Annotated in this window: 42 protein-coding genes and 9 tRNA genes (2 of these 51 running past the window's edge); 24 read left to right on the top strand and 27 right to left on the bottom strand. The window is 33.8% G+C overall.

The features are described 5' to 3' along the window. The 4 genes from MP477_RS12775 to MP477_RS12760 form a co-directional block, all read left to right on the top strand. Positions 1-5,367: the 3' portion of a hypothetical protein gene (locus MP477_RS12775; protein ID WP_257190735.1), read on the top strand. 882 nt of this gene lie to the left of the window's left edge; 5,367 of the gene's 6,249 nt are visible here — the last part of the coding sequence; the start codon falls outside the window, past its left edge; its stop codon occupies positions 5,365-5,367. An 81-nt stretch (positions 5,368-5,448) separates the two neighbouring features. Then, positions 5,449-7,119: a hypothetical protein gene (locus tag MP477_RS12770; RefSeq protein WP_257190734.1), complete on the top strand. Its 1,671-nt coding sequence runs from the start codon at positions 5,449-5,451 to the stop codon at positions 7,117-7,119. A 64-nt stretch (positions 7,120-7,183) separates the two neighbouring features. Continuing rightward, on the top strand, positions 7,184-8,638 hold the full coding sequence (locus MP477_RS12765) for a hypothetical protein (RefSeq protein ID WP_257190733.1): 1,455 nt from the start codon (positions 7,184-7,186) through the stop codon (positions 8,636-8,638). Positions 8,639-8,640: 2 nt separating this feature from the next. Next, positions 8,641-10,206, top strand: a complete 1,566-nt coding sequence (locus MP477_RS12760; protein WP_257190732.1) for a hypothetical protein — start codon at positions 8,641-8,643, stop codon at positions 10,204-10,206. Between the two features lie 109 nt (positions 10,207-10,315). Here MP477_RS12760 and MP477_RS12755 read toward each other — a convergent pair. From MP477_RS12755 to MP477_RS12740, 4 genes are all read right to left on the bottom strand, one after another. Then, positions 10,316-10,388, bottom strand: a tRNA-Phe gene (locus tag MP477_RS12755). A gap of 243 nt (positions 10,389-10,631) precedes the next feature. Beyond that, on the bottom strand, positions 10,632-11,366 hold the full coding sequence (locus MP477_RS12750; RefSeq protein WP_230037005.1) for a hypothetical protein: 735 nt from the start codon (positions 11,364-11,366) through the stop codon (positions 10,632-10,634). Positions 11,367-11,416: 50 nt separating this feature from the next. Next, positions 11,417-12,433, bottom strand: a complete 1,017-nt coding sequence (locus tag MP477_RS12745; protein ID WP_257190731.1) for a bestrophin family protein — start codon at positions 12,431-12,433, stop codon at positions 11,417-11,419. 6 nt (positions 12,434-12,439) lie between these two features. Beyond that, positions 12,440-13,141, bottom strand: coding sequence for a potassium channel family protein (locus MP477_RS12740; protein WP_257190730.1), 702 nt, complete (start codon positions 13,139-13,141; stop codon positions 12,440-12,442). Between the two features lie 485 nt (positions 13,142-13,626). Between MP477_RS12740 and MP477_RS12735 the strand changes: the two genes are divergently transcribed. The 7 genes from MP477_RS12735 (at position 13,627) to MP477_RS12705 (ending at position 24,973) form a co-directional block, all read left to right on the top strand. Next, on the top strand, positions 13,627-14,679 hold the full coding sequence (locus MP477_RS12735) for a hypothetical protein (protein ID WP_257190729.1): 1,053 nt from the start codon (positions 13,627-13,629) through the stop codon (positions 14,677-14,679). A 97-nt stretch (positions 14,680-14,776) separates the two neighbouring features. Further along, positions 14,777-15,091: an AlpA family transcriptional regulator gene (locus tag MP477_RS12730; protein ID WP_257190728.1), complete on the top strand. Its 315-nt coding sequence runs from the start codon at positions 14,777-14,779 to the stop codon at positions 15,089-15,091. 157 nt (positions 15,092-15,248) lie between these two features. After that, a complete protein-coding gene (locus tag MP477_RS12725; RefSeq protein ID WP_257190727.1) occupies positions 15,249-15,629 on the top strand; it encodes a hypothetical protein in 381 nt (126 codons plus the stop codon). A 65-nt stretch (positions 15,630-15,694) separates the two neighbouring features. Then, positions 15,695-16,435, top strand: a complete 741-nt coding sequence (locus MP477_RS12720; RefSeq protein ID WP_257190726.1) for a hypothetical protein — start codon at positions 15,695-15,697, stop codon at positions 16,433-16,435. Between the two features lie 354 nt (positions 16,436-16,789). Further along, entirely contained in the window at positions 16,790-22,381 is a 5,592-nt protein-coding gene (locus MP477_RS12715) for a reverse transcriptase domain-containing protein (RefSeq protein ID WP_257190725.1), read from the top strand. Between the two features lie 564 nt (positions 22,382-22,945). Further along, entirely contained in the window at positions 22,946-23,362 is a 417-nt protein-coding gene (locus tag MP477_RS12710; protein ID WP_257190724.1) for a hypothetical protein, read from the top strand. Positions 23,363-23,443: 81 nt separating this feature from the next. After that, entirely contained in the window at positions 23,444-24,973 is a 1,530-nt protein-coding gene (locus tag MP477_RS12705; RefSeq protein WP_257190723.1) for a hypothetical protein, read from the top strand. A gap of 194 nt (positions 24,974-25,167) precedes the next feature. Here MP477_RS12705 and MP477_RS12700 read toward each other — a convergent pair whose 3' ends face one another. The 5 genes from MP477_RS12700 to MP477_RS12680 all read right to left on the bottom strand — a co-directional run bounded on the left by MP477_RS12700 (position 25,168) and on the right by MP477_RS12680 (position 30,089). Continuing rightward, the gene (locus tag MP477_RS12700) at positions 25,168-25,497 is read right to left on the bottom strand and encodes a DUF4280 domain-containing protein (protein ID WP_257190722.1); all 330 of its coding nucleotides are present in this window, start codon (positions 25,495-25,497) and stop codon (positions 25,168-25,170) included. After that, a complete protein-coding gene (locus MP477_RS12695; protein ID WP_257190721.1) occupies positions 25,497-25,928 on the bottom strand; it encodes a hypothetical protein in 432 nt (143 codons plus the stop codon). The genes MP477_RS12700 and MP477_RS12695 overlap by 1 nt, the downstream gene beginning before the upstream one ends. A gap of 11 nt (positions 25,929-25,939) precedes the next feature. Next, entirely contained in the window at positions 25,940-27,013 is a 1,074-nt protein-coding gene (locus tag MP477_RS12690; RefSeq protein WP_257190720.1) for a hypothetical protein, read from the bottom strand. Positions 27,014-27,018: 5 nt separating this feature from the next. Further along, positions 27,019-29,241, bottom strand: a complete 2,223-nt coding sequence (locus MP477_RS12685; RefSeq protein WP_257190719.1) for a type VI secretion system Vgr family protein — start codon at positions 29,239-29,241, stop codon at positions 27,019-27,021. Positions 29,242-29,567: 326 nt separating this feature from the next. After that, complete coding sequence (locus MP477_RS12680; RefSeq protein ID WP_257190718.1) at positions 29,568-30,089, bottom strand: hypothetical protein; 522 nt, start codon at positions 30,087-30,089, stop codon at positions 29,568-29,570. A 701-nt stretch (positions 30,090-30,790) separates the two neighbouring features. Here MP477_RS12680 and MP477_RS12675 point away from each other — a divergent pair. Together MP477_RS12675 and MP477_RS12670 are read left to right on the top strand one after the other, a co-directional pair. After that, positions 30,791-31,333: an antirestriction protein ArdA gene (locus MP477_RS12675; RefSeq protein WP_257190717.1), complete on the top strand. Its 543-nt coding sequence runs from the start codon at positions 30,791-30,793 to the stop codon at positions 31,331-31,333. A gap of 61 nt (positions 31,334-31,394) precedes the next feature. Next, positions 31,395-31,985, top strand: a complete 591-nt coding sequence (locus MP477_RS12670; protein WP_257190716.1) for a recombinase family protein — start codon at positions 31,395-31,397, stop codon at positions 31,983-31,985. Position 31,986: 1 nt separating this feature from the next. On the opposite strand, the gene MP477_RS12665 is transcribed toward MP477_RS12670, so the two are convergent. From MP477_RS12665 to MP477_RS12640, 6 genes are all read right to left on the bottom strand, one after another. Beyond that, on the bottom strand, positions 31,987-32,739 hold the full coding sequence (locus tag MP477_RS12665) for a DUF4263 domain-containing protein (protein WP_257190715.1): 753 nt from the start codon (positions 32,737-32,739) through the stop codon (positions 31,987-31,989). Between the two features lie 6 nt (positions 32,740-32,745). After that, entirely contained in the window at positions 32,746-33,033 is a 288-nt protein-coding gene (locus MP477_RS12660; RefSeq protein WP_257190714.1) for a hypothetical protein, read from the bottom strand. A gap of 383 nt (positions 33,034-33,416) precedes the next feature. Then, positions 33,417-34,625 (bottom strand): site-specific integrase, encoded by a 1,209-nt coding sequence (locus MP477_RS12655; RefSeq protein ID WP_257190713.1) that lies wholly within the window; start codon positions 34,623-34,625, stop codon positions 33,417-33,419. Positions 34,626-34,822: 197 nt separating this feature from the next. After that, positions 34,823-34,895: transfer RNA gene (locus tag MP477_RS12650), tRNA-Phe, on the bottom strand. Between the two features lie 109 nt (positions 34,896-35,004). Next, complete coding sequence (locus MP477_RS12645) at positions 35,005-36,846, bottom strand: lysophospholipid acyltransferase family protein (protein WP_257190712.1); 1,842 nt, start codon at positions 36,844-36,846, stop codon at positions 35,005-35,007. A gap of 22 nt (positions 36,847-36,868) precedes the next feature. Continuing rightward, positions 36,869-38,107 carry an aspartate kinase gene (locus tag MP477_RS12640; RefSeq protein ID WP_230036997.1) on the bottom strand — a complete coding sequence of 413 codons (1,239 nt, stop codon included), beginning with the start codon at positions 38,105-38,107 and terminating at the stop codon, positions 36,869-36,871. Between the two features lie 324 nt (positions 38,108-38,431). Here MP477_RS12640 and fbp point away from each other — a divergent pair, with 324 nt between their 5' ends. Both fbp and MP477_RS12630 read left to right on the top strand, forming a co-directional pair. Continuing rightward, positions 38,432-39,448, top strand: a complete 1,017-nt coding sequence (gene fbp / locus MP477_RS12635) for a class 1 fructose-bisphosphatase (RefSeq protein ID WP_047493402.1) — start codon at positions 38,432-38,434, stop codon at positions 39,446-39,448. A gap of 9 nt (positions 39,449-39,457) precedes the next feature. Continuing rightward, positions 39,458-40,477, top strand: a complete 1,020-nt coding sequence (locus MP477_RS12630) for an o-succinylbenzoate synthase (protein ID WP_257190711.1) — start codon at positions 39,458-39,460, stop codon at positions 40,475-40,477. Here MP477_RS12630 and MP477_RS12625 read toward each other — a convergent pair. Next, the gene (locus tag MP477_RS12625) at positions 40,470-40,640 is read right to left on the bottom strand and encodes a hypothetical protein (RefSeq protein ID WP_257190710.1); all 171 of its coding nucleotides are present in this window, start codon (positions 40,638-40,640) and stop codon (positions 40,470-40,472) included. The two genes, MP477_RS12630 and MP477_RS12625, sit on opposite strands and share 8 nt — an antisense overlap. Positions 40,641-41,170: 530 nt before the next feature. Continuing rightward, on the bottom strand, positions 41,171-42,358 hold the full coding sequence (locus tag MP477_RS12620) for an alpha/beta hydrolase (protein WP_257190709.1): 1,188 nt from the start codon (positions 42,356-42,358) through the stop codon (positions 41,171-41,173). Positions 42,359-42,443: 85 nt separating this feature from the next. Here MP477_RS12620 and MP477_RS12615 point away from each other — a divergent pair, with 85 nt between their 5' ends. Continuing rightward, positions 42,444-44,117 carry a glutamine--tRNA ligase/YqeY domain fusion protein gene (locus MP477_RS12615; RefSeq protein WP_257190708.1) on the top strand — a complete coding sequence of 558 codons (1,674 nt, stop codon included), beginning with the start codon at positions 42,444-42,446 and terminating at the stop codon, positions 44,115-44,117. 81 nt (positions 44,118-44,198) lie between these two features. Here the strand turns inward: MP477_RS12615 and MP477_RS12610 are convergent, their stop codons facing one another. Together MP477_RS12610 and MP477_RS12605 are read right to left on the bottom strand one after the other, a co-directional pair. After that, complete coding sequence (locus tag MP477_RS12610; protein WP_257190707.1) at positions 44,199-46,139, bottom strand: oleate hydratase; 1,941 nt, start codon at positions 46,137-46,139, stop codon at positions 44,199-44,201. Positions 46,140-46,229: 90 nt separating this feature from the next. Next, positions 46,230-47,108: an AraC family transcriptional regulator gene (locus MP477_RS12605; RefSeq protein WP_257190706.1), complete on the bottom strand. Its 879-nt coding sequence runs from the start codon at positions 47,106-47,108 to the stop codon at positions 46,230-46,232. 263 nt (positions 47,109-47,371) lie between these two features. On the opposite strand from MP477_RS12605, the gene prmA reads away from it, so the two are divergent. Together prmA and MP477_RS12595 are read left to right on the top strand one after the other, a co-directional pair. Further along, entirely contained in the window at positions 47,372-48,199 is an 828-nt protein-coding gene (gene prmA, locus MP477_RS12600) for a 50S ribosomal protein L11 methyltransferase (RefSeq protein WP_257190705.1), read from the top strand. Positions 48,200-48,215: 16 nt separating this feature from the next. Continuing rightward, the gene (locus MP477_RS12595) at positions 48,216-49,055 is read left to right on the top strand and encodes an SH3 domain-containing protein (RefSeq protein WP_257190704.1); all 840 of its coding nucleotides are present in this window, start codon (positions 48,216-48,218) and stop codon (positions 49,053-49,055) included. A gap of 1,001 nt (positions 49,056-50,056) precedes the next feature. Here the strand turns inward: MP477_RS12595 and MP477_RS12590 are convergent. From MP477_RS12590 to MP477_RS12575, 4 genes are all read right to left on the bottom strand, one after another. Then, positions 50,057-50,130 (bottom strand) — tRNA-Arg (locus MP477_RS12590). Positions 50,131-50,144: 14 nt separating this feature from the next. Continuing rightward, a tRNA-Pro gene (locus MP477_RS12585) sits at positions 50,145-50,219 on the bottom strand. Between the two features lie 97 nt (positions 50,220-50,316). Further along, positions 50,317-50,390 (bottom strand) — tRNA-Arg (locus MP477_RS12580). Between the two features lie 14 nt (positions 50,391-50,404). Continuing rightward, positions 50,405-50,479: transfer RNA gene (locus MP477_RS12575), tRNA-Pro, on the bottom strand. 491 nt (positions 50,480-50,970) lie between these two features. On the opposite strand from MP477_RS12575, the gene MP477_RS12570 reads away from it, so the two are divergent. Then, positions 50,971-51,495: a thermonuclease family protein gene (locus tag MP477_RS12570; RefSeq protein ID WP_230036979.1), complete on the top strand. Its 525-nt coding sequence runs from the start codon at positions 50,971-50,973 to the stop codon at positions 51,493-51,495. Positions 51,496-51,808: 313 nt separating this feature from the next. On the opposite strand, the gene MP477_RS12565 is transcribed toward MP477_RS12570, so the two are convergent. Then, on the bottom strand, positions 51,809-52,489 hold the full coding sequence (locus tag MP477_RS12565; RefSeq protein ID WP_257190703.1) for a hypothetical protein: 681 nt from the start codon (positions 52,487-52,489) through the stop codon (positions 51,809-51,811). A 447-nt stretch (positions 52,490-52,936) separates the two neighbouring features. Here MP477_RS12565 and MP477_RS12560 point away from each other — a divergent pair, with 447 nt between their 5' ends. The 3 genes from MP477_RS12560 to MP477_RS12550 all read left to right on the top strand — a co-directional run bounded on the left by MP477_RS12560 (position 52,937) and on the right by MP477_RS12550 (position 55,477). Then, positions 52,937-53,815 carry a C1 family peptidase gene (locus MP477_RS12560; protein ID WP_257190702.1) on the top strand — a complete coding sequence of 293 codons (879 nt, stop codon included), beginning with the start codon at positions 52,937-52,939 and terminating at the stop codon, positions 53,813-53,815. Between the two features lie 337 nt (positions 53,816-54,152). Next, a complete protein-coding gene (locus tag MP477_RS12555) occupies positions 54,153-54,740 on the top strand; it encodes a Crp/Fnr family transcriptional regulator (RefSeq protein WP_257190701.1) in 588 nt (195 codons plus the stop codon). Positions 54,741-54,793: 53 nt separating this feature from the next. Further along, entirely contained in the window at positions 54,794-55,477 is a 684-nt protein-coding gene (locus tag MP477_RS12550; protein ID WP_257190700.1) for an MBL fold metallo-hydrolase, read from the top strand. Between the two features lie 405 nt (positions 55,478-55,882). Here the strand turns inward: MP477_RS12550 and MP477_RS12545 are convergent. The 3 genes from MP477_RS12545 to MP477_RS12535 form a co-directional block, all read right to left on the bottom strand. Continuing rightward, positions 55,883-55,956, bottom strand: a tRNA-Arg gene (locus MP477_RS12545). Between the two features lie 42 nt (positions 55,957-55,998). Further along, a tRNA-Pro gene (locus MP477_RS12540) sits at positions 55,999-56,073 on the bottom strand. A gap of 14 nt (positions 56,074-56,087) precedes the next feature. After that, a tRNA-Ser gene (locus MP477_RS12535) sits at positions 56,088-56,172 on the bottom strand. Positions 56,173-56,307: 135 nt separating this feature from the next. Between MP477_RS12535 and MP477_RS12530 the strand changes: the two genes are divergently transcribed. Both MP477_RS12530 and aspA read left to right on the top strand, forming a co-directional pair. After that, a complete protein-coding gene (locus MP477_RS12530; protein WP_257190699.1) occupies positions 56,308-57,333 on the top strand; it encodes an N-acetylmuramoyl-L-alanine amidase in 1,026 nt (341 codons plus the stop codon). Positions 57,334-57,406: 73 nt separating this feature from the next. Beyond that, positions 57,407-57,671, top strand: the start of a protein-coding gene (aspA, locus tag MP477_RS12525) for an aspartate ammonia-lyase (protein WP_257190698.1). Its footprint extends 1,136 nt past the window's final position; only the first 265 of its 1,401 coding nucleotides appear in the window; its start codon is at positions 57,407-57,409; its stop codon lies off the right edge, out of view.

The raw sequence follows: 57,671 nt of genomic DNA, 5'->3' as shown, positions 1-57,671 counted from the left end.
GGCAAAGAGTTTGTTATTGATCAGATTGTTGGGAGCGAAGTAACGGTTAGAGGCCTGAATGATGCCTATTTTACCGGACTTGTAGGACCTTCAATTAATACCTGTAACAATATTCCGGTTAATAATGTCCAAGTATCAGAGACGTATTTTGAGATGGACCAAGCTCCTTACAATTATTCCAGAGTAAATGTTACGGAAGCGGATCTCAATTTTAATATTACAGATAAACCTTATACAAACACAAATGCGTGTGGTACAGATGGTGGCGATGGAACAACGATACCTTTTAATGAATTTTCAGGATTGCAAACCCCCAATTTATATCTTCAGGCTGCCGGATCCAAAGGAGACGACAGTACAAAAGGTATTCACCTGCGATGGGGATTCGGAGGTAAATTAGGAGAAAATCACCTTCCTAAAGGGAAACTGTCATCTACTAAAAATAATTTCAACAAACCTGATGATTTTGTAAAAGTATACAGAACCCTTTATACAAAAGAAATTTTCACCTTAGACTTTAAACAGGCTCCTCAGCTTATTGATGAAAGTAAGAAGATGTGGATGTATAAGTTTAATAATGACAATAGAATTTTTTATGTCTATTTCAAAAATAAAACAAAATACACACAGGTAAGACAGTCTGTCAATCCGATGGTTGATCCGCTTAAATTCATGCAGCTATATGGTAATGAGATTGTGGAAATTCTTTGTAAGACAGATATCTTCTTTGCAGCAGAACTGGATGTGATTGATCAGCAGTCAGATTCACTTGTGGAATTTGAAGCCCTTTCCCTTGCAGAATCCAATAACTTATCCCAACAGCAACTTGCTTACAGAACATACTGCTACGGTAATGAAGTTTCAGAAACATATTTTAATGCTGAGAACGGAAAAACATTACGTTTTAGAGCAGATAAATGTATTGTCGCCAGAGTTAGATTTGAATTCTACTCAGACTTTATTATCAGCAGAAACCAGGCAAATGCATGGAAACTGATGGGAGAGTTTGCTCTTACCGATGAGAGAGATTTGGCTTTGGAGAGATTAGATCCTTTACCTAAGGATAATCCTGTTCATGGAGCTTGGTTAAGATACAATGATGAAGCCTATGTCAATGTTGAAAACTATCATAAAAAATGGGAACATCCATCTATTGGACCTTTAGACAGAGATATTCAGACGGTAGTCAAGAGATATGTAGAGCTGAGTAATGATCAGCTGAATCCAAAAGGGAACGAAACAATTTCAATTAATCTTTCGCCTACCGGTTCACAACAGGTGGTTGATATTAGCACGAACCTTCCTCAGGAAGGGGATATGCAGGTTTCCAATCTGGATATTTTAAATATTGCAGCGCTGGATTATCACGTGGCAAGAATGCTGGGATTAGGGTATCTTGATATCAAAGATGAGGTTTTCGGAAACGAATATATTTATATCACAGAATATTATACCAATAACAATCTGGATATCAATTCGGATGATAAGACGTACCAGTTACTTTCAATGTCTCTTCCTGTTTCTACTGAAATTGAAAGACTTTCATTACCGGTAAAGCTGATGAAGCTGAATAAAGGAATGGACTCCAACAATCCGCAGTCAGCTGGTCTATACGATGCAGAGGGATATTCTCATAATGGAAAATACCGCTATATCAATGTTTATAATCTGCAGATTCCTGAGCTTGAAATCAATCCTTCATTTTTTGGATCATCTCAGAAATTCGATGCGTCCTCATTTACATTTCCTGTGTATGCAGGTCTGGAGTACCGTGTTGTAGAACCTGGAGAAGCAGATGATTATACCTGGATCAAACCGGAATTGTGCCACGATACCAAATACCTGAATGTAGATGGTTCTGCAAATGCTGCTGATTCTTGGGAAACATTACCTCTTCAGATTCCGGATACTTATGCACCGTTGTATATGCATAAGCAGGATAAGAGCGGAACGTATTTTTATAAAGGATATGGGATCAACTGGTTCTCAAGAGCTCAGACCGGAGGGGATGAACTCTCAATTGATACAAAGATTAAACCTAACAACAGATTATTACCTCCTACAGCAACAAATGCTTTTCTTATCCAGAAAGAATATCCTGTAACACTTACTTCTCAGGAAGAACAGGATCGTAGAAAAGCAATCACAGATCCGGATAAAACATTGGTAAGATTAGGCTTTGATCATCATATTTATCAGGACGAAATTATATATCCTATTTCATTTGACTCTACGTTGCCAGATGATTACTATCTGGGTCCCGATACTATTTTTCCGGATGATAAAGAAGTAATGGCAGATGAAGTGGAAATCTTCTACAGAAATTATACCATGAAGGAGATTTCAGCAAAGGTTGTAAACATAGACCATCATCCTGTTAATCAGCTTTTAGCTGTTATTAAGACAGCGGATTATATTCTCCCAAGCTCAGGAGGAACTATTCTTCCGGGATCTGGAACCCCTGCTCAGCCTTCAATTCCACCCCATATTCTAAAATCGGAAATTCCGTCAGGAACTACCATTAATGATTTTATCGGAGGAATTTTCTTATTGGATTCCGAAAGTTATATCATTAACGGAATCGAAGTGGAGCCTTCAGGATTGAAATTTACAGTGTTCAAAAAAACACCAAGTGCAGCTATTATTTCAGGTGCCACACCGGTAATTGACCAAAGCAGTCTGGTACTTCCAACATTCAGTCCCGGGACTGAAGGATTATTCAGTGCTACGGAGAATATGCAGAATACACCAACATGGGGACCAAAAAATCCTAATTCGCTGAAAGTGAAAATTGGCACCAATGATTGGGGAATTCATAGAGAGATTATTCATACACAGCAATCGGATGGATCTGTTCAGAGATTTCTTGAAAAAAGCAGGGGATTCTGGAAAAATGCTAAAGTGGAACTGCATTTCGAATTACTTGACAAATATCAGAATAAAAAAAATGAGGTTATTGACAATCCTGCTAATGGTCGTAAGATTCACAGAGGAGTGTATATGATTACATTCCCGGGATTCCAGCTTGCACAACATTCCCAGTTTTTATCTAATACAAATTCTGTAGAATGGTTAAATGGTATTGTGAGATTATTTACCGTGGAAGACTATAATAATGGAGTTCCTAAAGAATCCAGATCTATTTTTAAAGTGGTAAGAACGGAAAATATTGGCAAGAATCAAGATCTTGTACTTTATATCTATGATGAAAATTTCAGAATTCTGGAAGATGACATTACAAATTTACCGATTTTCAACTTCGAACCTAGTTTAACGGAACCTGTAATTCCTCCGGCACCGCTTCCTACTGATCCTACTATTGGGAAAAATATCCTTGTAAATTACTATCCTTCTTATAGAGTATACTTATATAAAAATGCAGCCAATAACCTAATTGAAGATGCTGTTTTACCACCTGAGAATGAAGATGTAAAATATTCAATCTTTGGATTTAAGAGTGTGGATAATGACAATGTGGATATGCAGGGTGCGAAGTACAAATCTAAGTTCAGTGTTCCTGCTGTGATGTTTGCCAACAGAATTGTTGAACCTAAACCGCCAAAACAGCCAAAAGGTTCTAAATATGCAACAAGACCGGATAAATTTGGAAAGGCTACCTATAGTTTTATTACCGAATATGACCATAAACCATATTCTGTACAGTTTTTCAGAGCTAATAATGCAGTATTACTTGCCTCATTATATGAGTCCGGAACGATTATATCCATCAAAAAAATGCTGGATAGTCTGGGAGGAAATGACGAAGTCTTTTTCAATAACAGATGGATGAATTTTGTGGATTTTGAAATGCTTACCGGTGGAGTAAAGGATGGATATGAAAACTTCTCAGATAGTATGGATGATGCATTACCGATGCCTGATAATATACTTTTCTTTGCTGCTATCAATGCGTTTATTAAAGAACATAATAAGCATTATAGTTTAAATCCTAGTAACCCACTGTATTCCCACCCGATTGATGATACGGCAATAGGAACCATATCAATTAATGAGCCTATTATTAAAGAGCTTCCAGGTGTTTCTTCAGTATTGTATTTAGGACATTTTATTAAAGAAGCGATCATCAACTGCTTTCTGCCACTTACGGAGGTGCCGATTATCTATCAGCAGATTCAGAATTTTGATTTCAATAGTCTCACAGGTCACAGGCCTAAAAATAAAAAACAGAATATCAGGGATGCTTCAGGCTATTTATTGCCTACTACACATCAGGATTTTGATATGGCTCCAATGGCTGCTGTATACAGCCAAGGCCAGGGAGGCACTCCTCATTCGACATTGTTTACCGATTTTACGCTTGATGGGGCTTCGGATAACTTCTACTTCTATGGAGTAAGAGAGTTAGGAAATCAAATGCAGATGAGCGAATTCAGTAAATTCCAGGGGCCAATTAAATTGGTGAATACCAATCCTGCGGAACCACCAAAAATCTTGAGTTTGCTCCCGGTGGTAGACAATGCAACATTAGGAATCTCTGCCAAAATAAGAATTGAGGTCAATTCTTATACCGATGTACATAAGATCAATGAGATTTCGGTGTACAGAGCAACCAATAAACTGGATGCAGACTCCATATTGAGCATGAAGCACATTAAAACAGTGAATATTGCTGATGTAGAAGTGAATCCTGTAAACGGATCATGGACGGTGTATGATGAATTCGAAGATCTGGATGAAAAACCTTATGGTGATCCTCTTTTCTATCGTATCGTTGCTTCAAGAAAAGTAGAATACACAACCACAGATTATACTGTTTCACCTCCCGTTACAAAAAATGTACAGGAGCAGGCTCCGTCGTTACCTTCAAAAACTACGGTAACGATGCTGGTAGAAAATTATAATCCACCGGCACCCGTGTTGAGATATCATTCCGAGCCGGTAGACTCTGATGTGATCAATTGGGTGATTCTATCCTGGGATCAGATTTGTTATAAAGGGAAATATCACCTTTATAAAATGAGCCCTCAGGGGAACTGGAAAGAGCTGGCCAGAATAGATACAGATGAAAAAGATACTTCAAAAGCAAAATTGTATCTGTATGGTAATAATCCGGCAACTAATAAAGATGAATGGTTCTTTAAGGAAGCATTTGATATGACAGGAAATGAATTTTTCCTTCCGGTTGAAAAATTAGGTCTGGATCCTATGAAGATTAAAGATGCAGAAGGAAGAGTACTTTATCATCACTTCAAAATGGTATCTCAGAATACTTCCAATATGTTCAGTACCGAAGAAAAAATCCTGACCATCTACAAAGAAGAAACCTGGACGGATATCGGTGGAATCTCTCATGACGGAACAGACGGAATGATCTTACAGGGAACTTTCATTGTAAGACCTACCTAAATCCTAATTATTAATAAAGATGAAAAAGTTCCTCCTTTCCCGCTCGGTGAGGAGGAGCTGATCATCAAAAAACAACAAATTATGGCAAAAAAAACAATAGCTGCCTTAAAGGAATATTTTAAAGCAGGAAAAAGACCTACCGAAAGTCAGTTTGGAGATTTTATAGACAGTTATGTACATATGGATGCTTTTAATCCTAATGCTTATCTGCCGCTCTCGGGAGGGAAAATGTCAGGCATTTTAAGTTTAGGTAATACCAGTACAACGTGGATTTCCAGGGATTTTTCAGATGTATCAGTTAATAGTAACTTTTCCAGATATTTTACAAAGCTCACGGGGTCCAATGGAGATATTGATAGTTTTGGATACTATGGGGCAGTCACAAATACTGGTTCGGTAACTATGAATTGGGGATTTATTGGAGGAACTACCTATAATGGGAAAAATGCAATCAGATGGACCTCTGATCAGAGAGTTGCCATAGGTGGTAGTGCTGCAGTAGTCCCAACTACAGGATATGCATTAGATGTAATAGGAAACGCATATGTAAGAGGAGATGTAACCTTTGCCGGCAATCTGAATACCTATCAGGGTTCATTACAGGTTCAGCATCTAAATGTTAATAAGCTAAGGGCAGACAGCGTAAATACCATATTATCAGCAGCATCCAGTAGTGGTACAAGTGGGATATTTTTAAGACCTGCAGGAGATACAGTTACCACAAACCAAATTATCATTAATGCGAACGGAACTCAGTATGTAGATAATTATAACTTACTTTTTGGATCTCAAATAACTACAGGATCATCTGTTTTCCATACCAATATTCCAGGAGTTAATACACCAGGTTATGGTATATGGATGGCACACAATCTCCAGTTTAACGGAACAGATTTTATTCAGCCAAGAGGAACCTTGAATTCCTGGGCTTTTACAGTCAATAACCACAAAGGTTTTTCATTTAACAGGGCGAATAGCAGTACAACAAATGGCTCAGCAGTATCACTTATTGAATTGGTAAAGATATCAGGCACCGGTGTGATCAGTACATTAAACAATGGAAGCTCGGACCAATGGAATACAGCTTACGGTTGGGGAAGCCATGCAGGAAAATATTTACCCATAAATTATTCTGCTCCGGTCAGTGCATTACCTTATCAAAATGATATGCTGGCGGTACCGGTAGGAACTTATGTATCAGCAGTGAGCTCAGGAGCTGTTAATTTACCTTTCACACAGGCAGGAGGATTGATCTCTTTTGGTAGCACAGCTGTTTCAACAAGATTACTGGGAGCCAGGGATAACTCAGATAATCTGTGGTTTCAATCTGGTGATGGTAAAGGAGCCTGGAGACAGCTTGCAACAAGAGATTGGGTTACTGCTCAGCTGGCTTCGGCGTCCAGAGCTACAATGTCAACAGCTGAAGTTTCTTATGCTCAGATCAGAGAAAGTATACAACCCGTTAAAAAAGAATATGAAATTGATTCAGCTTTTTATTTAGAAGTAAACGATACAACAGACTTCATTACCGTTACAGGTAATCAGCCGTCAGATATGATTTGTAATATAACGGGATTGTATTCTCAACAGGAAATTAAAATCATCAACCTGTCAACATCTTCTTTTATTGAGCTTCAGATAAAAGGGCGTTCAGCTGTTGTGGTAGAGCCAATGAAATATATGAAAATCTATATCACAAAAGATTTAAAGGTAATAAATATGGGCCAGTTTGCTTTAGAAGTTTTGGCTTAAAAAATTAAAATCTTTCCTGTTAAGTAAATAAAAGGAAAGAATAATCATCAAAAAACAACAAATCATGGCAAAAAAAACAATAGCTGCTTTAAAAGAATATTTTAAAGCAGGAAAAAGACCAACTGAAGGTCAGTTTGGAGATTTTATAGACAGCTATGTACATTTAGATGGATCTTCAGAATATTCCTCTTTTGTAGAATTTCCTGCAGATTATAAAGTAGGAGACTACATGGAATTTTTAAATTTTGCACCTTCCAGTGCTAATGCAGGTGGATTCTATGAAATATCTCTGGCATATACCAGAGGAAATATTGCTTGTGGCGCAACTCATATTGCTGCAGTTTCACACTCTAATCCAGATATATGGAGAGAGTGTGGAACCATCAATAAAAATAATTATATAGACAGTGAGCCAAATTATAATTTTACGATTGATGTAAATGGTGGAAGATGTAAGTTCCGTATCAGAGCGATTCATACATATGGATCTCCAGATCACGTGCTAAAAGTTTTTATTAAAATAAGATCTGTTAATAAGAATGATGGATGGACGGCAATAGATAACAAAGGTAACAGCCTAGCCTCCGTTCCTCTTCAGCCAATGTCTAATGAATGGAACCTATGGGTAGGAAACCTTCTATCAACTGAAAGTGCTAAAATAGGATTGAAAGTCAATGCTAAAGGAAATGTTGGAATTGGAACTGCTACACCTGAAACAAAGCTGAATGTAGTACAGGAAAACTCGTTAAATCAAAATTCCACGACCGCGAAATTTACAACGAACGGCGCGACAGGAGGAAGTAATATAGTAAGTCTTTCTTATCATAATAAAGCCAATCTGGAATTAAACTCTGGGTTTTCAGGCTTAGGAAGAAGATATGGAGATTACTATGACTTTAATATAGAAAATGATAATTCTTATGATCCACGCTTTGGATCTATCAATTTCGTGACAAGCCAAAATATTCAGATGACCGTAAGACCCGGTGGAAATGTAGGAATTGGTACAGCCAACCCACAGCAGAAACTTGATGTACAGGGAGTAATCATGTCACAAATCAGTACTAATGAAGGAGGAGCTATCTATTTAGATAATCAATCTAAAACAACACCCGGTACAGCAAACAGATGGGCAATCTATAATATGACAGGGCAATACACGAATAGTTTACAATTCTGGAATTATCTTAACGATGGTGGAGGCGGTGCAAAACTCATATTATCTGATGCCGGCAATATGGCATTACACGGTAAACTTGAAGCAAAAGATGTAGTGATCACTACAACACCTACTGCCGATCATGTTTTCGCGGTAGATTATAACTTAAGAGAGATCGGTGAACTTGAAAAATTTATTTCAGAAAAAAGTCACCTTCCGGAAATTCCTTCTGCAAAAGAAATGACAGATAGTGGCTTGTCGGTAGGAGACTTTCAAATCAAATTACTTCAGAAAATTGAAGAATTAACATTATACATGATCTCGATGAAAAAAGAGATTGATGTTTTAAAATCAAACTAATTATGGCAAAAATAACAATCACACAATTAAAAAATTATTTTAAAGCAGGGAAAAGACCAACGGAAAGTCAGTTTGGGGATCTTTTAGATAGTTATGTACATCTGGATGATCCTACCGTATTTCCTAATAGTTTTAAGCATAAAGACTTATCCGTTAAGTTTCCCAATCTGGAAAGCAACTTGGCAGTAGACATATTGTTGGGAACGATCATTAATGGGAATATAGAAATACATGTTGTAGGTGCGTGGAATAGCGAAAATACCGTAGGGATCATTAAGAAGCAAATTATCGTTGGCGCAAATCCTAACGGAGGTATCTGGTCCGCACCTGTATCAAGAATTATAGAGGCTTCGGGACCTATCACAGATCATATTTATCTCAGTGATATCATATGGGATAGTACTATAGCACAATATAAACTCACGCTGTATCATACACGTCAGTCTGGAAATGTGTATGCAATCAGGCTGATACAGCATTGTAATTCAACCGCTGTCATTGATAAGGCAGTATTGTCTGACATTTATACCAATGTCCTTACCGGTCAGAATAAACATTATGTCAATTATAATGATAATGTGGGAATAGGTACCAAAAAGCCGCTTGCGCCATTAGATGTTCAGGGACGGATTTTATTGAATGCCGGTTCTAGTGTGGTAAGCGGCGTGGGAATTGTTGGGTATACTACCCAGTGGTCCAGAGGATATAATTTTGTATCACCTGATAATACGCAGCATTTGGGCGGTTTCGGAGCCTTGGGTACCAATAACCAGATTGATCATTATTTTGTAGGAAAATATGGCGGAAGTATCGCTAAATTTTTTGCGGGTGATGATCGTGTTTTCCTTAAGGGGAATGTAGGAATCGGAACCGAAGCTCCGGCAGCAAAACTAGATGTTGTAGGAGAGATATTGTCCGGAAGTAAATCGGCAACAGAAGGAGTTAATGCTTTTGCAGTACGATATGAAAATGGATCTTTTAATAACTGGGGGGCTTTAAGAAGCGGTGCAGAGACCTATATGAGTTATGGGGTAAAGGCTTCACCCACCACAGCTTATGGATGGGTATCAAGCAACGGAAGCTTTTCCAATTATAAAAACGCGGTTACCCTGGGAAATGAAGGAATAAAGTTCCTGGGAAGTGCCAGTGCACAAAGCGCTATCAATTCACCCATTGTTATGAACGAATTGATGAGGATCGCTCCTAATGGAAATGTAGGAATAGGAACTAAAAACCCGGATCAGAAACTTACTGTAAAAGGAAAAATTCATGCTGAAGATGTTATGGTGGATATGAATGTTCCTGCAGATTATGTGTTTCAAAAATATTTTGACGGTGAATCTTCTATCAGACCGGATTATCAAATGCCAACCATCAGTGAACTGGAATCTTTTGTAAGAGAGAATAAGCATCTTCCGGAAATTCCTTCCGGAGAGTCTATCATGAAAGATGGCGTCAATTTAGGAGACTTCCAGATGAAATTACTTCAGAAGATTGAAGAACTGACACTCTACGTCATTTCTCAGAATAAAGAAATAGAAAATCTGAAAGCTGTTATTAAAAAATAGTACGATTCGAAGCCTATTTAATAAAAAAGGCCGTTTTCACGAGTTGTGAGACGGCCTCTTTATATGATATGAAACAAAAAAACCTCTAAGTGAATTAGAGGTTTTAAAGTGGTTTCTCCAGGAATCGAACCAGGGACACATGGATTTTCAATCCATTGCTCTACCAACTGAGCTAAGAAACCATTATATTTTTGTTTGATTTACTTCGTTGTTTTAAAGTGATGCAAAAGTATAATATTTTGTAATACCACACAAGTTTTTTCTGATTATTTTTTTTAAAAAAAAGGTTTATTATGAGATCTATTTTTTAATCAGTTGAAGCCCAGAGGATTTGTGTTTTTACGAAGCCATAATACTTAATCTGTTTAAAGTTATTCAATTTGATAACAACCGTCAGATTAAGTATTAACTCATTCAAATAAGGATTATTCATAATACTCTTTCATAAGGCTTTTCCGTTCCTTGGTTTCCAGATTGATATATTCAAACTTTTTATATTGGCAGAATGATCCCATATCTTTATCACCATTAATAAAAATGCCTCCTACCAAAATGACATACTTGCAAGGGTAGTTGGTTTCTTTTACCAGTACTTCTATACGTTCGTCTATAGCTTCATACATGACTTCGGTAGCTTCAAAAATCTGATTCTCTGCATTCAGGATCCTGTCTTTGCTGTGAAGAAATATTTGCTCAATGGTATTCATCTGAAAATCCAGTGAAGTGATATTCCCTTCTATAATTTGTCCTGCTGCCAGTTTTCCTAATGCTCCTTTTGCCGCACCACAGCAGGCAGAACTGTTACTTTGTCCTATTCTGCTTATTTCTCCAATTTGTCCACTTTTAGTAATCCCGATATGAGGCGCGTAAAAAATGACTACAGCCCCATCCTCAGGAACGTGATGAGCAAAAGCTCCCATTCCTGTGAGGCCCGCAAAAGGAAAGCCATCAAGTCCTCCCAGATGAAACGGACCAAGCATTTCATATGCCCTTGGTGGATACTGTATTGCGTTGACATCATCACAACACATACTGTCGGCATGCATCAGCTGATTAGGTTTTAATTCTAAATGTTTTTCAATGGTATCTAATAGCCGGTTGACCGTATCAATAGATGTTAAAGCTTTGGGGTACCATTTTCTTACAGATTCTATACTCATATTTTTTGTTTTTTTTGCACTAAATTTTACCAGCAATATAGTTGTAATTTTTACATTAAAATATTATTAACAGGCTGTATAGCGGCAGGTAATTCTTTTTCTCCAAACATTTCACGCAAATCAATTTCTATATTCCTGCTGATTTGTGTAATTGAAATATCATTTGCATTTCCTTCGAATGGGTTTTCCGTACTTTCGCCAATCTGTTCCAGAACCAAAAATACCCAGCCCAGCAATACACTAAAAGGAACAGTAAGCCAGATGATGTCTTCGCCAAATTTTTCCACCATTTTTGAGAATTCTCCTATAAATCCTAATGGTAATAAAAAGCACAGAGCATTTGTAAAATACAGATTAATGCTGGAGAATTGCCGTGGATAAGGAAAATTTTTAATCCTTTCACATTTTCCCTGCTGATCATATAATTCTTTAAACTGATTTTCCAGAGCGGTATAATTATAATCTGAAATTTTACCCTCTTCATTCAATGTTCTCAAGTGAGTGGATTGCAAAGAAATGATTTGGGTAGCCCTGTTTTTTGTAGTAAGGATATGTTCCAGCTCATCTTTATTTAAAAAAGGTTTCAGCTCATCTTCAATAGCATTCTCCCATTCCGGAACTTTATAATATTTTAAATATTCCCTGTTGTAGCTTTTTGTTTTTACATGCTCCCAGCTCTTGGTTTCTCTGAGCTGAAATCTTAATGCAGTAAGCCAGGCAAAATGACGGTAGATGATCTGCTGATGTATGGCAGCTTCCAGGGTTTTATCATCAGCTCTTATAAAGTCCTTTACCAGTATGCCAAAACTGCGGCTGTTATTGATGATTGCTCCATAAATCTGCCGTGCTTCCCAGCTTCGGTTATAGGTTTGGGTATTTTTAAACCCAGAAATGAATGCTGTGGCTGTTCCCAGTAATGCTACAGGAACCCATGGAATGGCCAGCCATTTCCATCCGAGAAAATAAAATAAAGCGGTAGGAATAATACTTAAAATAAGCATCTTATAGATTTTCTTCCTTGTCCACGGAATAAACTGATAAAGCTTGTAATGTGAGCCTGTATTCATAACAAATTAATTTTTTGAAGAAAATTTACTGATCAGAATACCCACAAGCACTACAGTATAGAACTGTCCGGCTATACCCACAAAAGCGGTTATCAGCTTTGTAACATGTGTATTGGGAGTGATATCCCCAAATCCGATACTTGTAAATGTTATAGAGCAAAAATAAACCAGATCAATAAAAGTAAGAGCAGGAGAAGATATATCAACCCCCTTAAAAGACGCGTGGTTGCGATATTGGAAAAACTGCAGTGAAAAAACTGCAATTTCAATCAGCAGCATATATCCACAGATTGAAGCAGAAATAATATCTGTATTGATATACCCCGGTTTTATAAGAAACCGCAGAACTTCCATAAAAAGAAAACAGAAAAAAACTACATAATTGATGTTCAAAAAAGTAAAATACCAGGAAATATCTTTAAAAAATGGAATACCAATGGGTAATAATAAAATAACAATGAAATGCAGATTTCTGAACCAGTGCTTCCAGCTATGCTTTCCTGTAAATAAGAAAACAGATCCCAATCCTAGAATTACCATATTTATAGGCCATATTACGCGGGTATAGAAGTCCATATCTGTAAGAAATACTCCCACAAATAAATGCTGTAGCAAGGCGAATAATAGAATCTCATATTTTCTTTCCTGTAACTTCCGGTTGGTTTTTCTTACAAAACCCAGGCTCTGCTTTGGATCTTCACCATGCATGGTAGTAATTGTATTTTTTTAACATCATTGAAATACAAAAATGAACTATTAAAATTAAAATAACATGGTGAATTTTTCTGAAATTTCAATTCCGAATTTTTTATTCCCTGTTTACGGATCCGATATGAAGAATGACAGATTGATTTAAAAGCGGCAAAAATTATTGCTCTATAAAAATGATAAAAACGGAAAAGGAATAGGGTTTGGCTTTTCAGGTGGTCAATAGCTGAAGATAAAAAAACAAAAAAACCTCTAAGTAAATTAGAGGTTTTAAAGTGGTTTCTCCAGGAATATCCCTTTATTCTGATTTTCAATAATTTAAAACTTTGTTTACTTGTAGGAGGGACAAAGTAGAGACAGAAATTAATAAATAAAATCTTTTTTGCCGATATTTGTTTAACTCTGTTTAGTAAACTATGAAAGCAAAGATAAACAATTTTTACAATTTTCTTAATGAACTTCGATATAGGTTTCAAAACATTTTAATGTCAAATCCTGAAAGCCTCAATGAAGATGTTTCTGTTCTGGAATCCATATATTCATTCAATAAAGAGCAATTTCCATTTGATATTAAAACCGTCTTTGAGGGATTATACACAGAAAATCCCGATAAAATGGAATTGATTTTTTGGGACAAACTCAAAGAATCTTACTACAATTACGAGCAGTTTATAGAATTAGATTATCAATATTTTAAAAATCTAGATTTACCTGAAAAATTTCAAAACCTATTCTATCACAGTAAACTTCTATCATATAACTATTTTGCCTATGTTTCCCGTATCTACTATTGGTATTATGGTAGGAAAAATGAAAAAAGGGGTGAAAAAGAAAAGATTACAGTAAGATTTTTAGATGATTATAGTAAGAGAATCCCCGACTTATCTGAAGATGGTGCTATGCAAAAAATTCAAAATTACTTTTCTCTTAATTTTGAAATGTTAGAAAATTACATAAAATACATTTACGCAAAAAATGATTTTCAACTTGAAGTTGTTGAACTCCAAATATCTGATAATAGCATTGTAAATAAAGAATTGGAAAAGTTAGCTGGTGAATATTATTCAAAATTAGAAGAACTTGCAAACTACAAAGACAATATCACAAAATTGGTGATGAATCTGAGATTTGAATATCCTGATTTTTTAAGTAGTGAAGGTATATTTGCGAAAAAAATTGTTAGAGGTCAAGAGCCTATAAAATTTCTCCATCCAGAAAATGTCTTTAATTCCCTTTTACCACATATTCAAGATGAGTTTAATGAGCCTTTAAGAAAGTTGATATTTGGTGAGCATACTAATGTAGACAAAGAAATTAATTTTAGAGGGAGTTCTAACAAGTTTGTATATTTTTTCAAACAACTGTATGAAGATAGTCATCTGATTGCTGATAGCAAAGAACAGATCTCGGAGTGGATAGTTAAAAACTTCCTATTCTACGATGAAGAAAATTTTAAAAATTTTAAAAAAGATACTATTCAAAAGACCCTAATGCGTGATTCAAAACCCCCACGAACAAAAATCAAGTATCTGATTTAACTATTTAATGTCCCTTTTTTGTCCCTATTTAAGTACAGGCATTGATTGAGGATAATCGGTTAGAGTATTTTTGTAACATAATTAAAATAACAATATTATGCAACAACAAAAATTCTTAGAGGTTATCACTCAATTAGCGAGCGCCTTTTCGTTAGAAAATAAAACAGACGAGAAATTAGATTTATTACTTTCAAAATTAGAAAGTAAAAACAAAGATTCTGCGGAATCACAAAAAGATGAACATCTTTTAATTTCTGAGGTTTGTGAACTTACTAAAAAGAAGAGAACAACTATTTGGCTCTGGAACAAAAAAGGTTTGTTAAAACCTATTGGTAAATCTGGCAAAAGTCCTATTTACAGGAAAAGTGATGTTTTGAATTATATTTATAATTCTGAAAAACATACGGAGTAACTTTTTAAAGTAAAATTACTTTCTAAACAGCGCTGTTTATCTCTTATCAAAGTCTTATTTCCTAAAGACTTTTTAAAAACAAATTTTATCAAACAAATATTAATCCGCAGTGGAATTCCTTTGCATGGTTTTTCTATTGCCTAAAATTAGAAATAATATGTTTTCACTTATACAAAATGTAAAAAACAGAAATGTCATCGGGCAAATAAACTCCGTAGCCGAGTTTGTTGCGCATCTTAAAAATGAAAAAAGGAAAGAAGTACCCGAAATCTTGAAATTGCGAGAGATCAAAGATAAAAACAAAGAATACCAAGCTATAAAAGTTGAATTGCCATCAATTTGTTTTAACTATACTTTCAAGAATAACTATGTCAACACTGAAAATGCAAATGAATCAACAGGATATTTATATTTTGACATTGATGGAGAAGAGAGTTTTGATTATGATATTACCTATGTAACAGCATTATGGAAAAGTGTTGGAGGAGAGGGTTTTGGATTACTAGTAAAAATAAGAAATCTTGTAAAGAGAATTTAAGCTATGAGCATATAGTAAATATACTGGGTATTCCTTATGATAGATCATGTAATGATTGTAGCCGAGTGAATATCATCAGTTTTGATACACAAGCATACTATAATGAATATGCGGATGAAATTGATTTATTAGAATTTAATAAGACTATTGTGCATCCAGTAAAAAAACTCCCCCATTATAGTAGTAATAAAATTAATTTTTTAGGTTACGACCATAATGGGGGTAAAATTAGATTCAATAACTTGTCTGACATACTAGCAAAGAAAGATTTTGAATTTAATAAAGATGGGTATTATGATTTCGGGAAAGAAAAAGTAGAGTATTGTAAATGTTATACACCTCATACAATTGTTCCACAAGGATTAAGGAATAACAGGATAAGCGCATATGCTTACTGTATTATTTCAATAAACCCTAATGCTAGTTTTACGTCTTTTAAGCATTATATTCAAGTGTTTAATAACAAATACTGTAATCCCCCTCTTGAGATGGAAGAGGTAGATGAAATGGTTTCTAAAATCTATAATTTAAGGGGTAAGATTGAGCCCATGAATAATGCAAAAAGAAGAATTATTTATGGTGAGGAGATAAAAACTTTATCTCAAAAATTAAAAATTAATGGTAAGGTCTTGGGAGAAGACAGGTCTATAAAAGTATTCAATGAGTTAGTAGATTTTGTTTTTAATTGGAACTACGAAAAGTATCCAAAAATAACTCAAAAATCACTCATCGGGGTATCGGGTAAAAATAAAAAAACAGTTGAAAAATACTACCGTAGTGTTCTTAATAAAATAAAGAACTCATAGTAAAGTAGGAGAATAGCTGTTCTCCTACTTTATTATGTTTAAATTTTATAAATGAATTAGATTAAAATGAGCTATTTATAGGTGTTTTTTACTGAGAAATTTTAAAATATTAAGTGCATTGAAAATATTGAATGAATATTCATGTTTTTTATTTATTATTACAGAAAATATGAAGAACCAAATTTATTTTAAGTAGATATTCTAAATATCATTCAGATAAAATTTTTAAAACTAACAAATGAAAAATGTAACCGCTACTCAAAATATTTCTATTGGAATAAATATCAAATTTATTTACAAATAATTATTAAAAATTAGGAACTTTATATCTTTGGAAAAAGAAATAAGTAGCGTATGAATATTGATGATCTTTATAAAAAAATCTCGGATAAATTATTCAATATTTTTTATGTTGATTCCCATAAGTATGGAATACAACAAGACAATGGTAGTTATAAGTTAATTAAGCAAAAAATTTCACCAGTAACGGTTGAAGATATGCTGAAATATCAGAAGAGCTTACTAACATATCAAGAATTACATATTGTTGATAATGCCTTTGTAAAATGGATATGTATTGACCTCGACATTATTAAATCGGAAATTGATACAAATGAAGTTAATAGAGAAAATTTAACAGCTGTAAAAAAAACTACGGATCTATTATCAAATTATCTTGATAGTATAAATATTCCACATTTGGTTGAATTTTCTGGAAGAAGAGGATTTCATATCTGGATTGTATTTGAACGAAATATTACTAAAGAAGAAGGCTATAATCTTATTAACTATATTTATAAAAATACAAGAGACAAATTTGAGAAAAATATCACAGCAGATCTATTTCCTAAAACTCCATATGTAAACAAAAGATCTAAAGGTATTGGCTACGGTGTTAAACTTCCATTATCTCAGAATAAAGTCAGTAATAAATTATCTTTTTTTCTTGAGAAAAATGAGTCTTTTGAATTTGAGCAAGATAAATGGCTGAAAAATCCTAATATAGCCTTTCTTAAAAAACAGCTGGAAATATTATCTAATTTTAAACCAATCTCTTATAAGTTAGTTTCACAATATATTAATGAATATGCCGATACTTATAGGAATTCAATTTCATATATTAAAAATAGGAGAATAACTTCTCATTTAACAAATCAAATAGATTTAGATTCTTTAATAAATTCTCTAAAAAAATGTGATAACTTAAATGAAATTCTTAATAATTACGAACAAGGATTAAGTACTAAAGAAAGAAGTATTCTCGTTGGACTTTTAGGGCAGCTTAAAACTAAGGATAATGATAATTTTGGAAGAGATCTATTGATTGAAATATTTTCTAAAATTAAAGATTTTAACGAAGAGATTACATTAAAGAAAATAAATACATTAAAGTATTTTAAGCCAATTAGTTGTAAAAGTTTAGGAAAATGTACAGCTTGTAAAGAATGTTCTATTGTTTCACCTATCGAATTAATCGAAGGAATTGAGTTTGAAAAACTACCTGATTACCATATTGAAAATATTGATAAATTTGTTTTTGAGAAAATAAAAAAATCATTATATCAGTATTCTTTAAAAAATGATGAAGTTCCCTTATTTAGTCAATTAAAAACTATACAAAATATAAACTTCGAAAATATTAATGAATTTATCTCATGCATATATAATGGGAATTTTAATTTTGAAAATAGAGAAAGTTTTAGTTTTGATAGAAACGAGATAACAAAAATAAGAAGACTGTATAATATTGATCCTCTTGATAATCTTGTATCTATTTACTTCACATTTATTTTAAATTCAATTTTTTTCAATGAGATTTCAGGTAATTCATATGGGTATGAATTTTCAAGTAGTTTCTACAAGAATAACATTTTTAATAATTGGTTTATAAACTGGGCTAAATATACACAGAAAATTGAAACTATTCTTTTTAACTCTGAATATGAAGATTATTTTCTAATAAAGCTTGATATAAAAAATTTTTATGATAAAATTAATCTTAATAGATTAAAGATTAGACTTTTCGAAGAAGCTCCTACATCAATTAAAGAAAAATTATCAGAATTATCAGAACAAGATATAATTAAGTATAAAAATATTTTAGATTATTTAATTGAGTTGTCAAGGACTACAACAGGAGATAATTTAAAAGGATTACCTCAAGGACCAGCTTATGCAAGATACTTAGCTGAACTTTATTTAATCGGTTTAGATGGATTAATTGAAAATAGATTTATTCAGGATCAAAAACGAGAATATTATAACCGATTTGTAGATGATATATTCATATTTGTAGAATCGGAGGAAAGAGCAAATAATCTTTTTTCAAAAATTAAGGACTGGTTAGTAATTAATGATTTAGAGTTTAATACTCAAAAGACAAAAATTACTAATGTTAAAAAATATGCTGAATCGGGTGAGTACAATAAATTCAAAGACAATATTAAATACGATATAAACTTTGCTAACAAAAATAAATCTGTTTTACCAGAAAGTGATGTTCAAGAAGCGTTATTTAAATTGGAAAACCTAACGGAAGATTTTAAGTTTGGACTAAAAGATAATCTTCGATTTTTCTATAGTAATTTTAAAGATGATAAAAGATTAGATTTTCTAAAAAAAAGTTTAGCAAAAAAATTACCATTTACAAATGATGGTAGAGGTACTTTGTATTTTATTTTTTATAATAATCTTATTTCAAATTTTCGTGACGAATTTTGGAATTTAAAACAAGACGTAGCCAAAATACAGGGACTTTCATTGACTCACTTTCTTAATACAATTTTATTAAACGAAGATATCATAAAATATAATAAAGAAAATATTAATGATATTATTGAGAAGGTGCATTTAAGAAGTGATCTTTCAGATGCAGATCAATTATTGGTCACTTCATTAGCATTAAAAACAAATAACCAAGTCAAACTAAACTTTTCAGAGAAAATTATGTATTCAGCACTTAAAGTTCCAGATTTTGAATTGTCAATTGAAAATTGGGACTTACAAAACCGAGCATTACAAGATAAAACAGAATCAATTTCTTTTTTAAATGAACTTAATAGAATCATAAATGAAAATACTTATACGAAGGAATTCTTAAATGAACTTGCAACATATTCATTTAGTCGTTTCTCTTTATGGGAAGAAAAACAAGAAACATCATTTTTGAAAGATGAAAGCGCTTTAAAGCTATATTATCAAGCATTGTGCTTTTTAACTCTTTTTGAAATATCACCTAAAAATGCAGTCATCATAGAGTCTTGGAGATTATTACTGAATAAATCTCAAGAGTTTGGAGATATATCAAATAAACATCATCAATTTTTATGGATTAGTAAATTAGAAAATTTTAAATACGAGGATTTTTCTAACAATTTGTATACTTTAATTCTATCTGATAAATCAGGGACTGATCTTAGTGAAATTAGTTGTAAAAATGAATTTTTGAAGCAATATAGAAATTTAGTTATCATGTTATTATTTTCAAAAGATGAAATAAACCATTATTCTAGATTTAATGATGATATATTAGTAAATATTAAAGAGGAATCTCTTTTCATAAAATGGATAAAAAAACCAGGAGCAAGTTTATATCCAGAGTTTGACGGTATTGGACTTAAAAATATAGGTCTTAATGGAATTATTGTTCTTAAAGACGCTGAAAAAGTATTCATTAAAGACATTAACTCTAGCATTAACTTTAAAAAGTATGGTTATCTTAATATAGAAATAGAATTAGAGAATGGAAATGCAGAAGAATTAGAATATTCTATACCCAATGAAAGGCTATCTTCAATATTGGAAGTTAAAGATTTGAAAGATTTTATAATTAAAATAAGTGATTTAATAGAAATCCACAAGTCTTTTTCCAAAGATCACTCTACAAAATATCCTGTTTTTTACAAACCTTTTAACAGTTATAATTCATTACCTATTATTCCTTATTATTCTGATCAGGATGAAATTATAGATTATAATGGTAATGTCATTAAAATTGAAAAGTCAGGTTATTGGGAGACAATAAAAGAGTTGATTAAAAATATTGACAATAATGAAAATATTAAATTGTCATCAGAAGAATCAATATTTAACTTTAATATAATCGAACTTGATAAGAGATTTTTTCCCAAGTCAGGTTCTTTAATAATTTCAAGAGAAGAAGATAAATTAAATTTTATCGAAGAGTTTAGAGGAAATATTAATATAGAAAATTTTTCAATTTTTGAATATCAATATTCTTGGTCAAAAACTGTTTTTAAGCAATGTGAAAAATTAGGCACAGACGTTAATACTTTAATTAGTTACTTAGATATCCATTTTAAACATTTTGAAGAAGATGATAGAATGGACTTATTTTTCTCAATTGATGATAGCTTTAAAATTAATGACTCTAATCTGCAAGATTTTTATTTAACAATTATTACCTCAGTAAATATCTTTCAGAATCAAGTGCAAATTAAAGATATTAATTTTGAAGACATTTTTGCTAATGATTACTTAAATGAGATAGAAATTGATGGTACTAATAAGAAGATAAATTTAATAGATTTAAAAAAAATAGATATTACAATAGATAACCCTCGTGATGTTTTAACGAATGAATCTATTTATAAATTAAATATAGAAGGTGGAATTAAAGAATTTGATGATATTTATTTTTTTAATCATATGTCAAAAAAATTTCATTTAAGGGATATAAATGATTTAAGGGGTTTGATAAGAAGCAATGGAGGAAATTTTGTCTTTATTGATAATGGAGATATTTTTATTTATACTTTAGAAAATGAGCTCTTAAAATGCTTTAATAGAATACAAAAGAGAAAAGATTTATACGATAAAATTTTCAATACAGTTGAAGTTTCTAATCAAACAATCAATGTTGAGATTTTGAAACCCCTTTATCCTAATAATAGAAATTATAATTCTGTAAAACACACATATGATAATTTTACTGAAAGGATAAGTTTATTGCAAAAACTCAGGTCACATTATAAAATTACAACTGATATAGAAAGTAGAATTATAAACTGGTTATCAAATCTGAATGAACAAACTATAGGAGGGAGTGATTTACAAGTATTTATGATGGAAAAAGGTTTTGGGATCTCTGACCTCCATACAAGTATACTTAAGGTTCTAGATAAGCATCTATTTATTTCTAATGATAGAATTAATTTTATCAAAGAAACAGTTGAACAAATACTTTCTGAGAATAATAATTCTATTGTATTATCAATTAAAAACCCAATAAATGATGAAAATGGACTAAAAAGGTTGTTGGAGAAATGTGATTTTATAAATAGAAAAATAGACTGGGAAAAGAACTTTGATATTTTATGCTCAGAGAAAAAATCATATAATAAAATTATATTTTTAACAGATATTGCTCTTTCAGGTAAACAAACAATTAAAGCTTTTAATTATTATAGAAAATTTCATGATAGCAATGAGCTTTTAAAAGAATATAATAATCATAAAATACATTCAAAAACGCCAAAAGAAGAAAGATATTTTTTATTTGACGATATTGAAAAGATATCAATATTCAATGATAATTTGGTAAAATGTGAACATATAATTTTTGTTTCCTCAATCATGACTGAACTATATCAAGAAAAAGTTAAAGAAAATTTAAGTGATGTACACGAAAAATGTGAATTCTTAACATATTCTGAAGTTTTTAAAAAAGAATTTATTTATGAAGGAATAAATTATAGTAATAATCACAGAGAATTATTTGAAGCATTAGTGAAAGATTTGGTTTTAATTAATAAATTGTTTGTTTTAAACGAACAAGATAAGGTTTATTATGAAAAAAGTATTGGAGATTTGAATGATAATAATGTTGTTTTAAGAATCAACTCTTTGCCTGCAAAACATATAAAATTATTTTCATTGCAACCAACAAAAGGTAAACCATTATTAGATTTTATACGTAATTGGTAACTTAAAGTTCAGAATATCAAGTTATATGTGGAAATCTTGTTTCATTAAAGAATTAAAAATTAAGTACATAGTTTGATTTTGATACTGAAAAAGAAATTTATGAAGTCTTCACCTGTTTTTAGATTTCACGACTGCATTGCTACTACAGAAGGCAGTAATTTTAGTAATGTACCGAGAATTTCAAGTGATTAAAAGTATAGCTCTGCTAGAGTATATTATAAAGTGGTTTAAGGTGGTTTTTAGCATACTTTATCATGTTGAGTTATTGTTTTTGCGTTTTGAGAATTTGGCATGATTTTTGATTTGTGTAAATCAAGTATAATAAACACTATCTCAGTTAGACGAGGTAGTGTTTTTGCTTTAATAAGAAAAATTAAAATTTTAGAAACCAAATTTAAAAATATTATAAAATGAAAAATATAATCTTACCTACTATTTCAATTAATTCAGGATAGCTGTATTGAAATAATCTCTTAAATCATTTTGAGTAGCCCAAAATACGTCCTAAGTAAAAACTTAGGGTGGTATTGTCGTGTCCAAACTTTAACAAATAAATATTTTATCATGAAAGATTTTAAAAAAAACAACAAAATTAAAAACAACAACAAAAACATGAAAACATTTGATAACAAAAAACTTAAACAAGAGTTAATACTGGCTGAAATCACATATCAGCGTGAATTAGAAGAAAGACTAAGAAAAGAAGCCGTAGGCTTATATTTTGAAATTGACAGCGAAGAGCAGATATGGGTTTATAAAGATTCTAAAGTAGTAGCTGATATTTATATTGAAGAAGAGTGGGAGAATAACATTAATGCCACAATAGATATTAACCCTTACTCTAAAGTCACATTTAAGAAAGTTGAAAAGAAACTCCGAGATTTTTTATTCAATGAATGGAGTAGAGAACAATATGAGAAACTTGAAATTAGCGAGTCTTGCCTAAGTAAAGACCCTGAAAACTGGAAAGATTCTCAATAAAAAATAGAAAATATTAATCTGCAATGGAAATTCCTTCTTTTTTTAATATGCTGGGATTTCCATTGTTTAAAAATTAGCATTATGTCAAAAAAACTATTATCTAAAAATAAAACAGCAAGAAAGCTAACTAGAAACGAAAAACAAAGGATTACAATTGCTAATGTAGCATTAATTCCTTCTGTAATTAAAAATTATATAGATACACTTGTGGAGGTTTACCGCCCGACTTTTACCTACAAGCTAAAAGTTGAGTTTTTCTATTATATTGTTACAACTATAATAAAGCGCCAAAATACTTACGAAAATAAAACGCTTGAAAATATTCCTGTTGCACTTAATGCAACGATTTTAAGGGGTATAAAGTCAGATTATAATGAGTATATAAGTTGGCTTATTGAACAAGAAGTTATTTTCATGGCTGAAAATTACGAGCCTGGACATTCTTCAAATAAATATTGCTTTGCAGATTTTATTTTGTCGCCCCTAAAAGAAGATTCAGTCTCTGAAATAGTTGAATTAAAAGCCTTAGAATCCAGTACAATCACAGTGGCAAGATCCATTCAGGAATCTGAAGTGTATGAGGAGAATAAACATCTTTTGAAGTGGTTTAATAATGATTTGGAAATTGATTTTGAAGGGGCTAAAACCTATATAAAACATTTATCTTATTATGAAGGTGAGATTTATGATTTAACACATAAAAAAGTTCATTGGAACCATCAAATAACAGTTTTACATCATAAAGCTTTTTATGCAACCCGAAATGAAGAAAGTGATTTTCGTTTACACACAGTTTTAACAAACTTGAAGAAGATATTTAAACCTTTTGTAACATATAAAGGTCAAGAACTTATAGGATATGATCTAAAAAACTCGCAACCGTTTTTCTTGATATTTTTAATAGATTCTATTATAAATAGTAATAGTAGAATAGATAATATAATAGATAGAATATATCTTAAAAAGATTTATAATTCCTTTATGTTGCAGAAACTCTGGGAGGTCCTTTCTACAGAGGGTTTCCAGAAAGAATATGAAATTTTTAAAACATGGGTTCTTAACGGTGAAATTTATGAAAATATGGAGAGTATAATGAATCCTAAGAAACGGTTAGGCTCTTATTTTGCAAATAAATATATCGCTAGGAAAAAGGTAACTGAAAAGAAAAAAATGGATAATGTTAGAGCTTTGATGAAAGGAGTCATTTTCACTTTATTTTTTAGTAGTCTAAAAACAAGAAATTCAGATTACAAAACTTTTAAAAAGGTTTTTCCAAATTTGGTTACTGTAATAGAGATCTTTAAGAGGAAGGCTAATGCTGATTTTTCCAAGCTGTTGCAAAATATTGAATCAGACTGTATGATTGATTTTGTATCAAGGAAGATTGCTAATGAGTACCCAGAAATGCCATTATTTACCATTCATGACTCAATCTCTACCACAGAGAATTACGCAGAGATTTTAAAGGCTTTAATGCCTCAATACGTCTATGAATACACAGGATTAACACCTAAGATAGAAGAGGAAAAATGGAAGAAACATGATTTTCAAATTGATTATGAAAAACGATTAAAGTTACATCCAGAATGGTATGCTTACAACGGCTTTTAAGGCAGTTTTTTAGTGTGTTTTACATTACAATGAACACAGCCTTACTAGATAAAAACAGGCTCAAAATAAGCCTGTTTTATGCTCTTGTTACATTTAGTTCTAAAAGTGCAATAAATTCCACTGATTCATCCTTTCCCATAAGCTCATCATTTTCATGTCTTTATTGTAAAATGGGAGAATTAAATATTCGTAAATCATTCTTCCACAAAGTTTTGAGCTGACTTTAGAACTGATATTTTACCGCCTACAGAACACTTACAAGTAGAGCTATCTAATAACTCTTTTTTACCGTCAATTTCAAAATTAGAGGTATTATCCCACTTAATAGGTGAAGGTGTACAGGAAGACCTTAAAACACTGCACATTCCAAAAGGTTTAATGTTAATGTTAGACTGTTTGTCCTCTTCTGTAGCCTGTAGCTTTCCATCAATACTCATAAAGGATTGACTAGTTACTGTGAGCGGAGTTGGTGAAGTTCCTTTATCACATTTTAGCTGGGTGGTATCTGTGATATGCTGGGACATTATTTCTCAATATTTAAAATTCCTTTTTCCAGAGAAGTTGACATTTTAGCTTTATAAATCAATTTTTCTCTATTATAGATTGTAATATTCTTAGTCATTGTTGAAATTGTAATATCTTGTATTTTAGCACCATTAAGAAAGTATTCAATTTTTTTATTAAAATGTGACAACAAAGCTCTCTCAGGTAAATAGCTTTTTTTTGATTTTAAAAGTGTATTAAGTAAAACTATTTGTTTTCCTGTCAATTTTTTACTGTTCAGTAGTTGAATAGAGTTACTTTCATTAGTATCATTGACTGTAGATGTTTCCTTATCATAGTAGGAATAATTCCTTATAACTATACTATCTACTTTTCCAGTATAAATATGTTTTATTTGCCCATTTATTAAAATGTTTAATAATATAACAAAAACTAAGATTATTTTTTTCATTTTCTTAACTATTAGATTGCTTCTAAACCTTGAACCGTTGACTCATCATAGACACCGTAATTTCCATCTTCAATTGTAATATCCAAATGCTTTTTATAGAATGTTACATTTGCCATTGTACTTGGCGCAATATGAAATGTTGGGTCTATATTGGCATAAGTTGCTGGTAATGCAGATATAACTTTAATACCAATTTTTTTTGCAATTACTCCTGCATACACACTAAGATAGTTATATGCTAGTATTTTCTTTATTTCTAAAAATGTCAGCTTTATTGAGTCATTTACTTTATAGGTTGTCCCTAATATACCATTGATTTGAGGAGTTAAATCAACAGGTAACGAACCACTAGGATGATAATAAAATGTATTTGGCACAAAACTAAAAATAGTAGAATCAGGTATTGTTTTAGTAGTACTATACTGTTTGTTATTCCTAAACTTTGAAAAAAGAGCATTTGTTGCAACAGGAAAGCTGCATCCCCAAATTTTCATAAACCCAGAACTTGTAAATGCATTTTTAAAATTTGTAGCATTAATCGTCCCTGAAGTAAAGTCAGCTTTTCTCATATCACAATCTCCTGCACCACTATCTGTATTTACTAAAATTGGACCATTCCAATACGCATGAGAAAAGACATGAACTTCCTGTAATGTATTAGGGTTATTTGTTCCTATATCTTCAATCAATTTATAAACATCAGTTTTTGAAATTATCTTTTTACTATTGTTCTCAAATCGAATACTATTATTAGCTCTCACATAGTCACTATTGATTACTTTATCAAATGTTAGTGTGCTTTTCTTAGGCGATGAGTTTGCAAAGTATTCAGTTTTAGTAATAGTTCCCGCTAAAATATTTACATCATAAATAATAAAATCATTTCCTTTTTGGCTCTGAATGATTTTCTTCACATAGCTTTGAACATATTTATCAAAAGAGCCTGAAAGCTGATAATTGTTATGGTCATCAGGATAAAATAGTCCAGAAACCAATATGTACTGCTTGAATGGAGCGATATTTACTTTCAAATGTTGGAAGTTAACACTTCCACTTATACCTGTTATTGTTACTGTTCCAGACATAATAATTATATATTAGTTTCGTTTGTATCTTCTTTTTCTTTCTTTTTTATCTCCACTTTTTCTTTTAACTCTGCAAAACCTTCTTTATTTACAGTTCCTGAATAAATTACTTTCTTTTTCTCATTATTATAATCATGTTCAACATCAACATCAATAGTTTCTCCTTCATCATAATTTCGAGTATATACTAAAATACTTATCTTTTCCCCAATAAAAGCCGTGTCAATAATCTCTTTCATATCACCATCCATCCATTGTGCACTGACTATTTGTTTTTCTTTCGTATAATCAAACTCTCCATTTTGAGGAAGTTTATTCATTTGTGGAGCTTTGTACTCAATTTTATCTTTTGCAGTCAATAATGAGTTAGCTCCATATACATGCATTCTGTCTTTTGCTCCAAACTCTGTCTGTCCATCAGTATAACCTATGAATTTTTCTTTACCATAGAGGTCTAGGTGGGCTTTTGCTGATATTTCGGTATTAGTACCAGCATTTATAATAGTCTTCTTACCACTGTCTTGGCTTATCTCTTGCTTTGCAATAATCTTTATGTTTTGCCCCACATTGGTATCCATATTCTTGCCTGCTTTGGTTTCAATATTTTCCTCAATATCAAACTTCAGGTTCTTTGATTTTATAGTAATGGTTTCAGGAGCGGTAATGTTGATGTTACTTCCCTTTGTATCAAATTGGAGTACATTTCCACTTTTATCAGTCAACAAGATACTTTCGTCTTCTGTAAACACTAATCTATGCCCACTTCTGGTTTGTAAAGATTTTACACGGTTATCCATACCTCCTCCCAAGCCTACACCTCCGTGAAACATTCCTCCCATAGCAAAAGGAAAATCAGGATTATGATATTCAAAACCAACCATCACTTGGTCTCCTATTTCTGGAACAGCTACAAAGCCTCTATTCTGGCTTATGACATCAGTTCCCCCAGCATCTGGGCTCATCATTCGGATAAAATGGGTGGTATCATTTAACTGCCAGTCAAACTGTACTTGTATTCTGCCTTGATTCAAAGGATCAATATTGGAAATTACAGTAGCAACCTGTGGCTCTGCTTTGGGCATTATAAAAGCGGGTTTTGGCATGAAGCCTGTTCCCTCGGCTATAGCCTCAAAGCCTCCAGTATAATAACCTCTGGCATCAACTTCGTGACTTACCTCCGTCATCATCAAGGTTGTGAAGTGGGAGGTTTGGTTACTGTCCTGATTTCTCATATCTATATCTGCTACACAACCTACATACAAAAAAGGAACTGTAGTATTTCCAGAAACAGTAAAAACCTCTACCGCTTTACTCCCTCTTGCACTCTTTTGGGAGTCGTCCACATCCAGAAACATATTAGCATTAATAGGAGTAGGAGTCAGTGACCTTGTTTTAAAAATTTTATCATTCAGTTCATAGGCTTTTTGGGATAAATCCCCTAAATGCTTAATACTCTCATTAGAACCCAACATTTTTGCATGACTACTGCTATTATAACCAAAGTGTTCAGCCTTAGTATGAACTGCCTTTAACTCTACCTGAACATCAGTAACGTTACTTCCGTAAACAAGGTGGATAGGCTTTTCATGAGGGGGAAGCTTTCCAAAGTGTAGTACTTCACCATCATAATAAAACTGTTCCCCATAAGCTTCCGCTAGTCTTGTAAGGTAATTGTAATGGGTTTCACAATATTGAGAGCTATAGTTAATGTAGCTTTTATTCTGGGTATCTATCCTGAAATCAAAATCATTAGTACTTAATGCTTGTCTAATAATACTGTCAGCAATAATAGATGTGTTCACAGCCTGAGTACCTCCGAAACTCTGGGTATGGGGTGCGGAATCCATCAGAATTGTTGGGCTCTGCCCTTTCAGTACAATATTTCCCAAACTCATTTTTTCCTGACTGAATGCCACTTTTGTAACCACACCGACAAATGTACGTTCGGGGCTTTCATTTTCAGCATCTTTATATTTAAAAGTAACTGTCAGGCGTTTTCCTAGAAATTGTCTGGCTTCTTCAAGATTGTGATTCTGTGATTCTTCTAAAGAATCATGAGCTAAAGTAAGTTCAAAGTAATGATGCCTTCTTGCACTCTGCTGTAGGCGGAAGTGCTTAAAGTGGCTGATAGGTTTTCCGTTAACTACAATATCAAGCTTCACCACACGATTGATGCCCGAAATATGATTCTCCGAAATCCGATCAGAATTGGAGGTGTTTTTTTTCATAATTTTGTGAGTGTTTTTTGATCTTAGATCACTAAATGTAGATAAAAATATGATGCCAAATATAGAGATTTTTAATAAATCTTTTAAATTGTAGTAAAACTACGACTACTTGTTAATCAAATAGTTTGATTAATGCTTTGCTTTCCGTCTTTTACTAAAATACTGTTTCAATTTGTTGGTGATAAGTTTCAATGTGAGGAGTGAATAATAAACACCGCCGACATATAGTATAGCAATTGAGACTAATAAAAGATAATCCCAATTGCTAGGTTCTCTGAATGATCGGAGAGAAGTTCCACAGAAATTTGAATTTAAAATGAACGTTATCATTTTGCAGTGTTAATCAGATTTTTAATAATTATTTCTACAGTCTCATCTAACCATTTTATAACTATTCGAGTTTGTTCAGCAGAGCTATAATCAATATCTCTATTATCCAAATTTTTAGAAATAGCATCTTTGAATTGGCTTATTATTTTGTATTTCGTATCTGTGTCAATTTCCCAAGTTTTAATATCATTTATGATATATTCAATAGTAGCTTTAACAGATTGAAAATTACTGTCATAATTTTGCTGTTTTTGTCTTAAAGTACGTTCTATCAAATCAAGATTATATGGTTGGATATAATTGCCATACTGTCGTGGTTGTTTTTCATATTGGGTTTTGTTCAGATCGTAATATTCCCATTGCCTTGAGAGATTATTGTACTTTTTATAACCAATTCTATTTCCAGATGAGTCAAAATACTCATAACGTTTGTAGAGTGAATTATATTTCTCGGTGACAGACTGAGAAAAATACATACTTCCAAATGATAGAAATGCTAAAAAAATAATTTTTTTCATAGTGAATATTTTATTCACTCGTCCTCCTAAAGTGATAGGTTTTTAAATACAAAAAGCGTGAAGGACTACACTTAATTTGCAAACAGAGGTTCTGACAAAACCTAATAGCACAAACAAGTATTTGCCCAACACGCCATACGTGGGGCATCAACTGTTTATTCTGTGCTATAATTGAAACTGTCAGATTTCTGTTTACAGAATAAAAGCTAACGCTTTATTTTTTCGTAAATGTTACCCAAATGAACTATTTCATTCAGATGTTTTTTTTCATATCAATAATTAAACCGTTTTAAATGTTAATTGTTTACAAAATTGCTAAAAAAAATCAATACTGTAAAGACTGATTTTGAATTTTTTTTTACATGTCTCGATAGAGTACCCATATTAGTCTTAGGGGGAGGGGGTAAGGCGAGTTTTTGATAGTACCCCCACCTGTTGAAAGTCTGGCAAATGTTTTCGGACGATCTAAAAACTGAACATTTTTTTTGAATATTTTTAGACTACGGGGTAGATTTAGAACACTTTTCAAAACCTTTTACACGCTTTCAAAATATTTTTGCTATTTCATTGAATATCACTCTATTTTTAGAACATTTGGCACAGTTTTCGACTACTATAAACCAACAAAAAACCCCATCAATACTACTAATATTGAATGGGGAAGTGTAAAAAATTCTAACGCTAATTAAAACTTATCTACAATGACAAAGTTACAAAATTGTTTGGAGGACTTCCAAATCTATGTCGGTACTTATGGCAAGTACAATTCAGGAAGCATCTACGGTGAATGGCTTCAACTTTCAGATTATTCAAACTATGACGAGCTTTTAGATGCTATGCATGAGTTACACCAAGACGAACAAGACCCTGAATTTATGTTTCAGGACTACGAATGTAGTCAGTTCTTTATCAAACAAAAGCTAATCAGTGAATGCCATCTTTCAGCAGACATTTACGAAATAGCCGAAGAGATCAATAATTCAGATTATGATTTTGAGGTTATAGAAGCCTATGCAGAGTGCATGAGTTATTATCATGAGGACGTAAGCGACCTATTAGACAGTCTTTCAGATTCTTATTATGGTGAGTACAGTTCGGACGAGGATTTTGCACAGTGTACTTTAGAACAGGAAGGCTCAATTCCTGAAAACCTGTCTTCTTACATCTGCATTGATTGGGAAGCAACCGCCAGACATTTGATGTATGATTATATGAGTTCTAACGGATATTATTTCAGAAACTAATTACAATAACAACCTTTGCACCTTGCTTAAATGCAGGGTGCTTTATAACATTTTACAAATTATGAAAGCAAGATATATAAGAGTTTCAACAGGGGCACAAAATACGGCAAGACAGGAAGAGAGACAAGCGCAAGGCGAAAGAGTATTTACCGATATTGTTAGCGGTTCTGTACCGTTTAAGGATAGAGAGCAGGGAAAGGAATTGATAAAAGCTATTGAGAATAACGAAATTAATTACGTCTCGGTAAGTTCTATTGACAGGCTCGGAAGAAACCTGTATGACATTCTTACGACCTTGGAATTTTTCAAAGAAAGGGGCGTTATTCTAAAAGTGGATAATCTCGGAATAGAAAGCCTAATCAAAGGCAAAGAAAATCAGGCGTTCAAACTTATCATTTCGGTTATGGCTAACATTGCAGAAATGGAGCGAGAAACCATTTTAGAACGACAGCGTGAGGGAATCGCACTCGCAAAGGCTAAAGGAATCTATAAAGGGCGTGAGAAAGGTTCTACCGAGAGCATGGAAGATTTCCTTTTTAAGTATAAAGAAGTAATTAAGAGCCTAAAGAAAGGAAATTCAATAAGAGATACAGCGAAAATCTGTAATGTAAGTATAGGAACAGTACAGAAAGTCAAAAATAATATTAAATAGATTAATAAGAACTGTATTCCCTCATTTTTAAGACTTCTTCAAAATGATCACTATAAAAATGGGATGATGCAACCTTTTGACTATTGCAAAATTTTTTCCATTCAGAATCTGTAAAAGCTTTGTAAAATGGATTTGCAAGTTCCTTTTCATAATGTTCAGGTGTTCCATCACGTAACCAAGCAATAGGATAAAATTCTCGCCTTTTAATTTTATCTGTCAAATAGTCGAAGGATCTAATTTCAGCTCCAATTTCCTCGGCTATTTGATTTCTTTTTTCCACTTCATAATGGTTTGATAGTCTTCTACCTATTATTATCTTGAATTTAAAATGGGTAGGGTTTGATATTCTTGTATTGACAGTGGGCAAATATTTTCCCATCCAATTGCGATTATCCATTAACCATCTTTTCCAATCTCTTATTTGTTGTGTAGCTCTATTAAACTCTGCAGTCATTAATCCCTTATCCGTAAATAATTTGGCTGACGGTTGTTTGATTTCAATAAATTCAAAAATGTTTCCATTACTAAAACCATCTGATAAAGTTATAAAATCAGTTTCTAGCTCACTGCCAAGTTTTAGTTTGGAAATAACTAAATGACAATCATCATCGCTTAAAAAAATCCCTGCATTATCAGTCAAATACCTTTGATAATTATTTTCTAACAAATTTTTAGAGAGGAGATTTTCCCATTCTTGTATTTTATAGGATTTAAAACCTCTTCCATACCATTCTGAATGATTAATGTTTTCCAAAGTTTACTAATAAGATTTTAAAATTTCAATTAACTCATCATAAAGATCAAGTATAATAGCTTTTGCCTCAGCATTAACCAGGTTTCCTGTACTAATATCATGTGGTTCACGCAAACCAGCTAAAATCAACTGTATTTCTTTATAACGTTCTCCATGAATTTTATCTTTAGATTTGACAAGTCCTTCGATAATAACGGAAATTTTGTTTAGTAAATATCTGTTATATTGATTATTACGAGATGCTTCTAAATCTAGAATATTAGATTGGATTTTTTGAGGTTTTGAAATGGGCATATAAATAATGTATAAGTCCAAATATAAAGATATTTTTTTATTGGGTTTATAAGTTTTATATGTAAAATGAAACGAGGGTAGCCCACTCAAAGAAAATGAAATTATCACTATCGACAAATCAGAAAGAAGGTAAAAGGAGCTGTTTTTACTATAGGAGTTTTGGTAGTTGCTTTTATTATTCTATATAGTTAATATGGTCCTCTATTTAGCTACCTGTTGATCTTTCAAAATAATAACATTCAGCTATTTTTAAGGTTTTGAATACCCATAAAAAGAGCCTGATTTATGCAATTGCAAATAATCAGGCTTTTAAAATATCTATATGAATATTTTTGTTATTTGATTTTTTAGATAAAATGTTATTTTGTTAATAAAATACTGTTTTATTTCTTCCATGCAGAATGCAGACTATCAGCCACCATTTCACGGGAAAACTGAACGTATTTTTTAAAAGACTTATAATCTTTATGCCCAGTAATTTCTCGAATAAATTCTTCATTCATTCCATTAATCAATGAGTTGGTAATGAAAAATACCCTACCGTAGTGCATTGTCAAATAATCGTGAGCATTTTTTTCTACTGTAATCTCATTTTTACCTGAATATTTTACAAATCGTATTTTATCGCCAAAGCCAATCGCTTCAAAAAGTTTTTTGATTTCTCTATTGCAGAATTGATTAGTGGGGACTTTTAGCCTACCATAACGTTCTGTGTGAGCTTTGATTATTTCTTTTGGTACATCCAATAAAGGTATATCAAGCATTTCTTTAGCTTTTTTAATATGTAGGCGTAAGAAGTCTTCTGTAACGTCCTCTGGTCTCATATTTTGAATGTCAACAAACCTCAAACCTGTATAGGAACTAAAAATAAAAATATCCCTTACGACATTACTGTAATCATCTTCAAAATCAGTTGTTCTCAATTTTTCTACGATTTCAGGAGTAAGTTTTATTTTTTCAGAATCATCCTTGAAAACTAAAAACTTTTTAAATTCCATGTTATTATGAAACCTCCTTTCTCCTGCCCAATTCATAAATGTTTTAAGTATTGTTACATATTTCCCGATAGTAGAATTGTAGAAATTTTTTTCAATGAAGTATGCTAATAATTCATCATAGAAATTAAGTGTAATATTTTGAAATGACATATCAAATTTTATCTCATCTGAAAATGCTTTAAGATGGTTTTTACACGTTTTATATGTCTTTATGGTGTTTTCTGACGCAGATTGTTTTCTAACTTCAATAAACTCATCAAAAACACTTAATACTCCTTTCTTCTTAGCGGTTGTTGTAGTGATAGGAGTGATTTTGTGTTCAAACTCTTTTTCTAAAATTTCTTTAGATAGGGGTTGTTCTTTCAATAAATAATCCCTTTCAATCTCTTTTAAGATTTTGACGGTGTTTTCTATTTTCAGATTTTTAGTTGCCGATTCGGGAGCGAGTTGTCTCACTTTTGTCCCTGTCCATTGTGAGGGTTTTACTTTTACCCCTGTGGAACGTTTCAATCTCTTACCTTTTAGGGTTGCCGAAACATATATCATTGTTTCGGTTGTCTTTTTGGGTTCTTTTAAAAAAAATGCGATGTTCATTGTTTAAATATTTGGTTCAAAATTAATCCTCGTTTAAACTGAAAATCTTTTTAAATTGTCCTCAGGGACAACATAGGGACAAAAAAGGACTAAATTTGACGAAACATTATTAAACATCATTAAAACAAAAATCCCTTCTAAACATTGTTTAAAAGGGATTTTCTTGATTGACTAAGTTAAGTTGTGTTTAACTTCTGTGGTTTCTCCAGGAATCGAACCAGGGACACATGGATTTTCAATCCATTGCTCTACCAACTGAGCTAAGAAACCATTATATTTTTGTGTGTCTTACTTCGTTGTTTTAAAGTGATGCAAAAGTAGTAAGTTTTAGTATACAAAGCAAGTATTCATCGTACTTTTTTTTACCAGACTTAAAAACTTACTGATTATCAGCCGGATTGTTTTCCTGTTCTTTTCTTATTTGCTCACTCATCTCTTCCAACACCGGTTTAATGGTGTTTTCCGGAAGATCACTAATCCTGATATACATCAATCCATCAATGGCATCATTGAAGTTCGGATCAACATTGAAAGCAATTACCTTAGCGTTTTGCTTAATATATTTTTTTATCAAAACAGGTAATCTTAGTTCAGGCTCCAGGTCATCAATAATCTTATCAAGCTTATTAAGATCAGACTCCATTTCTTCAAAGAAAATATTCTTATCCCTGTCACGAAGTTTTACCTTATATTCATTCCTTGGAGTGATATACTGAGCCACTGCCGAGTCAAAGTAATTGGAACGCATGAATTCTATCATCAGAGACTTGGAAAACTCTGAAAACTTATTCGAGATACTTACCCCACCCATCAGAAATTTATGGTCAGAATTTCTCAGACATACATGTACAATCCCTCTCCATAAAAGGAACAGAGGTAGTGGCTTTTGCTGATATTCCTGACAGATATAGGCACGGCCCATCTCAATCACCTTTTTAAAGAAAGGGTGAATATCCTGTTCGAACTCAAATAATGAACTGGTATAAAAACCTTTGATGCCGTATTTTTTCATTACCTCTCTACCCAGGGCCATTCTGTAAGCTCCTGCCAGTTTCTTTTCACCATTGTCCCAAAGGAAAAGATGGTGGTAGTGTTTATCATATTCATCAAGGTCAAACGGAAGATTACTCCCTTCACCTACAGCACGGAACGTAAGTTCTCGCTGACGTCCTATTTCCCTCATGATAGAAGGTATTTCTTCATAGGTGGTAAAGTAGATTTCGTAATTTCCATTACTGAACAGCATCTTATCAGTACCTCTCAATTTATCAACATCCTTGATGATATCCTCTTTAGGCGTTTCATCAATAATGTTCTGAACAATATTTTCTTCTTTTAATAAAGGAAACTTCACATACAGATTCTGAAGATTGATGCTTTGGGCCAAAGATTTTCTCTTTTCATAGTAAGATTTCATCATATAAACCTTACGTTTCAAAAACTCACCCAGTTCTTCAATCGTTTCCATATCGTCCATTGCCTTTAAGGTAATAGGCCGTCCGATCCGGATTCTGATAGGTCTTTCCCTGTCATTCATCATTTCAGCAGGCAGCATCAGGGTCTGTAAACTCGGATGAAGTTTGGCAACCTGATAAAAAAGACGGCTGTTTTTAGCATGGAAATACATAGGAACTACCGGCACTTTAGCCATTCTTATAAGCTTAAGTGCCGTTTTTTCCCAGTCTTTATCTAAGATTTCTCCGTAAGGATTATTTTTATTGGAAACTTCCCCTGCCGGAAAAATACCTACGCAGCCTCCATTTTGGATATGCTTAAGCGTTTCACGCATTCCTGAAGAACTGCTGTAGACTTCTTTTCTGTTTTCAAAAGGATTTACAGGGATTACGTACGGCTCCATAGGCTTTATTTTTTCCAAAAGGAAATTTCCCATGATTTTGAAATCCGGACGAACCTCCGTAAGGATCTTGCACATTAAAATTCCGTCAATAGCACCCAGCGGATGATTGGAAACCAGAATAAAAGGTCCCGTTTTGGGGATTTTTGCAAGATCTTCTTCAAAAGCTACATAGCTTAAGTTTCTTTCTCTTACAAATGAGTCGAAAAAGTCTTTACCTTCCTTATCTTTTAATTTGTCGTATAATTTATTTACTTCATTTATTTTAGCAATGCTCATCACAGCAGATGCTACTGGATTCTTTAGAAATCCAATTTTACTTAAGCCGGAAGCTTTGATCAGATCGTTTTTCGAAATTAAACTCATGTGTGTTTAGTCGCAATTAAAATTATTGTGTTACCATTTGAAGCGTATTCTTGGAAATTTGCTCCAATAATACATTCTTTTCATGGTAAAATTTTTCAATATGATCCATCTTCGCATTTCTTACTGTGAATAAAGATACATTTTTAATCGCTTCGGTTTTAAAAATTTTATGAAGTTCTTCGTTAAGTTCTTCAATATGGTTAAATTTATCTTCCAGACATAAAGCCAATGAAATAGCAGAATTCTGCATCAGGGAAACTTTAATTTTGTACTTTGATAAATAGCCGAATATAAGGCTCATATGATCCTCTGCGATGAAAGAAAAGTCTCTTGTTGATATTTTCAGCAGAGCCTGATTTTCTTTCAAAATATAAGTTTCTTCCTGTTGGTTTTTGTCTGAAGCTCCTACTTTAGTTCCTTCCTTCGTAGGATCTACGAAAGATTTTACATAAAAAGGAATACTTTTCTGTTGGAGTGGCTGTAATGTCTTTGGGTGTATTACACTTGCCCCGTAATAAGCCATCTCAATAGCTTCCTCATAAGATATATTGGAAAGAAGAGTTACATCGTTGAATTTTCTCGGATCTCCTGTCATTACACCCGGTACATCTTTCCAGATAGTCATTGCTTCAGCATCTAAGCAAAATGCAAAAATAGCAGCAGAATAGTCAGAACCTTCTCTTCCTAAAGTTACTGTGAAATTATTGTCGTCTGAACCAATGAACCCTTGGGTAACATAGCAGATTTCAGGATTTAAATTTGAGATAAAATCCTCAGTTTTTGTCCAATCTACATTACCTTCCCTGTAAGAATTATCTGTTTTAATGTAATCTCTGGCATCCAGCCACTGATTGGTAAACTGAATCTCGTTCAGGTATTCACTTACAATTTTAGTTGAAATCATTTCTCCGCAACTTACCACCTGATCATATACAAAGCTGTAATTAGGAGATTTGTTTCTTCTTAAAAAAGAATCTATATCATCAAAAAAGAGATTGATTTCAGCAAAAACTGCATGGTTTTCAGGAAAGAGACCCTCCGCTACCTCAATGTGTTTTCGTTTTATCTTTTCAATCTCAGTTTGATAGTTATCCTTTTTGAAATAAAGTTCTACAACCTTTTCCAACTCGTTCGTCGTTTTGCCCATTGCTGAAATTACCAGCAAACATTTGGCAAATCCCTGGCTTTTTAGAACCATAGACACGTTTTTTACACTTTCGGCATCTTTTACCGATGCCCCACCAAACTTGAAAATTTTCATTAAATTGTTAAAAATAAAATTGTTAGATAAAAAATGACATGAGTTTTTTACGGACGTCAAAATTATAAATTTACAACGAGATATGAAATAGGCGAGCGGAATGATAGAATTAAGATTTCCTTAAAATCAACAATTAATGAAATAATTTGAATTTTTCGTGTACCCCATATAACAAATCCGGAGGCATAATTTTCAATAATCGTTTGATGTTACGCTAGGTTTTATTTATATTGTGTTGAAATTCAGATGTTAACCTCTTTTGTAATTAAATTTTCCTAATGCAATAAATTTTCCGAAATTTGGAGAAAACGTAAAAAGAAAAATATGTCAAATCAACCATTACAGACTTTAGGAGAATTTCTTATAGATAAACAGGACGATTTTCAATATTCTACAGGTGAATTTTCTCGTCTTCTAAGCGCAATAAGATTGGCTTCGAAAGTGGTAAACAGAGAAGTAAATAAAGCCGGAATTGTAGATATAACAGGAGCTGCCGGTAACCAGAATATTCAGGGCGAGGAACAGCAGAAACTTGATGTGATCGCTAATGAAATTTTTATTACGGCTTTGTCTCAAAGAGAGGTTGTTTGTGGTATTGCGTCTGAGGAAAATGATGATTTTATTGATATTAAATGCGGAGAGAACGGTCACTTAAGTAAATATGTAGTGCTTATTGATCCTTTAGACGGATCTTCCAATATTGATGTAAATGTTTCCGTAGGAACTATTTTCTCTATCTACAGAAGAGTTACTGAACCTGGAACTCCTGTGCAGCTGGAAGACTTTTTACAGAAAGGGATTAATCAGATTGCTGCAGGATACGTTATTTATGGTTCCTCTACAATGATCGTTTATACTACCGGAAACGGAGTAAACGGATTTACCCTGGATCCTTCTTTGGGAACTTATTACCTTTCTCATCCCAATATGACTTTCCCAAAAACAGGTAAAATCTATTCTATCAACGAAGGAAACTATATTAAATTCCCTCAGGGAGTGAAAAACTACCTTAAATATTGTCAGATGGAAGAAGGGGACCGTCCTTATACTTCAAGGTATATCGGTTCTTTAGTTGCAGATTTCCATAGAAATATGCTGAAAGGCGGAATTTATATTTACCCGTCTTATTCTCAGGCTCCGAACGGTAAACTGAGATTATTATACGAATGTAATCCTATGGCTTTCCTGGCAGAGCAGGCCGGTGGTAAGGCAACAGACGGATTCAGAAGAATTCTGGAAGTTGAGCCGACGGAACTTCACCAGAGAATTCCATTTTTCTGCGGAAGTGTAGACATGGTAGAAAAAGCAGAAGAGTTTATGCGTATCGATAGTGTGAAATAACATCGTAGTATGGAAGCGTCTTATTTTAGATATCTATTACAATTCAAACGCCCGAGTGGAACATCTCGCGGCGTTTTGCTTGATAAGGAAACCTTTATTCTTGAGATTTCAGAAAATGGAAAAAAGGGAGTAGGAGAATGTGCCATTTTCAGAGGGCTGAGTTTTGATGACCGGCCGGATTATGAAGAAAAACTGAAATGGCTTTGTGAGAATATTGAAAAGAATTTTGCTGATCTAAAAGAAGAGCTGAAAGATTTTCCGTCAATATGGTTTGGTTACGAGCAGGCGGTTTTGAACCTGAAGTATGGTGGCCGTCTTTATTTTCCCAGTGAGTTTACTGAAGGGAAATCTGCTATTACCATCAACGGTTTAATCTGGATGGGGGAGATCGGCTATATGGAAGAACAGATTGAAGAGAAACTGGAAAAAGGCTTTCATTGCATCAAACTGAAAATCGGTGTCCACTGGAAAGAAGAATATATTATTCTTCAAAAGCTTAGAGAAAAATTCTCCGGCGATCAGTTGGAACTGCGTGTAGATGCCAATGGAGGGTTTAATAAAGAAGAAGCGATGGGTGTTTTGCAGCAACTGGCAGATCTTGATATTCACTCTATTGAACAGCCCATTAAAGCCGGAAATTGGCACGATATGAAAGAATTATGTTCAAAAACACCTACACCAATTGCATTGGATGAAGAACTGATAGGAATAATTAATCCTGATAAAAAGAAACTTCTGTTAGAAACAATAAAGCCACAATACATTATTTTGAAACCTGCTTTAGTGGGAGGTTTCTCCGGTTCTGACGAGTGGATTTCCCTTGCTGAAGAACAAAATATAGGTTGGTGGATTACTTCTGCGCTGGAAAGTAATATCGGGCTGAATGCCATTGCTCAATATACAGTGACCAAAAAAAATCCAATGCCTCAAGGATTGGGCACCGGATCTTTATTTGTTAATAATTTTGAATCAAGCCTTGATCTCAGAAATGAGTTGCTGTGGTTCAAAACTGAAGAGAAAATTAATTAAGACAGGTAGGATTGTCCCAGTGATCATAATCCCATTCTCTGCAGCATCTGTTTTTTGGATCCCAATTGTTACATCCTATAGGGATTGGGGGAGGATTACCGCCATTCATGGCTTTTAACTCACTCTTACTCAATTTCTTCATGTTGCTTTGTTGGTTTTTCATAATTGATAGGTTATGGTTTGGTCAATAAATATCGAATTTTTTTTTCAGCTGGACAACATTATGAGTGTATGTTGTTGGTATTGTGTGAATTGTTAATGTGGTGAATAATGATTATTGTGGGTTTTCCAGAAGACAGAGATATGCGGAAGTGCTTACCTGAATAAAATATTCTTTTTCAATACGAACTATCTGAAGGAATATTTATCTTTCATAAAAATAAAGACATGAAAATAAACCCCTACAGTAATATTATAGGAGCCTGATATACTTTTAATTCTGTTTTAATGATAAAGTAATTTTAGGTTCGAATATTCTGTTTTTTTTCGAGTTATTTTTTCTGTTAAATCACATCTTTTACGAAAATCGCTTTCTTAATATACTGAAATATATAAGAAAATTTACTTTTAATTCTTTTCATAATAAAAAAATTGTAATTCTCTAGAGTATGAATTGGCAATCTTTATGCCATTTTCTCAATTTTCAGTAACTTTAACTTATTGTCTTTTTTATAATATTTTTTTAATTTATTGTTAAGAAATAATTGTGAAAACATTTTCGTTATCCATTGTTCTGTTCGTGATGAGGGTTCTGTCTATTCCGTACAGATTTTGAAAAATATCTCTCTGAACCTGAGAGCTGGAAAGGTATCCCCAATGTTTTCCCACCTCAAATTTAAAACTGTTTAAAAGATCATCTTTAACGAAAGTACAGTCGATAACAGACACAATATCTTTAAAGCGTTCAATATCACTGGGTCCATTTTTTCCAAGCCGTGGAGTAAGGATGTTTTTGGTAAATTGGGAAAGTCCCAAAATGACATCCTGTCTGTTTAAATAGATGGAAATGCGGTTTGCAAGAAGAGGAAGTTTATTGAAGGAATCCTCGGAGTCTTCAAATACTTTGTAAGTAACATCTGCGTTAAGTAAAATAACCTGGTCAATAACCCTTAAAATATTTTCTTTTTTCAAACTATACAGCATGCTTTGAAGAACCCGGTTTCCCAAAGAATGAGTCATTATATGGATTCTTTGGTTGCATGGGATAAGATCCCGATTGGAAAAAATATCTTTTAGAAACTGGGTGTAAAAGTAAAAGAGTCTTAATAATGAAGTTCCGGAGTTGATGCTTGCCGCTTTATCATCGAAATAAGTCAAGGGAACAATGCTGCTTGAGGCCGGCCAGCTTACAAATAAAATATGCTCAACAGGAGATTCAGGATGATCAATAAACAGCTTTTTAAGATCAAGTATAGCCTTTAATTCATCATCAAAATCATAGGCATATCCATGGATAAATATAAGGACATCGCTCCGGTCTTTGGTGGAAGACATGTTTTTGTATAGCTCATAGAACATTCTCTGGGTGCCACCAAGATTATTAGCTGTTAAAGAAGATTTTTTAATCCCTTTTTCACTGAGCAAAACCTCTAAAACCTCTTCATATCCCTGTTTTTCGGGTTCCGAAAACAGTTTGTAGTTGATAATGTTTCTGTTCTTGTAATCTTTCTTCTTTTTGGCCGGTGCAGTAGGTTCTTTATAACCCTCAAAATCACATTTGGCAATTCTGAAATTGGGAATTGAATATTCTTCATTGGAAAAAGAGTCTACGCTTTCACCCTTATGACGCACAATTTTTCGATTGCTTAAGATATAAACAGCCATGATAATCAGGTTTGTAACTTTCTCTAAGATACAGAAAAATACTGAATTATCAGCCATTGTACTTTTTAATTATGACTTTCGTAAGCCCCAAATTTTCCGTAACTTTGTGCAACTTTTTTTGCTAAAAACAAAAGCTAATTTAATGGAAGAAGAAAAAAAATCACTCAATTTTATTGAGCAAATTATAGAAGATGATTTGGCAAACGGACTGAAAAGAGATCAGATTCGTTTCCGTTTTCCCCCTGAACCGAATGGATATCTGCATGTAGGCCACACAAAGGCGATCTGCATCAATTTTGGCTTGGGAGAAAAATACAATGCACCTGTAAACCTTCGTTTTGACGATACCAATCCTGAGAAAGAAGAACAGGAATTCGTAGATTCAATCAAGAAAGATGTGGAATGGCTAGGTTTCAAATGGGACAAAGAATTGTATGCATCAGATTACTTCCAGCAGCTTTATGAATGGGCAGTACAACTGATTAAAGAAGGAAAGGCTTATGTAGATGAGCAGCCATCTGAAGTGATTACCGAACAGAGAAAAAATCCTACGGAACCAGGTGTGGAATCGCCATTCAGAAACCGTCCGGTTGAAGAATCATTGGATCTATTCGAAAGAATGAGAAACGGTGAGTTCGAGGAAGGAACAATGTCGCTTCGTGCAAAAATTGATATGGTTTCCCCCAATATGAATATGCGTGATCCTGTGATGTACAGAATTCTGAAAAGACCACACCACAGAACAGGAACTGCCTGGAAGATCTATCCGATGTACGACTGGGCACATGGGGAATCGGATTATTTGGAACAAGTTTCACACTCTCTATGTTCATTGGAATTCGAAAACCACAGACCTCTTTACAACTGGTATCTGGAGCAGGTATCTGATGAAACTAAAGTAGCTCCCAAGCAGAGAGAATTTGCAAGGATGAATGTTTCCTATATGATCACTTCCAAAAGAAAGCTGCAAAGACTTGTAGCTGAAGGAGCGGTGACAGGATGGGATGATCCTAGAATGCCTACTATTTCAGGGATGAGAAGAAAAGGATACACGCCGGCGTCTATCAGAAACTTTATTGAAAAGGTGGGAGTTGCCAAAAGAGAAAACCTGATTGAAATCCAGTTACTTGACTTCTGTGTGCGTGAAGATCTTAATAAAGTAGCTAAACGTGTAATGGCAGTAGTAGATCCTGTTAAATTAGTGATCGAAAACTATCCTGAAGACAAGGAAGAATGGTTGGAAACTGAAAATAATCCTGAACAGGAAAATGCAGGAACCAGAGAAGTTCCTTTTTCAAGAGAACTATATATCGAACGTGAGGATTTCAAGGAAGAAGCTAATAATAAATTCTTCAGACTGAAGTTAGGTGGAGAAGTTCGTTTAAAGTCTGCTTATATCATTAAAGCAGAAAGAGTGGAGAAGGATGAAAATGGAGAGATTACTACCATCTATGCTTCTTACGATGAAAAGAGTAAATCCGGAAGCGGAACGGAAGAAAGCTTAAGAAAAGTAAAGGGAACATTACACTGGGTATCTGCGAAACACGCGATCCCTGTAGAGGTAAGGGTTTACAACCAATTATTTACCGTGGAGCAGCCGGATGCTGAAAAAGATGTTGACTTCCTGAATTTCATTAACCCTGATTCGGTAAGTACTATTCAAGGTTTTGCTGAACCAAGCCTGAAAGATGTTGCCGTAGGTGAACCCCTTCAGTTCCAGAGAATCGGGTACTTTACCAAAGACCAGGATTCTACGGACGCTGCGTTGGTTTTCAACCGTACAGTAACTCTAAAAGATTCTTATAAGCCTGAATAATTTCAGGATGATCATACATAAAAGCAGGACCTCACTGAAGTCCTGCTTTTCGTTTTTTATAACTGGAGCCTTAAGATAACATTACCCTTTTACTCCTTTGATCCAATCCTGGAATTTACCTACCTGTTCCATAAAGAAAGATTCATGTTCTTCTTTTTCTTCAGGACGGTTGACCAGAATATGTTCAAAATAGCTTCCTTTCAGTATTTTTCTTAAAATACCTTCTCCTAAGAATGGTTTATAATCATTAAGAGCCTGGGTAGCTTTCAGTAAATGTCTGATGTCATATTGTAATGGATTGATGTCCGGAACCTGCTTGTTGAGGTTCAGAAGTTTGTATACTGCTATTCTGGCTGTTCTTACTGAACTTTCCATAGTAAATACTACATCATTGTTGGTTTCCACAAACTGTCCTACCAACCCTAGATTGGTACAGCCTTCGGGAACAACTCTCGGACGATCACCCTGAGCTCTTGGCATAAACATAGAGGTAATATAAGGCATAAATGCAGTACGAACAATGGTATTTTCTATAACATTATCAAGCTGGTCTGTCATTCCCAAGTGGTGACATAATTCTGCAAGGATTTCATTTCCGGTACATTGAGGCATTGTTTTTTTTATGTAATTACCTTCTTTATCCATCAGTAGGGCATATACCCATACAACGAGGATGTCATCCGGCTGAGTAGGGAAGTGTGGCTGTCTGTTGCAGGTAAAGCTCATCACCCAATTAGAGTCGGTGATAGTGATAATCCCTCCTGTAGCTGTTCTTCCGGAATAAGGATCATTCACGCACAGTTCTTTCAGTTTCTCTGTGAAAGCAGAAGGCCGGCAGGTTAATGTAGCAGATTCCCACGAAGATTTTTCAATATGACTGCAGAATTTTTCAGGCTTACCAAATACTTCAGATTTGGCAGCGAGATTTTTCCACAGTTTCCATCCCGCACTTTGTCCTGCACTGCTGTTGTCTATCGTAACTTCCGGGACCGTATTATTATCTGCATAGAAGGTGCTTTCAGTCATTGAGCCTGTAGTAACAATCACATAATCCTCTTTACCAACGGGTATTTTTACTTCTTCGCCATTTTGCTCGGTGATAATCCCTTCCACTGTTTTTCCTTCCGTATTGATATGGATATCAAGGTCTTTTACTAATGTATTAAACTGAATCTGTATTCCTTTCTCAACAAGGAAATTTTTAAGAGGAGTTACATACGTGTCATATTGGTTGTATTTAGGGAATACAAGACATGAGAAGTCTTTCATTCCGTCAATGGCATGCAGGAATCTGTGCATATACAGTTTCAGTTCCAGTAAGCTGTGCCAGTTCTCAAAAGCAAACATAGAACGCCAGAAAAACCAGAAATTACTGTTAAGAAAAGATTCAGCGAAATAATCTTCAATAGTCAGATCATCAAGCTCTTCTTTTTTCTTCAATAAAAGTTTAACAATTGCCAGCTGGTCTTTTTTCTCAAGTCCGAATTTACTGAAATCCTGGATCTGCCCCTGGTTATGAATCAGTCTTGCTTTAGAATAATTAGGGTCATTGTCGTTAATAAGGCGGTATTCATCCAATACACTGTATGGAGCGGGTAATTCCAATGCCGGAATATCCTGGAACATATCCCATAGATTTTCATAGGTCATATCCATTTCACGTCCTCCACGGATGATATAGCCGTCTTTTGCGTTTCCTGCTCCATCCAGAGAGCCTCCTTCTACATTGAGTTGATCAAGGAAAATAATGTTTTTACCCGGAACACGGCCATCACGGATGAAATAATAAGCGGCAGACATTCCCGCAATTCCGCTTCCTACAATATAGATTTTAGTGTTTTCATAAGATTGTGAAGGAATTCCCTTATTACGCTGATAATTTCCGATCTGGTCAGAAAAAGGCATCGTTTTTTCAGGAGTGTTAATCTGAACTTCTTTACTTGAATCCGGTTCGTGGTTTACTTTTCCAAACTGCTCAGAAGCATTTAAAACTTTTTCGAATTTTGAATTGATCGTACTCATTTTTTGTTTGTTTTTAATTAACATGTTAAAGGTACTTCTATTCAAAAAGCAGCACATATCCCCAATGTCGGAATTGTCATCCCCAAATTCTTATGACTGGATATTTTCTTTTGTCCGATACTCTGAAGGAGAAAAAGAAGTGTGTTTTTTAAAAAAACGGCTGAAAGCTGATGCCGAATTAAACTGAAGCTCAAAAGCTATTTCTGAGATCGTGATATCGGGATTTCCCAGCATGACATAAGCCTCTTTCAGTAAAGTCTCATCAATGACTTCATGAGGGGTTTTTCCACTGGCTTTTTTAATAATCTCTATAAGGTGTTTATTAGAAATACAAAGCTCCTCGGCATAAAACTGAACGGTTCTCTGCTGTCTGATATTTTCCCGGATCAGTTTACTGAATTTCAGGAAAAGGTCTTTTTTTCCGTCCTCTTTCTGAGAAACTGTATTGATTTCTTTTTCTATGATTTCTGCAGTTTCAAGCAGTAAGTTAAAAATAATTGTCCTGATAATCTCTTCTGTGAATTTGCCTTGTTTTCTGGATTTCTTTTTAAGGTAATCCAGCAGGTTTTGTAATTGCAGAGAATTTTTTTCTGTTGTTTTTATAATGCTGTAGGAACCCTTAGAGAAGAGATTCATTTTCTCAATAATGAAAGGGTTAGATATGTTTTTGATGAGAAAATTCTTATCAAAAAATAAGAGCTTCATCATAAAATCTTCACTGGTTTCCAGAAATCTTACAATGGTAGAAGGAGCGGCTATAAATAAACTGTGGGTGGTTACTTTATATTTTTTACTGTCTATTTCAATACTTATTTCTCCAGCCGTACAAATACATAGGGCATAATAATCCATCCTGAACGGTGCTTTTGGAAAATTGAAAATAGGATTTCCTGAAGATATATAATAAGACTGGCGGCAATCAATCCTGTAAAAAGAAAGGGTATCATGTAAATTTTCGTAGGCTACCATGTGACGGATTGCTTAGGTTTCTATTGTTTTTCAGATATTCCGAATGGTATCTGCTCTTACTGCAATTTACAAATTTATATAAATTTTTTATGCTTTGTATATCAAAAATATTCACTATTGATCATATTATAGAAGAAATCTTACTATAAGGAAACGCGATGTTGGCCTTTTAAAACTGAATAAATTCTTGAGTAAGACTAAAACTTCATGCTTCCATTTTTTTAACAGTAATAACATTAGTATTTTTGCAGCAAATTAGTCACATGCAAAATTATTTAGAATTCAATTTCAAAATTTCTCCATTGCAACCCTGGAATGAGATATTAATGGCAGAGCTTATTGAGATAGGTTTTGACAGCTTTACAGAAGAGATTCACGGAATTTTAGGATATATTCAGACAGATCTGTTTCATGAAGAGCAGCTTAAGGCCCTTCCTATTTTTGAAAATGAAAATGTAAAGATTGAGTACTCTTTTGAGGAAATGCCTAATATCAACTGGAATGAAGAATGGGAAAAGAATTTCTCTCCTATCAATATCGATGATAAAGTATTAATCAGAGCAGAATTTCATGAGTCTGTACCGGGAATGCATGAAATTATTATCCAGCCTAAAATGTCTTTCGGAACAGGGCATCACCCTACCACACACCTGATGATCCAGCAGATGATGGAGCTTGACCTTAGTGGAAAGAAAGTATTGGATATGGGGTGTGGGACTTCTGTATTGGCTATCTATGCAAAACAACAGGGGGCCGGAGATACCAAAGCCATTGATATTGACGAATGGTCTGTAGAAAACTCAAAAGAAAACGCTGTAAGAAATGGCGTTGAACTGGATATTGAACTGGGAACAGCCGAAAACTTAGGAAAAGAAAATTTTGATGTTATTTTAGCAAATATCAACAGAAATATTCTGATTTCAGATATTCCAACCTATGTTTCTGTGTTGAATGAAGGCGGAAAACTATTGCTTTCGGGGCTTTGCTTCTTTGATGTAGATGATATTCTTGAAGTATGTAAAGAAAGCGGTCTTGAGCTGAAAAAGCAAATACAACGCGAAGAGTGGGTAAGCTTGCTGTTAGAAAAATAAAAAAACAAATACAGATATGAAAACTTTATGGACCGCTTTATTATTACTGATACTGCCGTTTTTTTCAGCACAGGAAAATGAAGCGTATGCTGATGGGGTTTTTGGTTTTGAAGAGAATAAAAGCCAAAAGATTTTTACGGATTGGACAAGGATCAGAAAAGAACCTAATGTTCAGGCACCGGTTGTAGACTCATTGCAGGCTAATCAACAGGTATTAATCCTTAAAAAAGAAGAAGCCATATTAAGATTAGGGGAAAGAGGTGCTAATTGGTACAAGATCTCTTATCAGAAGGGAGATATGACTTCTGAAGGATATGTTTGGGGAGGTAACCTTTGTATAGGATACCGTAATAAAAACGGATATGATTTCCTTTTCGGGCTTTCAAAAACCATAGACAGAAAAAACAAAGAGATTAATACTATAGAGAAACAGAATATTGCAGGAATCAAAGTGATGGAGGGTAATATGCTTGTAGATGAGGTCTATTTTGATACCGGAAGTGGAGAGGAGCTGAGCTATGCTACTTTCAATATTGAAAGCAGTCATAAACTGCAGAATGTAGCGCTTACTTTAAAGGCATTGGTTTCTGGTGAAGCCTGTGGTATTGCTAGCTATGACCAATATGTTCTTTTTAAGGATAAAAAACTAATTGCCCTTCCACAGCTGATGAATGTAGGAGATGCAGATGTTTTTTACCATAGTGAGCAATATATTTTCCCTAATGATAAAGGTGGAATTCCTGATGCTTTTATTTTTAAAATGGAAGAAATGGAAAAAGATGATAAAGATCGGGAGAAGAAAAAACGCTCTTCCAAAACTTATCTTTGGAATGGAAGTTCCTATCGATTGAAATAACCTTTGACATGGGTCATTAAAAAATATAAGTCCTTGCTGTTTAAGTGAGGACTTTTTCTATGGCTGGATAAAGAAAAAATAGGATTGGAATCAGCCAATCCAGTTTCTTCTCTTCTTTTGATTATAAAGGAAGGGTAAAATCACACAGCTTCCATTTACCTGCAATTAAAACAATCATATGTATTAAAAATATAAACCACCACACTTTATTACTTTTGTTTAGGATAATGGCAGCTACTGAAGAAATAAAAGAAATGATAAAGCACAGTACCCCGATTATGATATCAATTCCAGTTACAAGACTGAAATAAGCAAGCAGTGTAATGCTCAGGCTTATTATCGAGATCATACCCAATAAGAAAGCTGTTTTATGTTGTTTTGACCGTTGCAAAGAAAGGTTATAAAGGTAATTTATTTAATCAACAAATAAATTAAGTATAAGAAAGCTTTATTCCAGTAAAATCCATTTTCAGTTAAAACTGATTCTTTTGGAGAAAGTAGTATTAACCAAGCCTTTATAATATAAGAGGTTCTGACATTTTTTATATGAATTTTATATCAGTAACTGAATTTTCTAAGAAATGGACTATCCCGGGTCAGGTTATAAACTTTGGGATAAGCAAATCGGGTTAAATCTAAAACCTCTTGTTTGGAGGGTATTCAGAGATCTATGCTGTATTAAATAAAATATGTGATTTTATATTTGATAATTCGAATGTTCTATCTTAAGAAAGCGAGAAAGGCAACTTTGTCGTTGAATAAGCGATATAAAAAGTTACTTTCATCAAAATCGATTTCTAATCGATTCATTCTTGACTCACTTAAAATCAAACATAATAAAAATATAACTTTGCGTCAGAGAAAAACTGTACTGATGTAAGTTTATGTTCCCTTTCACCAAAAAAACTTTTGCATCTGCTCCACTATTCCTCAAAGGACAGTAAAAGAAAGGATTGTTATATAAACAAAAAAGAACCCATAATTTCTTATGAGTTCTTTAGTGAGCGCGAAAGGATTCGAACCTTTGACCGTCTGCTTAGAAGGCAGATGCTCTATCCAGCTGAGCTACGCACCCTTGAATTTAAAAAGTCGGGGCGGCAGGATTCGAACCTGCGACCTCCTGGTCCCAAACCAGGCGCGATGACCGGACTACGCTACGCCCCGATTGATGATCATCTTAAATTACCTTGTGATTGCAGTTGCAAAGATACAAAGCTTTTTTGTGAAATAAAAGAACCCGCCATTTTCTGTGAGTTCATTGTGAGCGCGAAAGGATTCGAACCTTTGACCGTCTGCTTAGAAGGCAGATGCTCTATCCAGCTGAGCTACGCACCCTTGAATTTAAAAAGTCGGGGCGGCAGGATTCGAACCTGCGACCTCCTGGTCCCAAACCAGGCGCGATGACCGGACTACGCTACGCCCCGATTGATAGTCATCTCTAACGAATTTTACTTCGTTTTTGCGGTTGCAAAGGTACAATACTTTATCAAATAAAAAAATAAAATGAAGGATAAATTTTTATTAATTTTCAGGTGCACTTTTTTGTTTATTTTAGATTGTTAATAACCATTGAGTTATATGGGCGGATGAAAATCTGCTTTTCTAATCTTTTTCTCTTTGCTGTACGTCTTAAACTACTTTTTAATAGAAAAACGTTAATACAGTTAATAAGAAATTTTATAGAATATATAATCTTACATTAGAAAAAGCAAAACTATCAAAAAATTCCGAATTTTCGTATTTCAGGAGTAAATATCCAAACAGAAACCTGATATTCTAATCAATGATTTTAAATCTTCCTGATTCTTTGCATATTGTAAAAAAAGATAAGATTAGATAATAAAAAAAATTAAAAATACTCTTGAAGATACGATGAATTATAGGTTTTCAGAGCTCTTATTGCTATCTTTAACCCATGAAACGATTGATATTAGCATGCCTCTTTTTTCCACTGCTTGGTTTCTCTCAAAACAGTGGAAAAGTAATAAAAATTTCAGATGGAGATACCATTACTATTCTTTTAAAAGGAAACCTGCAAAAAAAACTTCGGCTTGCTGAAGTTGACTGTCCGGAGAAAGGACAGCCGTTCGGTAAAAATGCAAGACAATTCACCTCAGATCAGGTGTTTGGTAAGACTGTTAATTTTGTGGAAACCAATACCGACCGGTATGGACGTTCTATTGCAAAAGTATACTATGATAACGGTAAATACCTTTCAAAAGAGCTTATAAAGGCAGGTTTCGGATGGTGGTATTTCTCCTATTCAAAAGATACTGCTTTGGGAGAGCTGCAGGATACTGCACAGCGTAAAAAAGTTGGTCTTTGGCAGGATAACCGTGCTGTGGCTCCCTGGGAATATAGAAAAATGAAACGGGAAGAATCTAAAAATAGAAAATATGAAGCTTCCAAAACTAAAATAAAAATAAAAGAAGCTGCCTGATAGTAATAAAAACAGCCTTAGAATCATGAATTCTAAGGCTGTTTTATGAAATGTAAATTTATGTTCAATGCAATATATCTAGACCATATGGAGCTTTATCCCGCTATCCACTCATACTCCTCACGCCTCCGCTGAAAAAGCCTGGCTTGTTGCGGGGTAACCGTTTCTATCGGGGCTAGGGTAGAGGTACGGATAGCAAAGGATCAATGATAAAATACCTGAAATATGATCCGGAATTAAAATCACATCACTCCATGCATTTTCTATTTTCTTGGTATCTCAATAGTCATGAGAAATTGTAGAGGCCTTTGTCTTAATAATATTCAAATTTCCTTTCTATTTTCTGTTGTAACGTTCCATGGTCATCAACTAATTCTTCATAAACAGAATTGGCGTATGGGTCGAGCTTTACATTTTTATAAATAATCTTAAACTTTTTATGATTAATTAAATCTTCAAAAAGCATTTCATTTTTTACTGAATTGATATAAGTATAAGAAATGGTGTTATTAATAGGTCTGCCATTAAAATTCCCGGCTTCTTCTGTTTTTATAAGGCGGTTATTTTTGTCAAAATAAAATAGTTTGTTAAGCGATGTACTGTCAACATTAAAATTTGAAACTCTCTTATATAAAGAATCAGAAATTTTTTCAAAATAGCCCTTACCTTCTATCTTCTTATTTTCAGGATTGATAGTTTCGAAATAGCGTTTAGCTTTACCCTGTGATTTATATTGTGTAATATCACTTATAAACCTTTTATCAGGGAATTCGCTTTTGGCTAAATTAAAAGATTCAATTTTTGTCAGAAAGCCGTCTTTGTCAAAATAAGAAATGCTTTTATCAATATTTTGATTTGAAAAAGTGATGATCTCTGTAATTTTTTTGGGATGGCCTGAATAGTTAGAAAATTTCAGATCATTAATGATTGATTTTTCCTGACAGCTTACAAGGGTATATAATAAAATAAATAAATAGCTAAGTTGTATTTTCATATTCTAAGCGCTATAGTGTTCTCAAATTTTGCCAGCTCTCAAATATAAGCAAGTCTTCCTGATAAAAAGAAAAATGAACTTTGAAATTACAGCAACATATTTTTGTTACTTCTGTAAATACCTATTTGAGTTTGTGGTGAGCGAGAAAGGGGTATTCTCAAGCGCTCTATAGCTGACCCAAATGCAAACAGATTATAAAAAAGATAAAAGTAAAAGTGTTACGAATTAACGGTTAATTGAATAATTAATAAAGATGCCGTATAAAAATTCTAAATATTTATTGATTCAAAGAAAAAAATTCCATTTTTTACGTTTTCAACTTATAAATTGCTTTTTGTTTATAAATAATTCATTAAAAAATTACTTTAATTGAAAAATAAATAATAATTTATCATAAATCTTTGAAAATAGTATATATATTTATTCTCTAAAAATATTTATAGTATTATGAAAAATTTAAAACTTATTATTGCAGCAGTAGGGATATTTTCTATTTCCTCCTGTACCAATTCTTCTGAACAAAGTAATTTAGCTGATATCCCGGATTCCTCTAAGCAGTATGCATTAGGTGCAAAATTTGTTGATTCAAAAACATATGAGTCTTTTCAGAAAGTGGATGTTAATGCTTTGGCAATGAAATACCTTGGGAAAAGTGCCACTTCAGTACAAGCTGCTTTACCATCTAGTTTTACTATTGCGGGTTCTGCAATTGGCGATCAGGGTAGTGAGGGATCATGTGTTGCCTGGGCAACAGCTTATGCAGCAGCAAGTGCTTTGGAATATAACTTTAAAGGTGTTACAGAACCTAGAAGTCCCGAATATGTGTATAATCAGATTAAAATAGGTGATTGTTCAGGTGGAACTTATGTTAGCTATGGATTAGACTTAATAAAAAATCAAGGGGTATGCAGCTGGTCGGAAATGCCTTATACAGATGCGGAATGTTCAACACAGCCTAATGCTACACAAAAACAGGCAGCAAGTGCACATAAATTCACGACTTGGGCTACTGTAAACAAAACTGATTTAACCAATATAAAAACATTACTAAGCATGAAGCTTCCGATAATCATAGGAATAACTGTGGATCAAAGTTTCTATAATATGTCTTCTACAGGATGGGTTTGGAAATCACATTCTGGGAAAGTGTATGGTGGACATGCAATTTGTGTGATAGGGTATGATGACGCTAAACAAGCCTTTAAAGTACAGAATTCTTGGGGTTCATCTTGGGGAAGTAATGGTTATTTTTGGATTGACTATTCCTTTTTTGCAAAAACAACTAAAGGTGCTATTAATGAATCTTATGTAGCATATGTACAATAATAAGAATAAATAATATGGCCTGAATTCGGGTCAGGTATCATTTAAAATGGATGACCGTCATTGCTTGTTAAGTTTAATGACGGTTTTTTTATAATGCACTTGACGGCTAAGCTTCCATAATGTTAATTATAAAGATATGACCTTCTGTGTCAGTCTGTTTTATCTGGCAATTACCTCTAGCTCGTTGTTTACTAAAAAGGCTGCAGATGCAGCCTTTTTTAGAATGTACAATAATTGTTGGTTTTGAATGTACAATAATTGTTAGATTTGGATGTTGGATTTGGTATCTATCCACAGGCAGTTAAAAAAAGAAAATAAAAGGACGAAAGATTGCGAAATGACTGACATATTTGAAAATTATCTATCCTCAACAGGAGGACTGTCTGCCGGGGAAATCAACTTTTCTGCACAGTTCTTCAAACCGGTCCGCTTAAAAAAAGGTGATTTTTTTATTCGTGAGGATGAATCCTGCCGTCATATTGGATTTATCGCCAGTGGCGCTGTAAAAGCATATGCTGTCGACAAAGAAGGAAAGGAAAATATAACCTGCTTCAAGTTTGAAAATGAATTTGTCACCTCGTTTTCGGAGTTTGTGGCACAGGAAAAATCCAGAAGGAGTATCAGGACTATAGAAGACAGCATAATCTACAGGATAAACTACCCGGACTATCAGCATCTGCTTGGCCAGGTGACCGCTTGGAACGGATTGATAAAGTCGGTGATGGAACAGGAGTATACCCAAAAGGAACGTTATCTGCTGAATTACAATAATAAATCCGCTGTGGATAAATACCGTCATGTCTTGTCTAGCGAATCGATGCTCGTTCAGCGCATAGCGACACAGGATCTGGCATCATACCTGGGCATCACACAGCGATCGCTTACACGGGCAAAAGGACAAATACACAGACCTGATCTGTTATAGGACAAATGTCCTTATGTAATCCCGATCAGTGATGTAGATTTGCACGAAAAAATATGTTACATCAAATTGCTCCCGAAGTGTTTCAGGTTTCACTGATGCCACGAAACAGTATCAACTGCTATATTATCGAAGGGGTCTTGGTAGACTCCGGAATACGGAGTTCGTATACTACTATCAAGAAAGCGCTCCGGAAAATTCCCGTTTATCAACATATACTGACGCATGCGCATGCAGACCATCAGGGCTGTAGCGATCAGATATGCGCTGAGTTCGTCATACCCTTACTCTGTCATCCCGACGAAGTTTTTAGGACCGAAACCGGTATGGTAACCAACGACTATCCAACTCCGCAGCATTGGGTAGCAAAGCTTCAACAAAAGTATTGGGCAGGTCAGGGGCATAAAGTCGAACAGACAATCGTGGAAAACGATAGCATCGGAAACTTTCGGGTAATAGAGACGCCCGGACATTCGGCAGGTCATATTTCTTTATTCCGTGAGCGAGATGGTGTGCTGATAATCGGCGATGTAGCGACAAATATGAACCTGCTCACGACAGCGGTTGGTCTGCGGCTTCCGCCCAATATATTCACCTCAGATCAGCAGCTCAACATCAAATCGCTTCAGAAGTTAGCAAAACTGAACCCTGCTATTATCTGCTTCGGTCACGGACCGGTCATGCGAAATACAGATCGGAAGTTTGAGCAGTTTGTGGCCAAATGCAGCGCGGCTATTTAAAAATAGTCGTGCTGTAATAATTACGGGAATAATATGTAAAGCGAGCCAAGAATGAATCGATTAGAAATCGATTTTGATGAAGCTAACTTTTTATATCGCTTATTCAGCGATAAAGTCGCCTTTCTTTACTTTTCTTAAAAATAGAACATCCGAATGATTATTCCTTTGCCTGAAATAAAAGGTTATTTCCATCCTATTTTCAAGTCAAATATAAAAATCACATATTTTATACATAGATTTTTGAATATCATCCAAACAAGAAGTTTAGATTTAACCCAATTTGCTTAGTCCCCAAGTTTATAACCTGATCCATTTTTCTAAGGTTTGAGAATAAAGTATGCAACAGAGTAGTACATGAAGCTAATATAAAACAAAAAACTCACAATAAAAATTGTGAGTTCGTTGTGAGCGCGAAAGGATTCGAACCTTTGACCGTCTGCTTAGAAGGCAGATGCTCTATCCAGCTGAGCTACGCACCCTTAAAAGTTGTTTTTGCTTATCGAATAAGCTTCATTAAAAAGTCGGGGCGGCAGGATTCGAACCTGCGACCTCCTGGTCCCAAACCAGGCGCGATGACCGGACTACGCTACGCCCCGAGATATATAGAATGCGGAGGGTAAGGGATTCGAACCCTTGCGACACTTTCGCGTCGACAGTTTAGCAAACTGCTCCATTAACCACTCTGGCAACCCTCCTTTTTGTTTATTTTTTAATGATCGTTGTTCCGTTATTGCGAGTGCAAATATAGAATAGATTTCTTTATTTACCAAATAAAATTCAAGAAAAATTTATGTATTTTTGAGGTAATAAATCATTAAAAAACTGAACAAATGCGTAAGACATTATATATCATCGGATTAAGCACTTTTGTTTTTTCATGTACTTCTCAGCAAAATGTGAAAAAAAATACTTACAAACCGAAAACCCCCGTATCACAGCCTAAACTGGTCGTTAAAACAGCAAGTCCCGAAGCTCCAAAACCAAAAATTGTTTCAGACCGTGGAATAGAATTTTTCACTACCAATATAGCAGACCCGGCAAAAAATGATAATACGGCAAGTTATGGTTCAATTGTTTCTGCAAAACCAGCCGGATATAAAGTGGTAAAGACTTATTTTCCTGCTATTGCGCAAAACTTCAGACAGCGTTATTTAATATTACATTATACAGCACTTCCGGATGATAAATCGATTACAGTACTTACCCAGCAGGCTGTGAGCGCCCATTATCTGGTAAACAATACCGGAGATAATGAGATCTATCAGCTTGTAGATGAAAACAAACGTTCTTATCATGCGGGAGTAAGCGCATGGAGAAATGATAAAAATCTTAATGATACTTCCATAGGAATAGAGATTGTAAATGCCGGATATACTACAGATGCAACCGGGAAAAGAATATTTGCAACGTTTAGTGATGAGCAGGTGAGAAAAGTAGCTGCTTTGGCAAAAGATATTGTAACCAGATATCAGATTCCGGCCACCAATGTTCTGGCTCATTCGGATATTGCCCCTACCAGAAAACAGGATCCCGGCCCAATGTTTCCATGGAAAAAACTATATGATGAGTATCAGCTGGGAATGTGGTATGATGAAACGGCAAAACAGAATTTCTTTACTATCGCACAGGCAGATTTTGCAACAAGATATATTGATTCATCTTTTATTTTTCAGACACAGACTGCATTGCAGAAATTTGGGTATGCACTAGATCTTAGCGGAAAATGGGATGATGCAACCAAGAAAACCATTGAAGCCTTCCAGTACCATTACCGTCCTCAAAATTATGACGGAATCATGGATGCCGAAACATGGTCTATACTGCAGGCGTTAATTCAAAAATATCCCGTAAAATAAAGTCAAATTAAAACGCATCGGTTAGATGCGTTTTTGCTATCTTTAAACCATCAAAAACAGTAAAATATCTGTAATGGAAAATTTCAGGAAAGAGAGCGATCTGTTAGGGGAACTTAATGTACCTTTAGACGCTTATTATGGGGTTCAGACACAAAGAGCAATCAACAATTTTAAAATTTCAGGACAGCTTTTGTCTTCATACCCGGATTTTATTAAAGGCTTAGCTTTTGTAAAAAAAGCAGCTGCAAAAACCAACTATGAATTGGGGCTGCTTGAAGAAAGCCTGTATTTTAAAATAGCAGAAGCTTGTGACGAAATCGTAGATGGAAAATATCACG

This window comes from Chryseobacterium sp. WG23 (assembly GCF_024586575.1).
GTDB lineage: Bacteria > Bacteroidota > Bacteroidia > Flavobacteriales > Weeksellaceae > Chryseobacterium.
The sequence above is the reverse complement of the archived record's forward strand: the minus strand, read 5'-3'. Positions and strand labels throughout refer to the sequence as shown.

Coding starts and splice junctions, on each gene's coding strand:
- MP477_RS12685 (WP_257190719.1), bottom strand. CDS start 29,241: ATGAAAAAAAACACCTCCAATTCTGATCGGATTTCGGAGAATCATATT.
- MP477_RS12710 (WP_257190724.1), top strand. CDS start 22,946: ATGAAAGATTTTAAAAAAAACAACAAAATTAAAAACAACAACAAAAAC.
- prmA (WP_257190705.1), top strand. CDS start 47,372: ATGCAAAATTATTTAGAATTCAATTTCAAAATTTCTCCATTGCAACCC.
- MP477_RS12555 (WP_257190701.1), top strand. CDS start 54,153: ATGACTGACATATTTGAAAATTATCTATCCTCAACAGGAGGACTGTCT.
- MP477_RS12675 (WP_257190717.1), top strand. CDS start 30,791: ATGACAAAGTTACAAAATTGTTTGGAGGACTTCCAAATCTATGTCGGT.
- MP477_RS12745 (WP_257190731.1), bottom strand. CDS start 12,433: ATGAATACAGGCTCACATTACAAGCTTTATCAGTTTATTCCGTGGACA.
- MP477_RS12570 (WP_230036979.1), top strand. CDS start 50,971: ATGAAACGATTGATATTAGCATGCCTCTTTTTTCCACTGCTTGGTTTC.
- MP477_RS12625 (WP_257190710.1), bottom strand. CDS start 40,640: ATGAAAAACCAACAAAGCAACATGAAGAAATTGAGTAAGAGTGAGTTA.
- MP477_RS12660 (WP_257190714.1), bottom strand. CDS start 33,033: ATGCCCATTTCAAAACCTCAAAAAATCCAATCTAATATTCTAGATTTA.
- MP477_RS12610 (WP_257190707.1), bottom strand. CDS start 46,139: ATGAGTACGATCAATTCAAAATTCGAAAAAGTTTTAAATGCTTCTGAG.
- MP477_RS12615 (WP_257190708.1), top strand. CDS start 42,444: ATGGAAGAAGAAAAAAAATCACTCAATTTTATTGAGCAAATTATAGAA.
- MP477_RS12560 (WP_257190702.1), top strand. CDS start 52,937: ATGAAAAATTTAAAACTTATTATTGCAGCAGTAGGGATATTTTCTATT.
- MP477_RS12670 (WP_257190716.1), top strand. CDS start 31,395: ATGAAAGCAAGATATATAAGAGTTTCAACAGGGGCACAAAATACGGCA.
- MP477_RS12765 (WP_257190733.1), top strand. CDS start 7,184: ATGGCAAAAAAAACAATAGCTGCTTTAAAAGAATATTTTAAAGCAGGA.
- MP477_RS12735 (WP_257190729.1), top strand. CDS start 13,627: ATGTCAAATCCTGAAAGCCTCAATGAAGATGTTTCTGTTCTGGAATCC.
- fbp (WP_047493402.1), top strand. CDS start 38,432: ATGTCAAATCAACCATTACAGACTTTAGGAGAATTTCTTATAGATAAA.
- MP477_RS12695 (WP_257190721.1), bottom strand. CDS start 25,928: ATGAAAAAAATAATCTTAGTTTTTGTTATATTATTAAACATTTTAATA.
- MP477_RS12620 (WP_257190709.1), bottom strand. CDS start 42,358: ATGGCTGATAATTCAGTATTTTTCTGTATCTTAGAGAAAGTTACAAAC.
- MP477_RS12680 (WP_257190718.1), bottom strand. CDS start 30,089: ATGAAAAAAATTATTTTTTTAGCATTTCTATCATTTGGAAGTATGTAT.
- MP477_RS12715 (WP_257190725.1), top strand. CDS start 16,790: ATGAATATTGATGATCTTTATAAAAAAATCTCGGATAAATTATTCAAT.
- MP477_RS12705 (WP_257190723.1), top strand. CDS start 23,444: ATGTCAAAAAAACTATTATCTAAAAATAAAACAGCAAGAAAGCTAACT.
- MP477_RS12645 (WP_257190712.1), bottom strand. CDS start 36,846: ATGAGTTTAATTTCGAAAAACGATCTGATCAAAGCTTCCGGCTTAAGT.
- MP477_RS12690 (WP_257190720.1), bottom strand. CDS start 27,013: ATGTCTGGAACAGTAACAATAACAGGTATAAGTGGAAGTGTTAACTTC.
- MP477_RS12605 (WP_257190706.1), bottom strand. CDS start 47,108: ATGGTAGCCTACGAAAATTTACATGATACCCTTTCTTTTTACAGGATT.
- MP477_RS12550 (WP_257190700.1), top strand. CDS start 54,794: ATGTTACATCAAATTGCTCCCGAAGTGTTTCAGGTTTCACTGATGCCA.
- MP477_RS12640 (WP_230036997.1), bottom strand. CDS start 38,107: ATGAAAATTTTCAAGTTTGGTGGGGCATCGGTAAAAGATGCCGAAAGT.
- MP477_RS12565 (WP_257190703.1), bottom strand. CDS start 52,489: ATGAAAATACAACTTAGCTATTTATTTATTTTATTATATACCCTTGTA.
- MP477_RS12655 (WP_257190713.1), bottom strand. CDS start 34,625: ATGAACATCGCATTTTTTTTAAAAGAACCCAAAAAGACAACCGAAACA.
- MP477_RS12750 (WP_230037005.1), bottom strand. CDS start 11,366: ATGAGTATAGAATCTGTAAGAAAATGGTACCCCAAAGCTTTAACATCT.
- MP477_RS12740 (WP_257190730.1), bottom strand. CDS start 13,141: ATGCATGGTGAAGATCCAAAGCAGAGCCTGGGTTTTGTAAGAAAAACC.
- MP477_RS12595 (WP_257190704.1), top strand. CDS start 48,216: ATGAAAACTTTATGGACCGCTTTATTATTACTGATACTGCCGTTTTTT.
- MP477_RS12730 (WP_257190728.1), top strand. CDS start 14,777: ATGCAACAACAAAAATTCTTAGAGGTTATCACTCAATTAGCGAGCGCC.
- MP477_RS12760 (WP_257190732.1), top strand. CDS start 8,641: ATGGCAAAAATAACAATCACACAATTAAAAAATTATTTTAAAGCAGGG.
- MP477_RS12770 (WP_257190734.1), top strand. CDS start 5,449: ATGGCAAAAAAAACAATAGCTGCCTTAAAGGAATATTTTAAAGCAGGA.
- MP477_RS12630 (WP_257190711.1), top strand. CDS start 39,458: ATGGAAGCGTCTTATTTTAGATATCTATTACAATTCAAACGCCCGAGT.
- MP477_RS12530 (WP_257190699.1), top strand. CDS start 56,308: ATGCGTAAGACATTATATATCATCGGATTAAGCACTTTTGTTTTTTCA.
- MP477_RS12725 (WP_257190727.1), top strand. CDS start 15,249: ATGTTTTCACTTATACAAAATGTAAAAAACAGAAATGTCATCGGGCAA.
- MP477_RS12700 (WP_257190722.1), bottom strand. CDS start 25,497: ATGTCCCAGCATATCACAGATACCACCCAGCTAAAATGTGATAAAGGA.